This is a genomic window from Pseudomonas sp. 2822-15, from assembly GCF_002742515.1.
GTDB lineage: Bacteria > Pseudomonadota > Gammaproteobacteria > Pseudomonadales > Pseudomonadaceae > Aquipseudomonas > Aquipseudomonas salomonii.
The window spans coordinates 567,673-618,988 of the sequence record NZ_LJRY01000170.1 but is presented as its reverse complement, the minus strand read 5'-3'; the positions used below and the strand labels follow the sequence as shown (position 1 = coordinate 618,988).

Annotated in this window: 53 protein-coding genes (1 of these 53 cut by a window edge); 1 reads left to right on the top strand and 52 read right to left on the bottom strand. The window is 60.9% G+C overall.

Annotated elements, in window-relative coordinates; translation table 11 throughout:
- Positions 1–303: 303 nt before the first annotated feature.
- The 14 genes from AOA59_RS08875 to flhA all read right to left on the bottom strand — a co-directional run bounded on the left by AOA59_RS08875 (position 304) and on the right by flhA (position 14,404).
- A complete protein-coding gene (locus AOA59_RS08875; RefSeq protein WP_065911546.1) occupies positions 304–696 on the bottom strand; it encodes a DUF2802 domain-containing protein in 393 nt (130 codons plus the stop codon).
- The gene (locus AOA59_RS08870; RefSeq protein ID WP_056861068.1) at positions 697–1,179 is read right to left on the bottom strand and encodes a chemotaxis protein CheW; all 483 of its coding nucleotides are present in this window, start codon (positions 1,177–1,179) and stop codon (positions 697–699) included.
- 62 nt (positions 1,180–1,241) lie between these two features.
- Positions 1,242–2,042, bottom strand: a complete 801-nt coding sequence (locus AOA59_RS08865) for a CheW domain-containing protein (RefSeq protein WP_099486877.1) — start codon at positions 2,040–2,042, stop codon at positions 1,242–1,244.
- Positions 2,042–2,830, bottom strand: coding sequence for a ParA family protein (locus tag AOA59_RS08860; RefSeq protein ID WP_065911550.1), 789 nt, complete (start codon positions 2,828–2,830; stop codon positions 2,042–2,044). The genes AOA59_RS08865 and AOA59_RS08860 overlap by 1 nt, the downstream gene beginning before the upstream one ends.
- Before the next feature lie 51 nt (positions 2,831–2,881).
- A complete protein-coding gene (motD, locus tag AOA59_RS08855) occupies positions 2,882–3,769 on the bottom strand; it encodes a flagellar motor protein MotD (protein ID WP_056861065.1) in 888 nt (295 codons plus the stop codon).
- Between the two features lie 16 nt (positions 3,770–3,785).
- Positions 3,786–4,526, bottom strand: a complete 741-nt coding sequence (locus AOA59_RS08850; protein WP_005790033.1) for a flagellar motor protein — start codon at positions 4,524–4,526, stop codon at positions 3,786–3,788.
- Entirely contained in the window at positions 4,526–5,647 is a 1,122-nt protein-coding gene (locus AOA59_RS08845) for a chemotaxis response regulator protein-glutamate methylesterase (protein ID WP_099486875.1), read from the bottom strand. Before AOA59_RS08845 ends, AOA59_RS08850 begins: the two co-directional genes overlap by 1 nt.
- A gap of 48 nt (positions 5,648–5,695) precedes the next feature.
- Complete coding sequence (locus AOA59_RS08840; protein ID WP_099486873.1) at positions 5,696–7,924, bottom strand: chemotaxis protein CheA; 2,229 nt, start codon at positions 7,922–7,924, stop codon at positions 5,696–5,698.
- 11 nt (positions 7,925–7,935) lie between these two features.
- The gene (locus AOA59_RS08835) at positions 7,936–8,724 is read right to left on the bottom strand and encodes a protein phosphatase CheZ (RefSeq protein WP_065929737.1); all 789 of its coding nucleotides are present in this window, start codon (positions 8,722–8,724) and stop codon (positions 7,936–7,938) included.
- A gap of 18 nt (positions 8,725–8,742) precedes the next feature.
- Positions 8,743–9,117 carry a chemotaxis response regulator CheY gene (locus AOA59_RS08830; protein WP_003192908.1) on the bottom strand — a complete coding sequence of 125 codons (375 nt, stop codon included), beginning with the start codon at positions 9,115–9,117 and terminating at the stop codon, positions 8,743–8,745.
- A 168-nt stretch (positions 9,118–9,285) separates the two neighbouring features.
- On the bottom strand, positions 9,286–10,026 hold the full coding sequence (gene fliA, locus AOA59_RS08825; RefSeq protein WP_016973417.1) for an RNA polymerase sigma factor FliA: 741 nt from the start codon (positions 10,024–10,026) through the stop codon (positions 9,286–9,288).
- Positions 10,023–10,856, bottom strand: a complete 834-nt coding sequence (fleN, locus tag AOA59_RS08820) for a flagellar synthesis regulator FleN (protein ID WP_003192912.1) — start codon at positions 10,854–10,856, stop codon at positions 10,023–10,025. Before fleN ends, fliA begins: the two co-directional genes overlap by 4 nt.
- A 105-nt stretch (positions 10,857–10,961) precedes the next feature.
- Positions 10,962–12,278: a flagellar biosynthesis protein FlhF gene (gene flhF / locus AOA59_RS08815; RefSeq protein ID WP_065929738.1), complete on the bottom strand. Its 1,317-nt coding sequence runs from the start codon at positions 12,276–12,278 to the stop codon at positions 10,962–10,964.
- An 11-nt stretch (positions 12,279–12,289) separates the two neighbouring features.
- Positions 12,290–14,404, bottom strand: a complete 2,115-nt coding sequence (gene flhA, locus AOA59_RS08810) for a flagellar biosynthesis protein FlhA (RefSeq protein ID WP_056861060.1) — start codon at positions 14,402–14,404, stop codon at positions 12,290–12,292.
- 639 nt (positions 14,405–15,043) lie between these two features.
- On the opposite strand from flhA, the gene AOA59_RS08805 reads away from it, so the two are divergent.
- Positions 15,044–15,301 (top strand): DUF6124 family protein, encoded by a 258-nt coding sequence (locus AOA59_RS08805; protein WP_099486872.1) that lies wholly within the window; start codon positions 15,044–15,046, stop codon positions 15,299–15,301.
- Between the two features lie 135 nt (positions 15,302–15,436).
- Here the strand turns inward: AOA59_RS08805 and AOA59_RS08800 are convergent, their stop codons facing one another.
- The 38 genes from AOA59_RS08800 to AOA59_RS08620 form a co-directional block, all read right to left on the bottom strand.
- Positions 15,437–15,640: a cold-shock protein gene (locus AOA59_RS08800; RefSeq protein ID WP_065929741.1), complete on the bottom strand. Its 204-nt coding sequence runs from the start codon at positions 15,638–15,640 to the stop codon at positions 15,437–15,439.
- A gap of 34 nt (positions 15,641–15,674) precedes the next feature.
- Positions 15,675–15,875 (bottom strand): cold-shock protein, encoded by a 201-nt coding sequence (locus tag AOA59_RS08795; RefSeq protein WP_065929742.1) that lies wholly within the window; start codon positions 15,873–15,875, stop codon positions 15,675–15,677.
- A 145-nt stretch (positions 15,876–16,020) separates the two neighbouring features.
- Entirely contained in the window at positions 16,021–16,182 is a 162-nt protein-coding gene (locus tag AOA59_RS31950) for a cold-shock protein (RefSeq protein WP_122528502.1), read from the bottom strand.
- A 140-nt stretch (positions 16,183–16,322) separates the two neighbouring features.
- Positions 16,323–17,459 (bottom strand): flagellar biosynthesis protein FlhB, encoded by a 1,137-nt coding sequence (gene flhB, locus AOA59_RS08790; protein WP_056859763.1) that lies wholly within the window; start codon positions 17,457–17,459, stop codon positions 16,323–16,325.
- A gap of 3 nt (positions 17,460–17,462) precedes the next feature.
- A complete protein-coding gene (gene fliR, locus AOA59_RS08785; RefSeq protein WP_065929743.1) occupies positions 17,463–18,248 on the bottom strand; it encodes a flagellar biosynthetic protein FliR in 786 nt (261 codons plus the stop codon).
- A 3-nt stretch (positions 18,249–18,251) separates the two neighbouring features.
- On the bottom strand, positions 18,252–18,521 hold the full coding sequence (fliQ, locus tag AOA59_RS08780; RefSeq protein ID WP_003214552.1) for a flagellar biosynthesis protein FliQ: 270 nt from the start codon (positions 18,519–18,521) through the stop codon (positions 18,252–18,254).
- A 4-nt stretch (positions 18,522–18,525) separates the two neighbouring features.
- On the bottom strand, positions 18,526–19,269 hold the full coding sequence (gene fliP, locus AOA59_RS08775) for a flagellar type III secretion system pore protein FliP (RefSeq protein ID WP_056859761.1): 744 nt from the start codon (positions 19,267–19,269) through the stop codon (positions 18,526–18,528).
- Complete coding sequence (gene fliO / locus AOA59_RS08770) at positions 19,269–19,709, bottom strand: flagellar biosynthetic protein FliO (RefSeq protein ID WP_065929744.1); 441 nt, start codon at positions 19,707–19,709, stop codon at positions 19,269–19,271. The genes fliP and fliO overlap by 1 nt, the downstream gene beginning before the upstream one ends.
- 1 nt (position 19,710) lies before the next feature.
- Positions 19,711–20,178 (bottom strand): flagellar motor switch protein FliN, encoded by a 468-nt coding sequence (gene fliN / locus AOA59_RS08765; RefSeq protein ID WP_017134946.1) that lies wholly within the window; start codon positions 20,176–20,178, stop codon positions 19,711–19,713.
- 45 nt (positions 20,179–20,223) lie between these two features.
- Positions 20,224–21,192, bottom strand: coding sequence for a flagellar motor switch protein FliM (gene fliM / locus AOA59_RS08760; RefSeq protein ID WP_010166091.1), 969 nt, complete (start codon positions 21,190–21,192; stop codon positions 20,224–20,226).
- Positions 21,193–21,201: 9 nt separating this feature from the next.
- Positions 21,202–21,705, bottom strand: a complete 504-nt coding sequence (gene fliL / locus AOA59_RS08755; RefSeq protein WP_017134945.1) for a flagellar basal body-associated protein FliL — start codon at positions 21,703–21,705, stop codon at positions 21,202–21,204.
- Positions 21,706–21,926: 221 nt separating this feature from the next.
- Complete coding sequence (locus AOA59_RS08750; protein ID WP_099486870.1) at positions 21,927–23,252, bottom strand: flagellar hook-length control protein FliK; 1,326 nt, start codon at positions 23,250–23,252, stop codon at positions 21,927–21,929.
- A 219-nt stretch (positions 23,253–23,471) separates the two neighbouring features.
- Entirely contained in the window at positions 23,472–23,816 is a 345-nt protein-coding gene (locus AOA59_RS08745) for an Hpt domain-containing protein (protein WP_099486868.1), read from the bottom strand.
- A 30-nt stretch (positions 23,817–23,846) separates the two neighbouring features.
- Positions 23,847–25,565 carry a fused response regulator/phosphatase gene (locus AOA59_RS08740; RefSeq protein ID WP_065929747.1) on the bottom strand — a complete coding sequence of 573 codons (1,719 nt, stop codon included), beginning with the start codon at positions 25,563–25,565 and terminating at the stop codon, positions 23,847–23,849.
- Positions 25,562–25,867, bottom strand: coding sequence for an STAS domain-containing protein (locus tag AOA59_RS08735; RefSeq protein WP_065929748.1), 306 nt, complete (start codon positions 25,865–25,867; stop codon positions 25,562–25,564). The genes AOA59_RS08740 and AOA59_RS08735 overlap by 4 nt, the downstream gene beginning before the upstream one ends.
- Positions 25,868–25,979: 112 nt before the next feature.
- The gene (gene fliJ, locus AOA59_RS08730) at positions 25,980–26,429 is read right to left on the bottom strand and encodes a flagellar export protein FliJ (RefSeq protein WP_099486866.1); all 450 of its coding nucleotides are present in this window, start codon (positions 26,427–26,429) and stop codon (positions 25,980–25,982) included.
- Positions 26,430–26,432: 3 nt separating this feature from the next.
- Positions 26,433–27,791: a flagellar protein export ATPase FliI gene (gene fliI / locus AOA59_RS08725; RefSeq protein WP_099486864.1), complete on the bottom strand. Its 1,359-nt coding sequence runs from the start codon at positions 27,789–27,791 to the stop codon at positions 26,433–26,435.
- Complete coding sequence (gene fliH / locus AOA59_RS08720) at positions 27,781–28,545, bottom strand: flagellar assembly protein FliH (RefSeq protein ID WP_099486862.1); 765 nt, start codon at positions 28,543–28,545, stop codon at positions 27,781–27,783. Before fliH ends, fliI begins: the two co-directional genes overlap by 11 nt.
- A 10-nt stretch (positions 28,546–28,555) precedes the next feature.
- Positions 28,556–29,575: a flagellar motor switch protein FliG gene (gene fliG / locus AOA59_RS08715; RefSeq protein WP_010208743.1), complete on the bottom strand. Its 1,020-nt coding sequence runs from the start codon at positions 29,573–29,575 to the stop codon at positions 28,556–28,558.
- Entirely contained in the window at positions 29,568–31,343 is a 1,776-nt protein-coding gene (gene fliF, locus AOA59_RS08710; RefSeq protein WP_065929752.1) for a flagellar basal-body MS-ring/collar protein FliF, read from the bottom strand. The genes fliG and fliF overlap by 8 nt, the downstream gene beginning before the upstream one ends.
- A 16-nt stretch (positions 31,344–31,359) precedes the next feature.
- Complete coding sequence (fliE, locus tag AOA59_RS08705; RefSeq protein WP_016972029.1) at positions 31,360–31,689, bottom strand: flagellar hook-basal body complex protein FliE; 330 nt, start codon at positions 31,687–31,689, stop codon at positions 31,360–31,362.
- Positions 31,690–31,820: 131 nt separating this feature from the next.
- The gene (locus AOA59_RS08700; protein WP_099486861.1) at positions 31,821–33,200 is read right to left on the bottom strand and encodes a sigma-54 dependent transcriptional regulator; all 1,380 of its coding nucleotides are present in this window, start codon (positions 33,198–33,200) and stop codon (positions 31,821–31,823) included.
- A gap of 7 nt (positions 33,201–33,207) precedes the next feature.
- Positions 33,208–34,419 carry a PAS domain-containing sensor histidine kinase gene (locus AOA59_RS08695; RefSeq protein ID WP_099486904.1) on the bottom strand — a complete coding sequence of 404 codons (1,212 nt, stop codon included), beginning with the start codon at positions 34,417–34,419 and terminating at the stop codon, positions 33,208–33,210.
- A gap of 110 nt (positions 34,420–34,529) precedes the next feature.
- Complete coding sequence (locus AOA59_RS08690) at positions 34,530–36,005, bottom strand: sigma-54 dependent transcriptional regulator (protein WP_065929754.1); 1,476 nt, start codon at positions 36,003–36,005, stop codon at positions 34,530–34,532.
- 169 nt (positions 36,006–36,174) lie between these two features.
- Complete coding sequence (gene fliT, locus AOA59_RS08685; protein WP_017134933.1) at positions 36,175–36,471, bottom strand: flagellar protein FliT; 297 nt, start codon at positions 36,469–36,471, stop codon at positions 36,175–36,177.
- Between the two features lie 23 nt (positions 36,472–36,494).
- Complete coding sequence (gene fliS / locus AOA59_RS08680) at positions 36,495–36,884, bottom strand: flagellar export chaperone FliS (protein WP_017134932.1); 390 nt, start codon at positions 36,882–36,884, stop codon at positions 36,495–36,497.
- 144 nt (positions 36,885–37,028) lie between these two features.
- Positions 37,029–38,441 carry a flagellar filament capping protein FliD gene (gene fliD, locus AOA59_RS08675; protein ID WP_099486859.1) on the bottom strand — a complete coding sequence of 471 codons (1,413 nt, stop codon included), beginning with the start codon at positions 38,439–38,441 and terminating at the stop codon, positions 37,029–37,031.
- Between the two features lie 80 nt (positions 38,442–38,521).
- Positions 38,522–38,881: a flagellar protein FlaG gene (locus AOA59_RS08670; protein ID WP_053257315.1), complete on the bottom strand. Its 360-nt coding sequence runs from the start codon at positions 38,879–38,881 to the stop codon at positions 38,522–38,524.
- Positions 38,882–38,956: 75 nt separating this feature from the next.
- On the bottom strand, positions 38,957–40,402 hold the full coding sequence (locus AOA59_RS08665; RefSeq protein ID WP_058422163.1) for a flagellin: 1,446 nt from the start codon (positions 40,400–40,402) through the stop codon (positions 38,957–38,959).
- 265 nt (positions 40,403–40,667) lie between these two features.
- Complete coding sequence (locus AOA59_RS08660; RefSeq protein ID WP_053257317.1) at positions 40,668–41,597, bottom strand: ketoacyl-ACP synthase III; 930 nt, start codon at positions 41,595–41,597, stop codon at positions 40,668–40,670.
- Positions 41,598–41,874: 277 nt separating this feature from the next.
- On the bottom strand, positions 41,875–43,458 hold the full coding sequence (locus tag AOA59_RS08655; RefSeq protein ID WP_099486857.1) for a flagellar hook-associated protein 3: 1,584 nt from the start codon (positions 43,456–43,458) through the stop codon (positions 41,875–41,877).
- Positions 43,459–43,472: 14 nt separating this feature from the next.
- Positions 43,473–45,509 (bottom strand): flagellar hook-associated protein FlgK, encoded by a 2,037-nt coding sequence (gene flgK / locus AOA59_RS08650; protein ID WP_099486856.1) that lies wholly within the window; start codon positions 45,507–45,509, stop codon positions 43,473–43,475.
- Positions 45,510–45,519: 10 nt separating this feature from the next.
- Positions 45,520–46,791, bottom strand: a complete 1,272-nt coding sequence (flgJ, locus tag AOA59_RS08645; RefSeq protein WP_099486854.1) for a flagellar assembly peptidoglycan hydrolase FlgJ — start codon at positions 46,789–46,791, stop codon at positions 45,520–45,522.
- Between the two features lie 4 nt (positions 46,792–46,795).
- A complete protein-coding gene (locus tag AOA59_RS08640) occupies positions 46,796–47,884 on the bottom strand; it encodes a flagellar basal body P-ring protein FlgI (RefSeq protein ID WP_225933067.1) in 1,089 nt (362 codons plus the stop codon).
- Between the two features lie 27 nt (positions 47,885–47,911).
- Positions 47,912–48,607 (bottom strand): flagellar basal body L-ring protein FlgH, encoded by a 696-nt coding sequence (flgH, locus tag AOA59_RS08635; RefSeq protein ID WP_056859744.1) that lies wholly within the window; start codon positions 48,605–48,607, stop codon positions 47,912–47,914.
- A 53-nt stretch (positions 48,608–48,660) separates the two neighbouring features.
- Positions 48,661–49,446, bottom strand: a complete 786-nt coding sequence (flgG, locus tag AOA59_RS08630) for a flagellar basal-body rod protein FlgG (protein ID WP_056859743.1) — start codon at positions 49,444–49,446, stop codon at positions 48,661–48,663.
- 67 nt (positions 49,447–49,513) lie between these two features.
- The gene (locus AOA59_RS08625; RefSeq protein WP_017134921.1) at positions 49,514–50,254 is read right to left on the bottom strand and encodes a flagellar basal body rod protein FlgF; all 741 of its coding nucleotides are present in this window, start codon (positions 50,252–50,254) and stop codon (positions 49,514–49,516) included.
- Between the two features lie 328 nt (positions 50,255–50,582).
- Positions 50,583–51,316, bottom strand: partial view of a sigma-54-dependent transcriptional regulator gene (locus AOA59_RS08620; protein WP_065929760.1) — the final stretch only. It continues 829 nt past the right edge of the window; the window shows 734 of its 1,563 coding nt (coding positions 830–1,563); its start codon lies beyond the right edge, outside the window; its stop codon occupies positions 50,583–50,585.

Below are 51,316 nucleotides of genomic sequence, written 5' to 3'. Positions count from 1 at the left end.
TGGGTAACCCGGCAGGACGCCGGGTTAGCCGCGCTGGGCCAAGGATGGCCCATCGCGGCGGCCCACGGATTCAAGCCTTCGTTCTGGCATGCCGAGCCTAGGCGAGGCACCGAGTGGTGGGGCGAAGATTTTTTGGTTACTTTTGTCTGGGCCGGCATTCCGGTCTTTACAAAAGTGACCCGCCGTCAGGGCGGAACCCTAAGCCGCCGTGACCGCAGCAACGGATATGTACACCGACGAACCCCCATCGCAGGCAAGCCAGCTCCCACAGTTGGACAGAGATGTCTCAATGGATCGGGCCAATCAGCTCTTGTGCAACTTGCTCATCAACTGCGCCTCAGCCTGGGTCAACCCACACGACTGCGTCAACTCATCCACCGTCGCGCCCATGCCGACCAATTTAGCCGCCTGGGCAAACGACAAGCTTGAAGGATCACGCTGCTCAATCTGCGCCAACTTATCCGGCAATGGCCCAAGAATCGCGCGCAGTTCATGCACCTCATCCCCAACCTTCACCGCAGTTTGCTGAAAGTGATCCACACGCTTGACCAGATCCAGAATCCGCCGGTCACGCACCGCATCGCGCTCGGCCTGTTGCACGGCCAACTCCCGTTGCTGGCGCATATAGCGCAGCAGGAATGCCAAGGTCCCGGCCCACAGCAGGGCCAGGACAATCACCACCGCATCAAGAAACAATCAGATGTTCTCCAGATCCGACCATTCTTCTTCGCTCATCATCTTGTCCAGCTCAACCAGAATCAGCAGTTCGCCGTTCTTGTTGCACACGCCCTGGATAAACTTGGCCGATTCTTCATTGCCCACGTTCGGCGCGGTCTCAACTTCCGACTGACGCAGGTAAACCACTTCAGCCACGCTGTCGACCATGATCCCGACCACTTGCTTGTCGGCTTCGATGATCACGATACGCGTGTTGTCGTTGACCTCGGTCGGCACCAGACCAAAACGCTGGCGGGTGTCGATCACCGTTACCACGTTGCCGCGCAGGTTGATGATGCCCAGCACGTAGCTCGGCGCACCCGGCACCGGAGCGATCTCGGTGTAGCGCAGCACTTCCTGCACGCGCATCACGTTAATGCCGTAGGTTTCATTGTCCAGTTTGAAGGTAACCCATTGCAGGATCGGATCATCCAAACCTTGTGCGGACGCTGACTTGTTCATACCCCTGACCCCTTCAGTGTGTGCTTCTTCGACCGCGCAACCGCACGGCCCTTATTGTTCAATCAACTGCGTTTGTTCTGTGGCATCGTCTTGACCGCACCGCTGGCGATCAACTCGGCCAGTTCGGCGACGTCGAGCAACGCGCACATATGTTCAATCACGGTGCCCGCCAGCCAGGGCCGTTGGCCCCGTTGGCTGCGCCACTTGATTTCATTCGGGTCCAGGCGCAACGAGCGGCTGACTTGATGCACCGCCAGCCCCCATTCGTAGCCCTGCACCGAGATCACGTATTGCAAGCCCTGGCGAAAGTCATCGCGGTAACGGTCGGGCATCACCCAGCGCGCCGTGTCCAGCACCTTGAGGTTGCCGGCCTGGCTGGGGAGGATGCCGAGGAACCACTCCGGTTGCCCGAACAGCGGCGTCAACTCCTGGCCTTCCAGCGAGTAAATCGACCCCAGGCATACCAGCGGCACCGCCAGGGTCAACCCGGCGACGTCGAACAGCAGGCACTCGAACGGCTCGGCCGCCCACGCCGGGCGACCATCGCCCGTGGCCGGTGGCGGCGTGATGCTCGGCGGCAGATGCACTTCCACCACCGGTTCAACCACCACGGGCGCAACCACCAGGGGCACAGGCACAATCGGCACCACCACATGGGCATCACGCGCCTGCTCTTCCAGCACCGCCAGTTGGAATTCATCCAGGGCGCTTTCGGATTCAAGGGCAGCAGGCTCAATGACAGCAGGTTCAAGTACCAGAATCGGTTCCGGCAACTCCTCGGCCGTCGCTTCCTGCAACAAGGCGTCCAGGTAGGACTCCAGTGCCAGTTGCGGCCGGGTCTTAAGCTCAACGGGACGGTTCATCACGCCACCTGCGCCACAAGTTGCTGGGACAGCAAATGTTTGAGCAACGCACGGTAAGCCAGTACGCCACGGCTCTTGCCGTCGAACTGCGACGGCGTGAGCCCGGCACGGCTGGCGTCACGCAGGCGCGTGTCCACCGGAATGTAGCCGTTCCAGATCGTTTCCGGGTACGCATCGCGCAACACCCGCAAGGTGCCCAGCGACGCTTGGGTACGGCGGTCGAACAGAGTCGGGACAATGCTGTACGGCAGCGCCTGTTTGCGCGAACGGTTGATCATCGCCAAGGTGCTGACCATGCGCTCCAGGCCTTTGACCGCCAGGTGTTCGGTCTGCACCGGGATCACCAACTGCTGGCTGGCCGCCAAGGCGTTGACCATCAGCACGCCCAGCAACGGCGGGCTGTCGATAATTGCGTAGTCGAAGTCCTGCCACAGTTGCGCCAGGGTCTTGGCGATCACCAGGCCCAGCCCGCTCTGCCCTGGCGACTGGCGCTCAAGGGTCGCCAGCGCAGTGCTCGACGGCAACAGCGAGATGCTCTCGTTGCTGGTGGGCAGCAGCAATTGCCCCGGCAAATCTGCCGGTACGCTGCCCTTGTGCAGGAACAGATCGTAGCAGCTGTGCTCCAGCGCATCCGGGTCATAGCCGAAATAACTGGTCATCGAGCCGTGCGGGTCCAGGTCGACCACGACCACACGCTTGCCCGCCTCGGCCAGCAAGCCGGCCAGGGCGATGGACGTGGTGGTCTTGCCGACTCCACCCTTTTGATTGGCAACTGCCCAGACTCTCATTCAGTTGGTTCCTCCCGGTAGGCTAAGGCGCGACCGAGACATTACATAACATTATTGAGCCGGCGACGGAGAATTGACGGCGCTCTGACGAACCGGCGGCTTAACGGTTGGCGGTGCAGTTTGTGTGCCAGCCCGCTTCAAGGCCGCATCCGGTGTTGCATTGGCAGTACCGGTGCCGGTCAGGCTGCGGCGTACATCCAGATTACGTGACACCACCAGCACCACCCGGCGGTTGCGCGCGCGGCCTTCGGCGGTGGCGTTATTGGCCACCGGCTGGAACTCACCGTAGCCCACCGACGCCAGGCGCCCAGGGTTAATGCCCTGCATCGCGAGCATGCGCACGATGCTTGAGGCCCGTGCCGAGGACAGCTCCCAATTGGTCGGGTACTGCGCAGTGCTGATCGGGAAGTTGTCGGTAAAGCCTTCGACGTGGATCGGGTTCTCAAACGGTTTGAGAATCGCCGCCACCTTGTCGATGATGGTAAACGCCTGATCGCTCGGCAACGCATCGGCGCTGGCGAACAGCAGGCTGGAATTAAGCTCGATCTCCACCCACAACTCATTGCCGCGCACGGTCATCTGGTTGGATTTGATCAGGTCGCCAAACGCCGCGCTGATGTCATCGGCGATGCTTTTGAGCGGGTCGCTGGTGCCACCGATGCCGGCGGCGGTTTCGTCGCTGTCATTGACCAGCGGCTTGGCCGGCGTCACGGTCTTGGGCCGCTCCTCGCCAATCGGGATCGGCTTGAGCGAGCGGTCGGTGTCGTTGAATACGCCCACCAGCGCCTGGGAAATAATCTTGTACTTGCCTTCGTTGATCGACGAGATGGAGTACATCACCACAAAAAACGCGAACAGCAAGGTGATGAAGTCGGCGTAGGACACCAGCCAGCGTTCATGGTTGACGTGCTCTTCAGGCTCGCGGCGGCGACGGCTCACAATCGACTCCCTCCCATCAATCCATGAAGCCCTGAAGCTTCAATTCGATGGAGCGCGGGTTCTCACCCTCGGCAATCGACAAAATGCCTTCCAACAGCATTTCGCGGTAACGCGACTGGCGCATGGCGATCGACTTGAGCTTGCTGGCCACCGGCAACAACACCAGGTTGGCACTCGCCACGCCGTAGATGGTCGCGACAAAGGCCACGGCAATGCCGCTGCCCAGCTGCGACGGGTCGGCCAGGTTGCCCATCACGTGGATCAGGCCCATCACCGCACCGATGATGCCGATGGTCGGCGCATAGCCGCCCATGCTTTCAAAGACTTTGGCGGCGTTGATATCGCGGCTTTCCTGGGTGTAGAAGTCCACTTCCAGAATGCTGCGAATCGCCTCGGGTTCGGCGCCATCGACCAGCAGTTGCAGGCCTTTGCGCGCGTAGCTGTCGGGTTCGGCATCGGCCACGCCTTCCAGGCCCAGCAGGCCTTCCTTGCGCGCGGTGAGGCTCCAGTTGACGACACGGTCAATGCCGCCCGGCAAGTCCACGCGTGGCGGGAAGATGATCCACACCAGAATCTGCATGGCGCGCTTGAAGGAACTCAACGGCGACTGCAACAGCGCCGCGCCCACGGTGCCGCCAATCACGATCAACGCCGCCGGGCCATTGGCCAAGGCGCCGAGGTGGCCGCCTTCCAGGTAGTTGCCGCCGATAATCGCGACAAACGCCATGGTGATGCCAATCAGGCTCAAGACATCCATCAGAGGCAGGCCTCCACCAGATGTTTGCCAATGTCGTCCAGGCTATAAACCGCGTCAGCCAGGTCCGCCTTGACGATGGCCATGGGCATGCCATAGATCACGCAGCTGGCTTCGTCCTGGGCCCAGATCGCGCTGCCGCCCTGCTTGAGCAGGCGTGCGCCTTCACGGCCGTCGGCGCCCATGCCGGTGAGGACCACCGCCAGAACTTTGTCGCCGTAGGACTTGGCCGCCGAACCGAAGGTGATATCCACACACGGCTTGTAGTTCAGGCGCTCGTCGCCCGGCAGGATTTTGATCGCGCCACGGCCGTCGACCATCATCTGCTTGCCGCCCGGTGCCAGCAGCGCCAGGCCAGGACGCAGGATGTCGCCATCCTCGGCTTCCTTGACGCTGATGCGGCACAGCTTGTCCAGGCGCTCGGCGAAGGCCTTGGTAAAGGCGGCGGGCATGTGCTGGATCAACACAATCGGCGCAGGGAAGTTGGCCGGCAGTTGAGTCAGCACCCGTTGCAAGGCCACCGGGCCGCCGGTAGACGTACCGATGGCCACCAGCTTGTAGGCTTTGCGCTTGGGCGCAGGCGAATGCGCGCTCGCTGCCGGGGCACGCACTGGCGCCACCGCAGGCCGGGCGATCGGTGCCGGTGCCGGGCGCGCAAACGTCGAGGTGGTCGGCGTCGGCGCGGCTACCGGCGCGGCCGCCGGTGCGCTGAACAGGCTGCGACGGTTGCTGCGCGAAATGCTGTGCACCTTCTCGCACAGCATCTGCTTGACCTTGTCGGGGTTGCGCGAGATGTCTTCGAAATTCTTCGGCAGGAAGTCCACCGCACCCGCGTCCAGCGCGTCGAGGGTCACCCGGGCGCCTTCGTGGGTCAGCGAGGAGAACATCAACACCGGGGTCGGGCAGCGCTGCATGATGTGTCGGACTGCGGTGATGCCATCCATCATCGGCATCTCGTAGTCCATGGTGATCACGTCCGGTTTCAACGCAATGGCTTGATCAATCGCCTCTTTACCGTTGGTGGCCGTGCCGACCACCTGGATGGTTGGATCGGCGGAAAGAATTTCCGAGACGCGGCGGCGGAAGAAACCCGAATCGTCCACCACCAGGACCTTGACTGCCATAAACACTCCGTTAGGCGGGGCGGGCACTACCGCCCTGCCCCACCAGAATCAAATACGCCGAGCGGCGTAACGCTTGAGCATGCTCGGAACATCAAGAATCAGCGCGATCCGACCGTCACCGGTGATGGTCGCACCCGACATGCCCGGGGTTCCCTGCAGCATTTTGCCCAAAGGCTTGATGACCACTTCTTCCTGGCCCACCAGTTGATCGACCACAAAGCCGATGCGCTGGGTGCCCACGGACAGAATCACCACATGGCCCTCGCGCTGCTCTTCATGCTTGGCCGAAGCCACCAGCCAGCGCTTGAGGTAGAACAGCGGCAACGCCTTGTCGCGCACGATCACCACTTCCTGGCCGTCCACCACGTTGGTGCGCGACAGGTCGAGGTGGAAGATCTCGTTGACGTTGACCAGCGGGAAAGCGAACGCCTGGTTGCCCAGCATCACCATCAGGGTGGGCATGATCGCCAAGGTCAACGGCACCTTGATCACGATCTTGGAGCCCTGGCCCTTGGTCGAGTAAATGTTGATCGAGCCGTTGAGCTGGCTGATCTTGGTCTTCACCACGTCCATGCCCACGCCACGGCCGGACACGTCGGAAATCTCGGTCTTGGTCGAGAAGCCCGGGGCGAAGATCAGGTTGTAGCACTCGGTGTCGGTCAGGCGGTCGGCGGCGTCCTTGTCCATCACCCCGCGCTTGACCGCGATATTGCGCAGAATCGCCGGGTCCATGCCTTTGCCGTCATCGGTGATCGACAGCAGGATATGGTCGCCTTCCTGCTCGGCCGCCAGAATCACCTTGCCGTTGCGCGACTTGCCCGAGGCTTCGCGCTCTTCCGGGGTTTCCACGCCGTGGTCGACGGCGTTGCGCACCAAGTGGACCAGCGGGTCGGCCAGGGCCTCGACAAGGTTTTTGTCGAGGTCGGTTTCTTCACCCACCAGTTCCAGGTTGATTTCTTTCTTGAGCTGGCGCGCCAGGTCGCGAACCAGACGCGGGAAGCGGCCGAAGACTTTCTTGATCGGCTGCATGCGCGTTTTCATTACGGCGGTCTGCAGGTCTGCGGTGACCACGTCGAGGTTCGACACGGCCTTTTGCATGGCTTCGTCGCCGCTGTTCAAGCCCAGGCGCACCAGGCGGTTACGCACCAGCACCAGCTCGCCCACCATGTTCATGATGTCGTCCAGGCGCGCGGTATCAACCCGCACGGTGGTTTCGGCTTCACTGGCAGGTTTTTCCGCCACCGGCGCCGCTGCAGCACGCGCAGGTGCGGCAGCCGGTGCAGGTGCCGGTGCAGGCTTGGCAGCCACTGGCGCGGCAGCTTTGGCAGGCGCAGGTTTGGCGGCTACCGGCGTGGCAGTCGCCGCGGCGACCGGGGCCACTTCGGAGAACTTGCCCTTGCCGTGCAGCTCGTCCAGCAACGCTTCGAATTCGTGATCGGAGATCAGGCCATCAGCGGCAGGCTCAACGCTGGCAGGCGCAGCACTGGCCGCAGGTGCGGCCGCGATGGCGGCGACTTCCGGCAAGGCGTCGGCGGCAAACGTGCCCTTGCCATGCAGTTGGTCGAGCAGCGCTTCGAATTCGTCGTCGGTAATGTCGGTGCTTGCAGCCGCGGCAGGCGCTGCCGGCTCGGCGGCAGGTGCCACAGCGTCCGGCGCGAACTGGCCTTTACCGTGCAACTGGTCGAGCAGGGATTCGAACTCTGCGTCGGTAATGTCTTCGCTGGTCGGCACGGCAGGCGCAGTCGGCGCAGTCGCCGCTTGCGGTGCTTCAGCTTCGGCCTTCACCGCGCTCAGGGAGTTGAGCAGCTGTTCGAACTCGCTGTCGGTCACATCCGGCTCGGCTTCAACCACAGGCTCAGGCGCGGCTACCGGCGCAACTGCGGTATCAGCAGGTTCGGCCAGACGCGCCAGCGCAGCCAACAGCTCCGGCGTGGCGGCCGTGATCGGCGCACGTTCGCGCACCTCGCTGAACATGCCGTTGACCGCATCCAATGCTTCGAGAATCACGTCCATCAGTTCCGAGTCGACGTGACGCTCACCCTTGCGCAGGATGTCGAACACGTTCTCGGCGATGTGACAGCACTCCACCAGCTCATGGAGCTGGAGGAAGCCGGCGCCCCCTTTTACAGTGTGAAAACCGCGAAAAATTGCATTGAGCAGGTTCGCATCATCCGGTCGGCTTTCCAGCTCGACCAGTTGTTCGGACAGTTGCTCTAAAATTTCGCCGGCCTCTACAAGGAAATCCTGAAGGATTTCTTCATCGGCGCCGAAGCTCATGTGGGTGCTCCTTAGAAGCCTAAACTGGATAACAGGTCATCTACGTCATCTTGACCTGACACAACGTCTTCACGTTTATCGGCATGAATCTGCGGACCTTCACCCTTGGCGAGATGTTTTTGTGGATCTTTTTCCGAGAGGATCGCTGCGCGGTCATGTTCGATGCCGGCAAAACGGTCGACCTGGCCGGCCATGAGCACCAATTTGAGCAGGTTGCTTTCCACTTCGGTGACCAGTTGGGTCACGCGCTTGATCACTTGACCTGTGAGGTCCTGGTAATCCTGGGCCAGCAGAATGTCATTGAGGTTGCTGGCCACCGTGCGGTTTTCCTGTTCGCTGCGCGACAGAAAAGCGTCGACCCGACGCGCCAACTCACGAAACTCCTCAGCCCCCACTTCCCGGCGCATAAAGCGGCCCCAGTCAACGCTGAGCGCTTGTGCTTCGGTGGTCATGCCATTGACCAGCGGCGTGGCGTTTTCCACCAGGTCCATGGTGCGGTTGGCCGCGGCCTCAGTCAGCCTGACCACATAGGACAGGCGTTCGGTGGCGTCAGTGATCTGCGAGATTTCTTCGGCCTGGGGCATGTGCGGGTCAATCTGAAAATTGACGATTGCACTGTGCAGCTCGCGTGTGAGCTTGCCCACTTCCTGATACAGGCCGCGGTCACGGGTCTGGTTAAGCTCATGGATCAACTGCACCGCGTCGCCGAACTGGCCTTTTTCAAGGCTGTCGACCAACTGGTGAGCATGCTTTTTCAGGGTCGATTCAAAATCGCCCTGTGACGTTTCTTTATGCTCCATAGCTCCCCCGTGGTGATATCAGCCGTGGATGCGTTCGAAGATTTTTTCGATCTTCTCTTTCAAGGCCAACGCCGTGAATGGCTTGACCACGTAACCGTTAACCCCGGCTTGGGCGGCTTCGATGATCTGTTCGCGCTTGGCTTCGGCGGTCACCATCAACACAGGCAAGCTGCGCAGTTTTTCATCGGCGCGCACGTGACGCAGCAAGTCGATGCCGGTCATGCCCGGCATGTTCCAGTCGGTTACCAGAAAGTCGATGCTCCCGCTGTTGAGGATCGGAATCGCCGTCAGGCCGTCATCCGCCTCGACCGTGTTGGTGAACCCAAGGTCACGCAACAGGTTTTTTATGATCCGCCGCATCGTTGAGAAGTCATCAACGATGAGGATTTTCATGTTCTTGTCCAATTCGACCTCCAAGCAGTCTTAAACGCGCCCAGCACCTGGACGCGCCATTTCAATCAACAGGCGTTACACAAAAAGGACTGCCCAGGGCACCACGGCACGAACCCGCGAAAGCGTGAAGCCTTCGCGGTAGCGTCTGCAGTGTCCCCACACTGCCTGTCAGCGCGCGCGCCACTCTCCCAATCGCCCCCGCAAGCGGGCTGCGCACTGGCTATGCAGCTGGCTGACACGCGATTCGCTGACCCCCAGGACCTCACCGATTTCCTTGAGGTTCAGCTCTTCGTCGTAGTACAGCGCCAACACCAGTCGCTCACGCTCCGGCAAATTGGCAATCGCCTCCGCCAACGCGCCCTGGAAACGTTCGTCTTCCAGGTCGCGCGACGGTTCAAGATGTGCACTCGCGCCGTCCTCGTGCAGCCCTTCGTGTTCGCCGTCCTGCAAAAGGTCGTCGAAACTGAACAGGCGGCTGCCCAAGGTATCGTTCAAAATCCCGTAGTAATCGTCGAGACTCAATTGGAGTTCGGCCGCAACTTCGTGATCTTTAGCGTCACGACCGGTTTTTGCTTCAATTGCGCGAATTGCGTCACTGACCATGCGCGTATTGCGGTGTACCGAACGCGGCGCCCAATCCCCTTTACGCACTTCATCGAGCATCGCCCCTCGAATGCGGATACCCGCATACGTCTCGAAACTTGCGCCCTTGCTCGCGTCGTATTTGGTCGACACTTCAAGCAGGCCGATCATGCCGGCCTGGATCAAGTCCTCAACCTGCACACTGGCAGGCAGGCGTGCCAGCAAGTGATAGGCAATGCGCTTGACCAAGGGCGCATAGCGCTCGATCAGTTCGCCCTGGCTGTCACGTGCCGACTTTTTGTAAAGGTTGTAGCCGCTGGATGTCATAGCACAGGTCCCGCGCTCGTCTGATGCACCAATCGCTCGACGAAAAACTCCAGATGCCCCCGAGGGTTGGCAGGCAACGGCCAAGTATCGACCTTCTGGGCAATAGCCTTGAACGCCAGTGCGCACTTCGAACGAGGGAACGCTTCATAGACTGCACGCTGCTTTTGCACAGCCTTGCGCACACACTCGTCATAGGGAACTGCGCCCACGTATTGTAAGGCGACATCGAGAAAGCGATCCGTGACCTTGGTCAACTTGGCGAACAGATTGCGCCCTTCCTGCGGGCTTTGGGCCATGTTGGCCAGCACGCGGAAGCGGTTCATGCCGTAGTCACGGTTCAGCAGTTTGATCAGGGCATAGGCGTCGGTGATGGAGGTGGGTTCGTCGCACACCACCAGCAGCACTTCCTGGGCGGCGCGCACGAAGCTGACCACCGACTCGCCGATGCCGGCGGCGGTGTCGATCACCAGCACGTCGAGGTTGTCGCCGATGTCGCTGAACGCCTGGATCAGGCCGGCATGCTGCGCCGGGCTCAGATGCACCATGCTCTGGGTGCCTGAGGCGGCCGGCACGATGCGAATGCCACCGGGGCCTTGCAGCAGCACATCGCGCAGCTCACAACGGCCTTCGATCACATCGGCAAGGGTGTGTTTGGGTGTCAGCCCCAGCAGAACGTCCACATTCGCCAGGCCCAGGTCAGCATCCAGCAGCATGACGCGACGGCCAAGCTCTGCCAGGGCCAGGGACAAATTCACTGACACGTTAGTTTTCCCGACGCCACCTTTGCCGCCGGTCACCGCGATCACCTGTACGGGATGCATGCTGCCCATTTTATTTCTTTACCTTGTCTTGCTTAGACGCAGGCTACATGGCTTGGCCGCGTGAATCGCTTGCAGACCATCGATGTAGATACATTTCACGGTGTTCATCCTGCCTCACCCCACCCGCTTAGCCGGGTTGTGGTAAAGGTCGGCGAACATGTCGGCCATCGCTTCCTCGCTAGGCTCTTCTTGCATTTGCACGCTGACAGCACGGCTGACCAACTGATGACGGCGCGGCAGATGCAAATCATCCGGGATCCGCGGCCCGTCGGTCAGGTAAGCAACCGGTAACTCATGACTGATCGCCAGGCTCAACACCTCGCCCAGGCTCGCCGTTTCGTCGAGCTTGGTGAGGATGCAACCGGCCAGGCCGCAGCGTTTGTAACTGTGGTACGCAGCGGTAAGAACCTGTTTCTGGCTGGTGGTTGCAAGCACCAGGTAATTTTTCGACTTGATGCCACGCCCGGCCAGGCTTTCGAGCTGCATGCGCAGTGCCGGGTCGCTGGCTTGCAGGCCGGCCGTGTCGATCAACACCACGCGCTTGCGCAGCAGCGGGTCGAGCGCATTGGCCAGGGACTGGCCCGGGTCGACGTGGGTCACCGTCACATTGAGGATGCGGCCCAGGGTCTTGAGCTGCTCCTGGGCGCCGATGCGGTAGCTGTCCATGCTCACCAGCGCGATGTTCTGCGCGCCATACTTGAGCACATAACGCGCGGCCAGCTTGGCCAGGGTGGTGGTCTTGCCCATGCCGGCGGGGCCGACCATGGCAATCACACCGCCCTCTTCCAGCGGTTCGATTTCCGGGGTGACGATCATGCGCGCCAGGTGGGCCAGCAACATGCGCCAGGCCTGGCGTGGTTCTTCGACTTCAGCCGTCAGCGCGAGCAAATCGCGCGACAACGGGCCGGACAGGCCGATGCGTTGCAGGCGGCGCCACAGGTTGGCCTGTTGCGGTTTGCTGCCTTGCAGCTGCGTCCACGCCAACGAGCCCAGCTGCACTTCGAGCAGCTCACGCAGGCCATTGAGTTCAAAACGCATCGAGTCGAGCGCGCGCTGGTCGACGGCTTGAGCCTGGGCTGGCGCTGCAGGGCGCGGTGGTTCTTTGAAGGTCGGTTCTACCAACGGCTCGGCGGCGGTCAGCGGCAGGCCGGCGAACAATTGGCGATTGGTGCTGGCATCGCTGTCGCCACGCATGCTCAATTCAGCCTGGGCCGAGACAATGCGCGAAGCGGTTTTGCGCAGCTCGTCTTCGAGTTCCATGTTCGGCACGCGCGGCGCCAGCGCCGACGGGGTGTAATCCAGGGCAGCCGTCAGCTCGACACCGCCGGCAATGCGACGGTTTCCAATAATCGCGGCATCGGCGCCCAGCTCATCACGTACCAGTTTCATGGCCTGACGCATATCGGCGGCGAAAAAACGCTTAACTTGCATAACCCACTACCTCAGCCGTTGGGCCCTACTGTCGCGACGATAGTCACTTGCTTATTGTCAGGAATTTCCTGATAAGCCAAAACGTGCAAATTCGGTACTGCCAGGCGCCCAAACCGCGACAACATCGCTCGAACCGGGCCTGCCACCAGCAGAATCACCGGGTGGCCCGCCATTTCCTGACGCTGGGCGGCTTCGATCAACGAACGCTGCAGTTTCTCAGCCATGCTTGGCTCCAGCAAAACGCCCTCTTCCTGGCCAAGTCCGGCCTTCTGAATACTATTGAGCAATATTTGTTCCAACCTTGGTTCCAAGGTGATAACAGGCAGCTCAGACTCAATGCCTACAATGCTTTGCACGATGGCGCGGGACAACCCGACACGCACCGCAGCCACCAAAGCGGCAGTATCTTGACTCTTGGCGGCATTGTTGGCGATGGCCTCGGCAATGCTGCGAATGTCGCGCACCGGCACCTGTTCGGCGAGCAAGGCTTGCAGCACCTTGAGCAACTGCGACAGCGACAACACGCCAGGCACCAGTTCTTCGGCCAGTTTTGGCGAGGCTTTGGCCAGCAACCCCATCAATTGCTGGACTTCCTCGTGGCCGATCAGCTCGTGGGAGTGCTTGTACAGGATCTGGTTGAGGTGGGTGGCGACCACAGTGCTGGCGTCCACCACGGTGTAACCCAGCGATTGAGCCTGGCTGCGCTGGCTGACTTCGATCCATACCGCTTCCAGGCCAAAAGCCGGATCTTTGGCGGTAATGCCGTTGAGCGTGCCGAACACCTGACCGGGGTTGATCGCCAACTCGCGGTCCGGGTAGATCTCGGCTTCGGCCAGGATCACGCCCATCAGGGTCAGGCGGTAGGCGCTGGGGGCCAAATCGAGGTTGTCGCGAATGTGTACGGTGGGCATCAAGAAGCCCAGGTCCTGGGACAGCTTCTTGCGCACGCCCTTGATCCGCGCCAGCAATTGGCCGCCCTGGTTGCGGTCCACCAGCGGAATCAGGCGGTAGCCGACTTCCAGGCCGATCATGTCGATCGGGGTCACGTCATCCCAGCCCAACTCCTTGGTTTCCTGGGCACGGGCCGGCGATGGCAGCAAGTCTTGCTGGCGGGCGATTTCCTGCTGGGCCTGGACCTTGACGGCATTTTGCTTGCGCCAGAACAGGTAGGCGCCACCGGCGGCCATCGCCGCCATGCTCAGGAACGACACGTGCGGCATGCCCGGCACGATGCCCATGATCGCCATGATACCGGCGGCCACGGCCAGCGCCTTGGGCGAGGCGAACATCTGGCGGCTGATCTGCTTGCCCATGTCTTCGGAGCCCGAAGCACGGGTAACCATGATGGCCGCTGCTGTGGATAACAACAGTGATGGCAATTGCGCCACTAAACCGTCACCGATGGTCAGCAAGGCGTACACCTTGCCCGCATCACCGAAGGTCATGCCGTGCTGGAAGATACCGACCGCCATGCCGCCGATCAGGTTGATAAACAGAATCAGCAGGCCGGCGATGGCGTCACCGCGCACGAATTTACTCGCGCCGTCCATGGAACCGTAGAACTCGGCTTCCTGGGCGACTTCCAGACGACGGGATTTGGCTTGGTTCTGGTCGATCAGGCCGGCGTTGAGGTCGGCGTCAATCGCCATTTGCTTGCCGGGCATGGCGTCGAGGGTAAACCGCGCGCTCACCTCGGAAATCCGCCCGGCGCCCTTGGTCACCACCACGAAGTTGATGATCATCAGGATCGCGAACACCACGATACCAACCACGTAGTTACCGCCGATCACCACCTCACCGAAGGCCTGGATCACCTTACCGGCGGCGGCGTGGCCGTCCTGACCGTGGAGCATCACCACCCGCGTAGACGCCACGTTGAGCGCCAGGCGCAGCAGGGTCGCGATCAGCAAAATGGTCGGGAATACGGCGAAATCCAGCGGCCGCAGGGCGTACACGCAGACCAGCAGCACCACCACCGACAGCGCAATGTTGAAGGTGAAAAACACGTCGAGCAGGAACGGCGGCATCGGCAACATCATCATTGCCAGCATCACCAGCAACAACAACGGCACACCCAGGTTGCCCCGCGACAAATCAGTCAGGGTGCCACGGGCCGTGTTGAGCATTTGAGAGCGATCTACCACCGGTATTCCTCGTGTTCCTTGAAGCAAAGTTTTGACGCCGGAGGGCGTCCTGGAGGCGGTATTGCAAGAAGCCTTCCAACTTTGGTTTCAGGGCGACGATCGTCGAGCGGTCACCGGTTCAAATGTGGGAGCTGGATTGGGGTGTGATCATCGTTCCCACGCTCTGCGTGGGAATGCAGCCAGGGACGCTCCGCGTCCCGACTTGAGCCCTGCGCAACGGTGACGCAGAGCGTCACGGGAGGCATTCCCACGCGGGAGCGTGGGAACGATCTTCAGCAAGCCCGCTCCCACAGTTGGATGGGGGTGTACCTGTTGTTAATGAGGAAATTTCCGACAAGGTTTTCGGGTTGCCCCTAGGAACCGGGCTCCCTAGTCTGCGTACACCGCTGCAAATGCAGTGGTCGGGCGTCGCGGCCCGGTTTACTACGGAGTAAAAGCACCATCTCCCTTTCAGTCGACGCTTTTTTATCGTCTACTGTGCGGCGCTATGGCGGCTGTGCGCGGGATACCTTCGGGTATGCCGGGTTGCTCCTAGACCGGTCCGCGAACCTGCGTACAGCTGCCACCTTCAATCGCGTCGCGGCGATCAGTGGCGGCTCCACTTTCGCAAGGAGCTTCACAATGATCAAACCCACCCCAAATCCCCCACCCAGCGTAATCCTCACCCTTATCGACGGCATCAGCACCGAAGACCTGCTGGTCAACCTCACCGAAAACCTGGCCTCCGCCCACGCCCTGACCTGCGATTTCGCCTTTGACCTGGAGGGAACACAGCGAGAAGGTGCGCTGGGTATTGCGCAGCTGATTGAGGTGGGACGGTTGTTGGCTGAGCGACTGCTGGATGACAGAGCGCCGTCACCAGAGGCAGAACCTGCCTGAATGATCGTGATGATCGTTCCCACGCGCAGCAAAGGAATGCAGCCAGGGACGCTCTGCGTCCCGACTTGATCCTTGCGCAACGGTGACGCAGAGCGTCACAGGAGGCATTCCCACGCGGGAGCGTGGGAACGATCTTCATACGGGTTGGATGTTGGACGCTTGCTTGCCTTTGGGCCCTGTCGTTATTTCATAGCTGACTTTTTGGCCCTCTTGCAGAGATTTGAACCCAGCACTCTGAATCGCTGAAAAATGCGCAAAAAGATCCTCGCTACCATCATCCGGGGTAATAAAACCAAACCCCTTTGTGTCGTTAAACCACTTCACAGTACCCGTTGCCATAACCCTTCTCCTGACATTGCGCTCAAAAATCTCGTTAGATAAGCCTGATACAAAACGCAAACACACCCTGTGGCCGATGAATCCTGGCGAACTGTACCCGCTGGCCTTCTCGCCACCGGGTATACGCCGAACTCAAGCGGTCCAAACACACCGGCTCATCATCGCCATCCAACGCAATCAGCCCTTCACCGGTCTTGCGGTTATAAACCTTGATCGTCCCCGTTACCGCTTCCATCGCCCTTCCCCTGCATCTCGTTACTACTTGCGTACAGTGTCCGGCACCATAAAACCGCGGGAACGCAGAACTGGCTACTGTCAGAGTTGACAGGTAGCCGGGATTAATGACCAGTGGTAGGGATTTTTGGCTGAGCAGCCGGAGGTTATTTTTTTCGCTTGCGGGGTTTTCGCGCCTTGGGCGGCGTATCGATTTCGCTGGCGGGATTGCCCGTTGCCTGAACGGGTACCGCGTTGCCTTCGCGGTCGCGGGCGACAAAACCAATGCCCTTGACCGCGTCAAACCACCTGACCGTAGCCCTGCTCATGATCGCTCTCCCGAGCCACGCATGAAGGCGCGCCTCGTCGCTCTATCAAACAGTGAAGGCGGTGCAATGGATACTGTCAAAGTTGACAGGTCAACGGCGCTGACGACATATGGTAAGAAGGCCCGCTCGCCACAAAAAACTCAGGAATCGCGGCGCAGCTCCGGCGGAATCGGCAGATCCTTGAGCGGGTCTGGCCGTTTGCCCTTGCCCGCGCGGTATTGGCGGATCTGGTACACGTAGGCCAACACCTGCGCCACGGCCAGGTACAGGCCTGCGGGGATTTCCTGGTCGAGGTCGGTGGAGTAGAAGATCGACCGCGCCAGCTCCGGCGATTCCAGCAGCAGAATGTCGTTGGCCACGGCAATTTCGCGAATCTTCAGCGCGGTAAAGTCGCTGCCCTTGGCCAGCAACATCGGCGCGCCGCCCTTCTCCGGGTCGTACTTGAGCGCCACGGCGTAGTGGGTCGGGTTGGTAATGACCACGTCGGCGTCGGGCACCGCCGCCATCATCTTGCGCTGGGACATTTCCCGCTGCAGCTGGCGAATCCGCTGCTTGACCTCGGGGCGGCCTTCCTGGTCCTTGTGCTCGTCGCGCACTTCCTGCTTGGTCATCAGCAGTTTCTTGTGGCTTTCCCACAGCTGGATCGGCGCGTCCACGGCGGCGATGATGATCAGCCCGCAGGCCATCCACAGCGCACTCCAGCCCACCACCTGCACACTGTGAATGATGGCCGATTCCAGCGGCTCATGGGCAATGCGCAGCAAGTCGTCGATGTCGGAGGACAACACCGTCAACGCCACAAACAGGATCAGGATGAATTTCGCCAGGGCCTTGAGCAGCTCCACCAGCGCCTTGGTGGAGAACATGCGCTTAAGCCCTGGCCCAGGGTTCATGCGGCTGAACTTGGGCGCCATGCTGCCGGCGGCAAACAGCCAGCCGCCGAGGGACACCGGCCCGATCAGCGCCGCCAGCAACAGGGTGATCAGCACCGGCTGCACCGCCAGAATCGCGATCTTGCCCGAGTGCAACAGGTATTGGCCCATGGCGCCGGGGCTCAGCAGCACTTCGCGCGGCAGTGAGAAGTTGAGCTTCATCAGCTCCATCAGGTCCAGCGCCAGGCCACCGCCGTAGATCAGCAGGCCACCGGCACCGGCGAGCATCACCGCCAGGGTGTTGAGTTCTTTGGAGCGGGCAATCTCGCCCTTTTCCCTGGAGTCCTTTTTACGTTTCTCCGTGGGGTCTTCTGTTTTGTCCTGGCCACTCTCGCTCTCGGCCATGGCTCAACGCGCCCGTGCCAGATCACGTAAGAACTGCAAGGCGTCGGTGGCCAGCGGTTGATACTGATTGAGAATGTCGGCCATGCCGATCCAGAAAATCCCCATGCCCAGCACCAGGGTCAGCGGGAAACCAATCGAGAAGATGTTCAATTGCGGCGCCGCGCGGGTCATTACGCCAAATGCGATGTTGACCACCAGCAGCGCAGTAATCGCCGGCAACACCAGCAACAATGAGGCGCCCAGCACCCAGCTGAGGCGCCCGACCAGCTCCCAGAAGTGGTTGACCACCAGCCCCGAGCCCACCGGCAAGGTGGTGAAGCTTTCGGTCATGACCTCGAACACCACCAGATGGCCATTCATCGCCAGGAAAATCAGGGTCACCAGCATGGTCAGGAACTGCCCGATCACTGCCACCGACACGCCGTTGGTAGGGTCGACCATGGACGCGAAGCCCATGCCCATCTGGATCGAGATGATCTGCCCGGCGATCACGAACGCCTGGAAGAACAACGTCAGCGAGAAGCCCATTATCGCGCCGATCAATATCTGCTCGGCAATCAGCAACAACGCGCTGAGGTCCAGGGCATTCACCGGCGGCATCGGCGGCAAGCCGGGCACGATGACGATGGTAATGGCGAAGGCAAAATACAAGCGGATGCGCCTCGGCACCAAGGTGGTCCCGAACACCGGCATGGTCATCAGCACCGCCGTGACGCGAAACATCGGCAAAATGAAAGACGCCACCCAGGTGCTGATCTGGGTGTCGGTCAAGGCCAGCACAGATTGCATCGGTCAGCCGATCAACTGCGGAATACTGCCGTACAGCTGCAGAATGTATTCCATAAAGGTTTGCACCAGCCACGGGCCGGCGACGATCAGGGTAATCAACATCACCAGCAAACGCGGGAGGAAACTCAGGGTTTGTTCGTTGATCTGGGTCGCGGCCTGGAACATCGCCACCAGCAGGCCCACCAACAGGCTCGGCACCACCAGCACGGCGACCATCATGGTGGTCAGCCACAGCGCTTCACGGAACAGGTCAACCGCTACTTCTGGCGTCATTTGACTACACCCCGCCGAAACTGCTGGCCAGCGTGCCGATAATCAGCGCCCAGCCGTCCACCAGCACAAACAGCATGATCTTGAACGGCAGCGAGATAATCAGCGGCGACAGCATCATCATGCCCATGGCCATCAGCACGCTCGCCACCACCAGGTCGATGATCAGGAACGGGATAAAGATCATGAAGCCGATCTGGAACGCGGTTTTCAATTCGGACGTGACGAAGGCCGGCACCAGAATGGTCAGCGGCGCCTGATCCGGCGTGGCAATGTCGGTGCGCTTGGACAGGCGCATAAACAGCTCAAGGTCGCTGGAGCGGGTTTGCGAGAGCATGAAGTCCTTGATCGGACCCTGGGCCTTGTCGATCGCGTCCTGAGCCGAGAGTTTCTCGGCCAGGTAGGGTTGCAAGGCTTGCTGGTTCACCTTGTCGAACACCGGCGCCATGATGAACAAGGTCAAAAACAGCGCCATGCCGGTGAGGATCTGGTTCGACGGCGTCTGCTGCAGGCCCAGGGCCTGACGCAGAATCGAGAACACGATGATGATCCGCGTAAAGCTGGTCATCAGCATGACAAACGCCGGGATAAAACTCAGCGCAGTCATGATCAGCAAAATCTGCAGGCTGACCGAATATTCCTGGGCGCCGGCCGCGTTGGTACCCAGGGTGATCGCCGGGATCGACAACGGGTCGGCTGCCAACGCCAGCGGCGCGGCCAGCAACAGCATGAGCGTCAATAAAACGCGCATTACTTCTTATCCTTCTGATCCTTGCCCAGCAACTCCATCAGGCGCTGGGCGAATTCCGGCGTGGCGGCCTCGGTTTTGGTCGCTTCCACTGGCGTCTTGAGTACGTGCAACGGGGTGATGCGACCGGGCGTGATGCCGAGCAGGATTTGCTCTTCGCCCACTTGCACCAGCACCAGCCGATCACGCGGGCCGAGGGCGCGCGAGCCGATCATCTCGATCACCTGGGCATTGCCCGGCCCAATGCGCTGCACGCGACGCATCAACCAGGCCAGCACGAAGATCAAGCCGACCACCAGCAACAGCCCCAGCACCAGCTGGGTCAATTGCCCACCGATGCCACTGCTGACCACCGGCGCCGCCGTTACCGCTGGGGCGATCGGCTCCGCCGCCATGGCGCTCAATGGCAGCGCCAGAAACAGTCCCGCCATCGAATACTTCATATCAACGCAACTTCTTGATGCGTTCGCTTGGGCTGATCACGTCCGTCAGGCGGATGCCGAACTTCTCGTTGACCACCACCACCTCGCCATGGGCGATCAGGGTGCCGTTGACCAGTACGTCCAGCGGCTCACCGGCCAGGCGGTCGAGCTCGATCACCGAACCCTGGTTGAGTTGCAGCAGGTTGCGGATGTTGATTTCGGTGCTGCCGACTTCCATGGAGATCGACACCGGAATGTCGAGGATCACATCCAGGTTCGGGCCGTCGAGGGTCACCGGGTCGTTGTTTTTCGGCACGCTGCCGAATTCTTCCATCGGCAGGCGCTTGCCGGCCGGCGCCATGGCGGCGTCGGCGGCCAGCAGCGCGTCGATGTCGTCCTGGCCGACATCGCCGGTTTCTTCCAGGGCTGCAGCCCATTCGTCAGCCAGGGCCTGGTCTTCGGCGGAAGTGTTTTCGTGTTCGGTAGCCATTATATGTCCTCGGCGCAGCAAAAATTCATCGATAGAAGGGGCAGATCAGCGACGGTTGATCGGTTCGATCACTTGCAACGCCAGGTTGCCTTTGTGGGAACCGAGCTTGACCTTGAACGACGGTACGCCGTTGGCGCGCATGATCAGCTCTTCCGGCAGTTCCACAGGGATCACGTCCCCCGGTTGCATGTGCAAAATATCGCGCAAACGCAGCTGGCGACGGGCCACAGTGGCGCTTAACGGCACGTCGACGTCCAGCAGGTCTTCGCGCAGGGCCTTGACCCAGCGTTCGTCCTGGTCGTCGAGGTCGGACTGGAAACCGGCATCGAGCATTTCGCGCACCGGCTCGATCATCGAGTACGGCATGGTCACGTGCAGGTCGCCGCCGCCGCCATCGAGTTCGATATGGAAGGTGGAGACCACAATGGCTTCGCTGGGGCCGACGATGTTGGCCATGGCCGGGTTCACTTCCGAGTTGATGTACTCGAAATTGACTTCCATGATCGCCTGCCAGGCTTCCTTCAAGTCGATGAAGGCTTGCTCCAGCACCATGCGCACCACACGGAGTTCGGTGGGGGTGAATTCACGCCCTTCGATCTTGGCGTGGCGGCCGTCGCCGCCGAAGAAGTTGTCCACCAGCTTGAACACCAGCTTGGCGTCGAGGATGAACAGCGCGGTGCCGCGCAGCGGCTTGATCTTGACCAGGTTGAGGCTAGTGGGCACGTACAGCGAGTGCACGTATTCACCGAACTTCATCACCTGCACGCCGCCCACCGCCACGTCCGCCGAACGGCGCAGCATGTTGAACATGCTGATACGGGTGTAGCGGGCGAAACGCTCGTTGATCATCTCCAGGGTCGGCATGCGCCCGCGGACGATACGATCCTGGCTGGTGAGGTCATAACTTTTGACGCTGCCGGGCTCGGCAGCCATTTCGGTCTGTACCAGACCGTCGTCGACGCCATGCAACAGCGCGTCGATTTCATCCTGGGACAGCAGGTCTTGCACGGCCATGTCGTGATCCTACTGCAATACGAAGTTAGTGAAGAGCGCCTGCTCGACCACGACTTTGCCGAGCTCTTTCTGGGCCACTTCCTGCACGCTGGCAGTGACCTTCTGGCGCAGCATTTCCTGGCCGACCGGGGTGGCCAGGCTGTCGAAGCTCTGGCCGGAGAACAGCATCACCAGGTTGTTGCGGATCACCGGCATATGCACTTTAAGCGCATCCAGGTCCGCCTGGTTACGCGCCAGCAAGGTGATGCTCACCTGCAGGTAGCGTTGGCGACCGTTCTGATTGTAGTTGGCGACAAAGGCCGGCAGCATCGGCTCGAAGATTGCCGGTTGCTTGACGTTGGTGGCGGTTTCGGCGGCGGGGGCCGGCTTGCTCGCACTGCTGTGCATGATGTACCACGTGCCGCCGATCGAGGCGCCAATGGCCAGGAGCAGGCCCAGCACAATCAGCAGGATCAGCTTGAGCTTGCCTTTGCCTGCGGGTGGGGTTGCTGCTGCGTCGTCGCTCTTCGCCATGCCAATAATCCGTCACTATTCGGGGATTCATAGATCTACGGGAAGGCAAGAGCAAGTGTTATGCCAGAGTTGTCAGGCAGTTGGGGAGAGAACTAACACCACAAACCAAATGTGGGAGCTGGCTTGCCTGCGATAGCGGTGGCTCAGTGAATACTTCTGTAACTGATGCACCGCTATCGCAGGCAAGCCAGCTCCCACATTGACCGCGTTTTCGGCTTAAGTCAGGCGTAGTAATCGACGGCGCTGGAGCCAACTATTGTCTGAGTCACCGGCGCGACCGCCGCTGCCACTTCAGCAGGGTCACCCGCATCGCCGCCATCACCGTGCCCGCCACTGCCGCTTATGCCGCGTGCCTGGTTCTGCTGCTGTTGTTCCTGGCCCTGCCCCTGCCAGCCACGGGACTGGTCGGACACATTGACATCCACCTGCCCCATGCCCTGCTGGGCAAACATCTCACGCAAACGGCCGGACTGGCTTTCCAGCGCTTCACGCACCACGGCGTGGCCGCTCATGAAGTTGACCTGGGCTTGCTGGTCGGCGGTCATATTGACCTTGATATCCAGGCGCCCCAGCTCGGCCGGCTGCAACTGAATCTCCGCCGACTTGAGGTTGGCGCTGGACAGGTACATCACGCGGTTGACCACTTCTTCGGTCCAGCCGCTCTGGTGCATGGCCAGCGGCGCATTGGCCACGGGCGGCAAGGCATTTGCGGTTTTCGGCGTGGCGGCCTGGGTCAGCGCGGCCAGGCGGTTGGCGAAATCATCCACGCGGGTGTCGCTGCCAGCGTCTTTCAAATCCTTGAGGCCGCCTTCGATCAGCCCGCTGAAGGCCTTGTCGCCGCCCTGGTCAGTACTGTCTTTGGTGGCTTGCTGGTCGACCATGCCGGCAAGACCTGCGGCAAAGTTTTGCGCGGCGGTGGGTTGATCCTGAGCGCTGGTCGGCGCAGCTTTCTGTGGCGTCTGGCTGCTGGCCGACACATGGCCGCCCTGCTCCATCGCCAGGCGCACGGCCGGCATCGAATCCAGCGGGTCGGCTTCGGGGTCGAAGGCCGGTTGCCTGGCATCTTCGGTTGCCGCAACCGGCGCCGCGACCACCGGCAGGGCCTTGTCATCATTGGCCGCGACCGGCGCCGGTGCTGGCGTGGGCACCGGTACAGGCACCGGCGTAACGGCGGCGGCCAATGCCGGGTCAACCACCGGATCAGCCGGAGGCTGCTGCGCCAGGGCCGGGTCGGCGGGCTTGTCGTCATCACTGCTGGCGCTGTCGTCGGTCTTGGCCGGCTTGGCAGGCAAGGGATTGCCGCTATCGGCAACCGCCGGCGTACTGGCGGCAGGCTTGGCGCTGGTGTCCGCAGGCTTGTCACGCGTGACTTTGGCCGGGCTGTCGTCGGGCTTCAGCGTGGGCTTGGGGCTTTGGTTGGCAAACACTTGAGCGAAGCCAGGGCCCTTGTCCTGTGGGGCTGCAACCGCTACCGGGGAAGTAGCGGCAGGCGCTTGAGGCTTGGCCGCGGGGGCAGCCTGAAGGAGCGAATTGGGGGCGACTGGCATAGGTAAAGGTCTCCACTGCACTGGGGGTCGGGGATGCAGTATTGGGAGGTAGAGCAAGAGTTGGGCCAGGTTTGGTTTTTTGACGGTAGATCCATTGTACTTCTGTGGGAGCTGGCTTGCCTGCGATGCAGACACCTCGGTGTATCAGGCAAAACCAGTCGATGCCATCGCAGGCAAGCCAGCTCCCACATGTGGCCGAGACCGGCCTGGCGACTCAATTCAAAGCTGAAAGCGCTGCCTTTCCGACTCATACAGCGGCCGCACCAACGCAAACTCATGATCAATCTGATCAACCAGCGCACCCAAGTCCGCCGTCAGCTCGACGGACTCCACCTCCAGCCGCTGACACAACTGCGCCAACCGCACCGCCCCAAGGTTGCCACTGCTGCCCTTGAAGCTATGGGCAATGCGCCCCAACGCCTTGGCATCATCACGCGACTTGCGCAACGCTTCGACGCGCTTTTGCGAATCGTCCAGAAAGGTCTCCAGCAGTTTCGGATACTCGCTTTCCATCACTTCCTGCAGGCCCGTCAGTACATCAGGGTCCAGATGAATCTCAAGCACTTGTTCGCTCCTTGATCAAGAATCGGCGGATTATGCCAGAGCCCCCCAGCAAAACTCCACGCATACACTGCGCCCGCCATCGGTCCAGCGTACATCGCTGCTCAGTTGCCGTACCAGGCTCAGCCCGCGGCCAGACAGGCGGTCGATATCCAGCGGCCGCGCCAGCACCTGTTCCACGTCAAAGCCGGGGCCACTGTCCTCAATGCGCAGCGTCATTTTGCCACCTGTGGCAGTCGGCACCACCTGCACATGCACCCGCACATAACCGCTGTTCAACTGCGCCAAGCGCTGGTTGCGCTGGCGGTAATACTCGGCAAACCCCAGGGCATCGCGCTTGAGTCGCGAATCCAGGCCCAGCACGCCATGCTCCAGCGCATTGGAATACAACTCGGCCATCACGCTGTACAGCGCCCCGCTCTGCCCGCGCAGGCCGTGAATCTCCAGCAACAATTGCAACAGGTACGGCAACGGGTTGTAGCTTTTGAGCGTGCGCGCACGAAACTCGAAGCTCACCGACCAATCCAGCGGGCACGACTGGCCACTGTCGGCGTACAGCGGCTCAGCCGCCCGCGACGGCTGGCCCGCCTGCAAGGTGATCTCCACCATACTCACATCATCACGCGCCTCGCCCCGAAACGCCGCCAGGGCCTGCTCAATATCCTCAAACAAGCGGTCGGGCTTGCGATTGCCGGCAAATACCTGCTGCAAGCGCGCGGCGCCAAATAACTGATCATTGGCGTCGGCAGTGTCCAGTACACCATCGGACAGCAAGAACACCCGGTCGCCCAGGGCCATGGGCCAGACTTCGGTGCTGTCATCAAACGCCTGCGCCGACAGCACACCCAGCGGCAGGTGCCGCGACACCAACGGCGTGCGCTTGCCGGTGGCGATCTCATGCACATAGCCCTCCGGCATGCCGCCGTTCCACACCTCCACCACGCGCCGCTGGGCACTCAGGCACACCAGGGTGGCGCAGCAGAACATGTCCACCGGCAGGATGCGCTTGAGCTTGGCATTCATCTCGCGCAGGGTCTGCGCCAGGCCGTAGCCCTTGGCGGTCATGCCGTAGAACACCTCCGCCAGCGGCATGGCGCCCACGGCGGCCGGCAGGCCATGGCCGGTGAAGTCACCGAGCAGCACATGCATGTCGCCGGAGGGCGTGTAGGCCGCCAGCAACAGGTCGCCGTTGAACAGCGCATAAGGCGATTGCAGGTAACGAATGTTCGGCGCCGCATTGATGCAACCCGAATGCGCCACCTTATCGAACACCGCCTTGGCCGCACGTTGCTCATGCAACAGGTAATCGTGGTGCCGGGCGATCTGGTCGCGCTGGCGCAGCACCATGGCCTGCAGCCGCCGCAGGCGGTCCATGGCATTGATCTTGGCGGCCAGGATCAGCGGGTTATAGGGTTTGGGCAGGAAATCATCGCCACCGGCATCCAGGCACTGGGCCAGGGCTTCACTCTCGCGCAGCGAGGTAAGAAAGATGATCGGCACCAGCGCCTCACCCGCCAATTGCTTGATCCGCCGCGCCGCCTCAAAGCCGTCCATCACCGGCATAAGGGCGTCCATCAACACCAGTTGCGGGCGCTCACGGGTGAACACCTCGACGGCTTGCGCGCCATTCGAGGCGGTGAGCACCTGATGGCCCTGACGCCGAATGATCGTCGACAGCAACAGCAAATCGGCGGCGCTGTCTTCGGCGATCAGGATCGTCAGCGCCTCGAGTACGGGGGCCAGGGTGTTCAACTGATGTCGAACAGTTTGTCGAAGTTGGAGATGGCGAGGATCTTGCGCACATCGGAGTTGCTGTTGATGACCTGCACTTCGGCGTTATCGCCACCGGCGTGGTCACGCAACAGCAGGAGCATGCCCAGGGCCGAGCTGTCCATGTAGGTGGCGTCCTTCAGGTCCACCACGTAGATCTCGGGCACTTTGTAAAACCGTTCGTAGGCCTCACGAAAGGTCTGGTGGTTACCGAAATCGAAACGGCCTCTTACTTTAATCGTCAACTTCGTCCCATCCAGGGACACTTCTGATTCGACTGACATGTGACTGCTTCCTTGTCATTGGCAATATGCAACAAGGTTTAGCAGCTGATAGAGATGTGAGCAACACTGATACTCAAATGTGGGAGCTCCCATAGTAGGCAAGTGGAAACTGTTAGTACTGTGACTGGCGCGGAAGTCGCTGTGATAGCTCGTCGAGCAGCTTTTGCTCGCGCTTGTCTTCGATGGCCCGCGCTTCGTCGATATAACGCTGCACCAGCTTGCGCAACCCTTCAACCCGGGCAAACGCCGCTTGCCAGCTTTCCCGGGCCTTATCGAGATTATTCTGGTGCCAGGCCAGGCTCTGGCGCTGTTGGCCCACGGCAGTTTCCAGCTGGTTGAGAAAGCCCTGGTAACCCATCAGCCATTGGCCGGACACGCCCTTGCTGCCGCGTTCGATCCACTGTTGCTGGTACTCGCTGCGAAAACGCTCCAGGTCACCCAGTTTGCTTTCCGCCAGGCGCACCTGACCCTGGAAATACCCCAGGCGTTGCACGGCGGTTTTCTCGGCCTTTTCGGCCATGTCCACCACTGGGGCCAGGCGTGAAGAACGGGTGCTGGCCATGGCTTAACCGCCCGGCGCCGGGGCGAAGATCGAGCCCAGGTGGGCTTCGCTTTCGCCCATGCTGATTTTGTCGTTAAGGCCCTGGCGCAGGTAGCTCACCAGCTGCGGTTGCAGCGCGATGGCCAGGTCGGTTTCGCGATCGCCACCAGCCACGTAGGCGCCGACGCTGATCAGGTCGCGGCTCTGCTGATAACGCGACCACAGTTGTTTGAAGTGCTGCGCACGGGCCATGTGCTCTGCGGTGACCACCGCCGGCATCACCCGGCTGATCGAGGCTTCGATGTCGATGGCCGGGTAGTGCCCCTCCTCCGCCAACCGCCGTGACAACACGATGTGGCCGTCGAGCACGCCCCGCGCCGAGTCGGCAATCGGGTCTTGTTGGTCATCGCCTTCGGACAACACGGTGTAGAACGCAGTTATTGAACCGCCACCGGCCTCGGCATTACCGGCGCGCTCCACCAGCTTGGGCAGCTTGGCGAACACTGACGGCGGATAACCTTTGGTGGCGGGCGGCTCGCCGATGGCCAGGGCGATTTCCCGCTGGGCCTGGGCAAAACGCGTGAGCGAGTCCATCAGCAACAAGACATTCTTGCCCTTGTCGCGAAAATATTCGGCGATACGCGTGCAGTACATGGCAGCACGCAGGCGCATCAGCGGCGCATCGTCCGCAGGCGACGCGACCACCACCGAGCGTTTGAGGCCTTCTTCACCGAGGCTGTGCTCGATGAACTCTTTCACTTCACGGCCGCGCTCGCCGATCAGCCCGACCACGATAATGTCGGCCTCGGTAAAGCGCGTCATCATGCCCAGCAACACCGACTTACCCACGCCGGTACCGGCAAACAGGCCCAGACGCTGGCCGCGACCAACCGTCAATAAACCGTTGATGCTGCGAATACCCACGTCCAGCGGCACGCTGATGGGGTTGCGGTTGAGCGGGTTGATGGTCGGGCCGTCCATCGGCACCCAGTCTTCGGCCTTCATCCCGCCTTTGCCGTCAAGTGCGCGACCGGCGCCATCGAGCACGCGGCCGAGCATGCTCATGCCCATGGGCAGGCGGCCGGTGTCGGCCAAGGGCACCACGCGGGCACCGGGGGCGATGCCCGCCAGGCTGCCGACCGGCATGAGGAAAATCTTGCTGCCGGAAAAGCCCATCACCTCGGCCTCGACCTGCACCGGGTGGTAGCTGTCGTCGTTGATCACCAGGCAGCGGCTGCCCATGGCGGCGCGCAGGCCTTCGGCCTCGAGAGTGAGGCCGACCATGCGCAGCAGGCGCCCTTCAAGAATCGGCTGGCCGGGCAACTCCGTGGCCTCGGCATAGCCGCCCAGGCGCTTGGCGAAGCTGGTGCGATCAAGGCGCATCGACGGCGTCCAGGTCCACACTCAGGTCCGGCTCGGCCGGGTGCAGGGCTTGTTCATGCAACTGATCAAACAGCTTGGCCATGATCTGGCTGATACGGGTTTCCACCGTGGCATCGATGCGGCTGTGTTCGGTCTCGACGCGGCAACCACCGGGCAACAACGCCGCGTCCTCGACGATGCGCCAGGTTTCTTCGTGACGCTCGCGCAGGGCTTTGACCTGCTCGAAATCCTGCGGGTTGATGTACAGGCGCACATTGCCCACGCCCAACGGCAGCAGCTTGAGGGCTTCGCGCATGACGCTTTCGATATGGCTGGAATCGAGCACCAGTTCGCGCTGGATCACCTGGCGAGCAATGTGCTCGATCAGGCCGACCATGGCTTTTTCGATCTGCGTATCCTGCTCGGCAATCGGGTCGAACAGCGTGCCCATCAGCCGCTCAAGGCTGGCGAGTTTGACGCTGAGCGCCTCTTCGGCTTCCTGGCGCACCTTGAGGGTGGTGCTGCGAAAGCCGTCCTTTTCGCCGGCCGCAAAGCCTTCGTTGTAGGCTTCCTGGCGGATGGCCTCCAACTCTTCAAGGGTCAGTGGCTGGACTTCATCCAGCGGCACTTCTTCCATCTCTACCGGCGTTTCAACCACCGGTTCAGGCTCAGGCTCCGGCACATGCGGATCGAAGCTGGGCAGCGACCAGATGTCGAACCCGCCGACATCCCGCGCGCGAATCAGATCGCTGGGCGTCTCATCTTTGTTCGACATGGGACGCGCCTTAGATCATTTCTTCGCCGCCTTTCCCGCCGAGAACGATTTCTCCGGCTTCGGCCATACGGCGGGCAATGGTGAGGATTTCTTTCTGCGCGGTTTCGACGTCGCTGACGCGCACCGGGCCTTTGGCTTCGAGGTCGTCGCGCAACAGTTCGGAAGCACGCTTGGACATGTTCTTGAAGATCTTCTCTTTGACGTTTTCGTCCGAGCCCTTGAGGGCCAGCACCAGCACGTCGGAGGAGACTTCGCGCAGCAACGCCTGGATGCCACGGTCGTCGACATCGGAGAGGTTGTTGAACACGAACATAAGGTCTTCGATCTGGCCGGACAGGGTGTCGTCGATCTCGCGGATCGAGTCCATCAACTGGCCTTCGACCGAGCTGTCGAGGAAGTTCATGATGTCGGCCGCACGCTTGATGCCGCCCAAGGTGGTGCGCGAGGCGTTCGAGTTGCCGGAGAACTGCTTCTCCAGAATCGTGTTGAGTTCTTTCAGGGCTGCCGGCTGCACGGTGTTCAGCGACGACACGCGCAGGATAATGTCCAGGCGCACTTTATGGTCGAAGTGGCCGAGCACTTCACCGGCCTGGTCCGGGTCGAGGTAAGCCACGACGATCGCCTGGATCTGCGGGTGCTCGTAGCGGATCACGTCGGCCACCGCGCGCGGTTCCATCCACTTGAGGCTGTCCAGGCCACTGGTGTTGCCGCCCAGCAGGATGCGGTCGATCAGGCCGTTGGCCTTGTCTTCGCCAAGAGCCGAGGTGAGCATCTTGCGGATATAGCTGTCGGAGCCGACGCCCAGGCTGGTCTGGTCGCCGACGATCTCGACGAACTCGCTCATCACCTGCTCGACTTGCTCGCGGTGCACATTGCGCATCTGCGCCATGGCCACGCCCACCCGCTGGACCTCTTTAGGCCCCATGTGGCGCAGCACTTGGGCGGCGTCGGTTTCACCCAGGGACAGCAGCAGAACTGCGGCTTTATCGACCTTGGTGAGCTTGGCAACAGCGGCTCGATTATCACTCATCTGCGTTGATCCACTCTTTCACGACCTGAGCCACACGGCCCGGGTCTTCTGCTACCAGACTTTTGATTGCATTCAGCTGAGCGTCGTAGCCTTCGCTCGGGCTTGGCAACAGGATGCTTTGCGGGCCGCCGAGGCTGACGCGGTCGTTGGCCAGTTCGCCGTCCAGGCCGCCCATGCCACCCAACTCGACGTCGCCACCGGCCAAAGCCAGCTGTTTCTTGCCGTTGCCGGTGATGTTGTTGAGCACCGGGCGCAGCACGCCGAACACCAGCACCAGGATGAACAACACACCCAGCACTTGTTTAACGATGTCCCAGAACCATGGCTGCGTGTAGAACGCCGGGTCGGCGATCACTTCGGCGCGCTCGGCGGAGAACGGCATGTTGATCACGCTGACGCTGTCTCCACGGCTGGCGTCGAAACCGACGGCGTCCTGTACCAGGCGCGTGAAGCGCGCCAATTCATCGCTGCTCCACGGCGCACGGGTGACGGCACCATCCGCCGGGTTGACCTTGACCTGATCATCGACCACCACCGACACCGACAGGCGATTGATCTTGCCCTGCTGCTGTTTGGTGTGGCTGATGGAACGGTCGAGTTCGAAGTTCTTGGTCGACTGGTTACGCTTGTCCGCCGGGTACGGTGCGAGCATGGGCTGGCCGGTGGCCGGGTCCATGATCTGCTGGCCGTTGGCGTCCAACAGTGGTTGGCCCGGCTGGATCGCGCCAGCCGTGGCAGCGGCGCCACCGGTGGTTTGTGGTGCAGTCGCCGGGGCCGGTGGCTGGTTGCTCAGGGCACCCGGCACACCTTGCGGGCCATTGCTGGCGGTACGTTGTTCGCTGGTGGACTGCTCGCTGCGCAGCGCAGGCTGGTCCGGGTTGAACTGTTCGGAGGTCGACTCGACCGCGCTGAAATCCACGTCGGCGGACACTTCAGCCTTGTAGCGGTCATTGCCCAGCACCGGTTGCAGGATGTTGTGCACCCGCTGGGTCAGCATGCTTTCCATGCGGCGGCTGTAGTCGAACTGCTTGCCGGCCTGGGTCAGCGCGGAGTTCTCGGCCTGGTCCGACAGCAGGTTGCCCTTCTGGTCGACCACGGTGATTTGCGACTTGCTCAATTCGGGAACGCTGGTGGCCACCAGGTTGATGATCGCCAGTACCTGGCCAGGCTCCAGGGAGCGGCCGGAAAACAGTTCGACCAATACCGAGGCACTTGGCTTGCGTTCGTCACGCACGAACACCGAGCTTTTCGGGATCGCCAGGTGCACGCGGGCGCCCTTGACGTTGTTCAAGCTGCTGATGGTGCGCGCCAGTTCGCCTTCCAGGCCACGACGGTAGCGGGTGGCTTCCATGAACTGGCTGGTGCCCAGGCCCTGGTCCTTGTCGAGGATTTCAAAACCGATATTGCTGTCGGACGGCGTCACGCCGGCAGCGGCCAGCTTCATGCGCGCACGGGCCACGTCATCAGCCTTGACCAGCAAGGCGCCGGAGTTGGGCTCTACGGTGTAGGCGATGTCGGCGGCGGCCAGGGTTTCCATGATCTGCTTGGAATCCATGCCGGCCAGGCTGCCGTACAGCGGACGGTAATCGGGTTGCTGCGACCACAACACCACGGCAAAACCAATCGCCACGCTCGCCGCCAGGCCGACCATCAGGCCCACCTGCCGCAGCATGGTCATTTCCGAGAGGTTTTCCAGGAACGACAGGCCAAACAGCGGCGGCTTGCCGTCTGCCTTGGCGGGTACGTTGTCGGAGACTGCTTCTGCCATGACTTAAATCTCGTCCTTAAACCGGCATCTGCATGATGTCTTGATAAGCCTGAACCAGCTTGTTACGCACTTGGGTCAAGGCTTGAAAGGAAACGCTGGCCTTTTGCGAAGCGACCATCACATCGGTGAGGTCCACGCCGCTCTTGCCGATCTCGAAGGCGGTGGCCAACTGATTGGAGGCTTGCTGGGTGTCGCTGACTTTGTTGATTGCCTGACCGAGCATGTCGGCAAAACTGCTTTGGCCCAATTCCGGCGCTGGCGCGACGGATTTCGGTTGAGCCATGGCATCCATTTGCATGGAGCGCATATCCAACATCAACCGATTGAACTCAATACCCTGGCTCATGACCTTCTCTCTCCGACGACCCGCAATTTTTTGACACTACGCAGCAATTACCAGGGGAGGTAGCAACAAGGGTGCCAGCTCTGTAGCAACTCGTAAGAAAAGGCGACAAACCTTGTCGACCTTGTTACCGGTCAGGTGGCGAACAGGTAGGCTTCCACGTCCATGCCGGCGTCGCGCATCTGCGCCAGCTTGTAGCGCAGGGTGCGCGGGCTGATCCCCAGGCGTTCAGCGGCCTCTTTGCGACGGCCGCGCTCGGCACGCAAGGTGTCGATGATCATCTGGAATTCGCGGCGGCGCAGGTCGTCGCCCAGCGCACCGCCGGACTCGGTATCGGCAGCCGCCACCGGTGCGGGCGCCAGGCTCGGCAACGGCGCGCTGCCACTGCCCATGGCCAGGCAAAAGTCTTGCGGCTGGATCAAACCGCCCTGCTGCAAAATCAGCGCACGCTGGATGGCGTTGTCCAATTCGCGCACGTTGCCCGGCCATGGGTAGCTGATCAGGCAAGCCTGAGCCTCGGCCGACAGCCGCGCCTGGGCGTGCTTCATTTTTTTGACGTGGTTGTTCAGCAGGCGCTCGGCCAGCGGGATGATGTCCGCCGGGCGTTCGCGCAACGGGCGCCAGGCCAGCGGGAATACGGATAGCCGGTAGAACAGGTCTTCACGAAAGCGCCCCGCCGCCACTTCGCCCGCGAGGTCGCGGTTGGTGGTGGCAACCACGCGGATATCCAGCTGGATCGGCTTGCGCGCGCCCACGCGCTCCACCTCACGCTCCTGCAACACCCGCAGCAGCTTGGCTTGCAGGCCCAGGGGCATTTCCGAGATTTCGTCGAGCAGGATGGTGCCGCCGTCGGCCTGTTCGAACTTGCCGGCCTGGGCCGCGATGGCGCCGGTGAACGAGCCTTTTTCATGGCCGAACAAGGTGGCTTCGAGCATGTTGTCAGGGATCGCCGCGCAGTTGATCGCGATGAACGGTTGTTTGGCACGGCTCGATTGTTGGTGGATATACCGCGCCAGCACTTCTTTACCGGTGCCGGACTCGCCGGAGATCAGCACGGTGGAATCGCTGCGCGCCACACGGGCCGCCAGTTCCAGCAACTGTGCGCTGGCCGGTTCAAAGGCAATCGGGCCTTGGCCTTCGGCGTTCGAAATAACGCCGAGTGCATGCCGGGCAACCAGTTCGATCAAGGCTTTAGGCTCAAAGGGTTTGACCAGGTAATCCGCCGCGCCCTGGCGCATGGCGTCCACCGCCCGCTCCACGGCGCCATGGGCGGTCATCAGCAGCACCGGCAACTGCGGCTTGCGCGCGCGCAGCAGGCCGAGCAACTGGTGGCCGTCCATGCCGGGCATGTTGACGTCACTGACCACCAGGCTGAAAGATTCCTGCTCAACCGCCTCCAAGGCTTCCTCGGCAGAACCGACCGCCCGGTAGTCATGGCCCGCCAGCAGCAGCGTGTCAGCCAATGCTTCACGCAGGGCGCGATCGTCTTCGACCAATAACACCTTGATAGCCATAGTCCTTTTACTCCGCGCTTGCCGTGCTGGAAAACAGTGGCAAGGTCATCAATGCACAGGTGCCACGCCCCACCCGGGAGTGCAGTTGCAATTCTCCCTGATGCGCACGTGCCACGGCCTTGACCACGGTCAGGCCGAGGCCGGTGCCGTTGGTCTTGGTGGTAAAAAACGGTTCGCCCAGGCGTTGCAGCACACGCGGTTCGATGCCGCTGCCGCTGTCGCTGATACACAGGCGCAGGGTTTGCTCGCGGGTGTACAGGTGGACCTTGAGCCGCGCTCCGGGGCCACTGGCCTGGGTGGCGTTTTCGATCAGGTTGAGCAAGGCGCCGACCAGGGTGTCGCGGTTGCACAGCAACTCGCCCTGGTGGCTGTCGCACTGCCAGCGCACCTGGGCGTCCTGGATATGGGTGGCGGCCGCCGCTTGCAACGACTGCATCAACAGGGCGGGCGTAACGCGGTCGGTCAGCGGCAATTCGCCGCGGGCGAACACCAGCATGTCGCGCACCTGGTGCTCCAACTCATGCAAGCGCTCTTTAAGGCGGCCAGCAAAACGTTGGTGGGTGGTGGCCGGCAATTGCTCATCAGTCAAATGACTGGCGTAGATCAGCGCCGCCGACAACGGCGTGCGGATCTGATGCGCCAACGAAGCGACCATCCGCCCCAACGACGACAAGCGCTCATGGCGCGCCAACTGGTCTTGCAGGTGACGGGTTTCCGTCAGGTCGTTGAGCAGCACCAGTTGGCCGGGCTCGGCGTCCAGGGAACGGGTGGCGATGGACAGGCGGCGGCCGTCCTTGAGGGAGATTTCGTGGCCGTCGTCTTCACGGGGGGCGAAGCAGCGGGCGATGACTTCGCGCCACAACTCGCCTTCCAGCGGCAGGCCGAGCATGTCGACCGCAGCCGGGTTGGCTTCACGCACGCGGCCCTGATCATCAATGACGATTACGCCACCGGGCAGCAGCGACAGCAGGTTTTGCAGACGGTTGGCCAGGCGCTCTTTCTCGGCCAGCTCTTGCATGCGCTGGGCACTGACCACCGCCAGCTCGCCTTTAAGCTCGGAAACCCGCGCCTCCAGCAAGCTGTAAGAGTCAGTCAGTTGGCTCGACATCTGGTTGAACTGCGAGAACGCCTGTTCAAGACCCTGCCGGGTCAGCGGCTCTGAGGACGGAACGAGCCCCGGAATAGCAGGGGCGGAAGAAAGTTGGGCGGCGTGGGGCATCATGCTCTCTCGCTTGGCTGACCGTCAGTTAAACGGAACGTTGCGAGGGCTGTAGCAATACCCGTGCCTAAAAAAAACTACTGAAATTTCAGTAGCTTAAAAAACAGGCGTCAATCATCCGCCTGTTCATCACCTTCCCGGCGGCTCATACCGTACTTGCGCATCTTCTCCACCAGAGTGGTTCGACGGATTCGCAAGCGTTCGGCGGCGCGGGCAACAATGCCGTTGGCATCGTCCAGCGCCTGCTGGATCAGGCCCTGTTCGAGGCTACCGAGGTAGTCCTTCAAGTCGAGGCCTTCGGGCGGCAGCATGGCGGTGGCGCCGAAGTCCGGCGTGTGGCCGTTGATGGCCACGCGCTCTTCGAGGTCGGTGCGCAGGCTGTCGACCAGTTGCTCGTCTTCGTCGTCGACGTAACGGAATTTCTTCGGCAGTTCGACCACGCCGATCACACCGTAGGGGTGCATGATCGCCATGCGCTCTACCAGGTTGGCCAGCTCACGCACGTTGCCCGGCCAGCCGTGGCGGCACAGGGACATGATCGCGGCGGAATTGAAGCGAATCGAACCGCGCTTTTCGTGCTCCATGCGCGAGATCAACTCGTTCATCAGCAACGGGATGTCTTCCACGCGTTCGCGCAGCGGCGCCATCTCGATGGGGAATACGTTGAGGCGGTAGTACAGGTCTTCGCGGAAGCTGCCGACCTCGATCATGCTTTCGAGGTTTTTGTGCGTGGCGGCAATGATGCGCACGTCGACGCTCTGGGTCTTGTTGCTGCCCACGCGCTCGAAGGTGCGCTCCTGCAATACGCGCAACAGCTTGACCTGCATCGGCAGCGGCATGTCGCCGATTTCGTCGAGGAACAAGGTGCCGCCGTTGGCCAGTTCGAAACGCCCGGCACGGCTGGTGATCGCCCCGGTAAAGGCGCCCTTCTCGTGGCCGAACAGTTCGCTTTCAAGCAGCTCTGCCGGGATCGCCCCGCAGTTGACCGGCACGAATGGCCCGTCGCGGCGCTTGGAGTGATAGTGCAGGTTGCGGGCAACCACTTCCTTGCCGGTGCCGGATTCGCCAAGGATCAGCACGCTGGCGTCGGTGTCGGCGACTTGCTGCATCATCTGGCGCACATGCTGAATCGCACGGCTGGTGCCGACGAGGCTGCGGAACAGGTTGGGTTCACGGTGACGGCCGCGCTCGCGAGCCTGGTCGTACATCTCGCGATAGACCTGGGCACGGTGCAGGGAGTCGAGCAATTTGCTGTAGCTGGGCGGCATTTCCAGGGTTGAAAGCACGCGGCGGCGCTGGTCTTCCGGCAGGTCCACGGAAGAAATATCACCCATCAGCAACACCGGAAGGAACTCATCCCAGGTCGACAGTGTCTTTAACAGGCCCAAAATGGCGCCAGGAGCATTTACCGTCCCGATCAGCACACAAATAACTTCACGGCTCGACGACAAAGAGCTGACCGCCTGCTGCCAGTCATGGCTGCCGCAGGGCAAATTTTCTTCACCGAGAAAATTTAAAATCACCGCCAAATCGCGGCGACGGACGCTATCGTCATCAATCAGCAGAATTTTGGTTTCACGCCACATGCAATAGCAACTTCCCTAGTAAAACTTCCTGCCCCAGAGTGAGGGCAATCGAGACGCCTGTAGGACTTCTTACCTAACAGACGCCTGAAATCTGAAAACAGCACTAGTTAAGTCAAAAATACGAGCACAGTCAAATATATGACGCACTGTTCGGATTAACTGGGCCAGTTCAGCCGAACAGATGGTAAACCTTTGACGCACTTTGCGCGCGGTTGATCTGCGACATCTCTTCGAAAATCGCCTGGCGCTCGCCGGTCGTGACCTCCAGCAACTGCTGATACACCGCCAGCAAACTCTCCAGCTTCTCCCGCAGCGCATCCTCGTCCACCGGCGCGTTATTGAGCGCTTCGTCGATGACTGCGCGGCACCCCATGTCCAGTTCGCCGATGGCGTCCCAGTTACGTTGCGCCAATGCGTCGACCAAGGCTTCGCGGGTCTCGTCAATCCGTTGCAGGGCGTGGCTCATGACATCATCCTCAGGCCAAAGGCCTACAGTGTTGCAATACCGTCCCAGCCTTCCTTGAGCGTAATCATCAGGCCGGCTACTTCGTCGATCATGCTGACATCGCTCTTGCTGTTGGCTTCAAGCAAACGCGTGGTCATGTAGGCATACAGGTTATCGAGTTGCTGCAACGCGGCCGGATCATCGGTTTTTTCCGGGTTCAGGCCGTCACGCAGGCCGATCAAAATATCGATCGCCTTGCCCAACAACAAACCCTTCTGCGCGATATCACCACGAGCCATGGCGCCCTTGGCCTGCGCCATGCGGTCCAGCGCGCCTTCCATCAGCATCTGCACCAGGCGATGTGGGCTGGCTTCAGAGACTTGGGCATGGGAATTGACCTTCTGGTATTGGCGAAGGGCTCTCATGGGATTCATGTTTCTACCTCGTGGCAGGCAACAGCTAAAAAAGATGGGCTCTGATTATTATGTCGACGGCGTCGCAAAAAACTTTAAGCCGATGGTCTGGCGCAGGTGGCGCCCGACAACGTTAATCACATTGCCGGGCGGCCTCATTGATGATCAATTGGTCTTCGGATTATTCAGCGCGTTAAGCGTGGTCATGACGCTGGAACGTTGACTGGTGAGCTGGGCGACCAGGTTGTTCATCGTGGTGTATTTGGCAGTCAGGCTCGTCTTCAAGGCCGCCATGCGCGCGGTCAGGGTGTCCTGCTGGTTTTGCAGGTCTTTGATGTTTGCCGACAGCGTCGACGTACGCGTGGCGAGAACCCCGGTACCACTGAGCGCATAGCTGTCGGTCGCGGTCTTCATCCGAGCCAGCAGCCCCTTGTCGCCGTTGAAAATGCCGCCAATGTCAGTGGGGTTGGTCGCGATCGCCGCACTGAACAACTTATCGTCAATGCTGAGCTTGCCGGTCTTCTGGTCAGTGTTCACACCAAACTGGGCCAGGGATTTCAACGAGCCGGTGCCACCCAATGCGTTCAGTTCGCTACGAACGGCCGAGGTCAGGGTACGCAGAGTGGCGTCGCCCGTCAGCGCAGCCGACGTGATGGAACCGTCGGCATTGGTGGTCACCGCGGTCTCAGTGTTGATCGCAGTCATCAGGGCGTTATAGGTGTCGACAAAGCCCTTGACCGAACTCTTGAGGGTGTCGGTGCTTCGCGCGATGGTGATGGTCGAACTCAGGCGCGTAACGGTTGAGCCAGGAGGTAGCGGATCTGTAGAGCCGGCAGGCAGAGGCGACACTGCCGTCAACTTGATGCTCACACCACTGATCGCGTCACCCAGGGTATTGCTCTTGGATTCCTGAGCGGTACCGTCAATGGTGTACTTCGCGTTCTGCGGCACGGTCACGACCGAGGCTCCGGCTTCCAGGCCGGAGTTACCGCCGAGGGTGATGTCGGTGCCGACGCCGGTATTGGTCGACGTCATGACCAAACGGGAACCGGTGGCGTCAGTCAGGATGTTGGCACTCAAACCAGCACTGCTGTATTGCGCGTTGATCGAGTCACGCACCTGCTGCAACGTCGCACCTGGCGGAACGCTCACACCATAGCTCTTGCCCGACTGGGAGATCTCCAGGGTGGTCGACGTAGTGCCGCTATTGACGACAGCCTTCGTCCCGGCTGCAAAGGTCTGGGTTGCGACCTTCGAGGCCGTCGCCAACTGATTGACCACCAACTGGTAGCTGCCCGCGGAAGCGCCGGCCCCCAGCGTGATGGCCGATACGTTGTTATCCGAGGTCGTTGCCGACAAACCGCCGATACTGGCGTCTTTGGCCATGTTGTCCATGGCGCCGCGGAACGCATCCAGTGCCGCTTGAATCTTGCCGATCGAGGACAGCTGGGCGGTCGACGTTTGCGTCTGCTTGTTGATCTGCGACTGCTTGGGTGCCTGTTCCGCGTTCACCAATGCCGTCACGATCGACTGGGTATCGATGTTCGTAACTGGGCCGCTAACCGTAATATCACCCATGACTGTTCTCCTGATCCGGGGCTGGCGCTTTCTTGACGTACGACGCCTCAAGCAGCTTCAGCAACAAAATTCATGCCAGCTCAGACTTTGGCGTCAAACAACACGCTGCTGGCGTCGTGAAGGCTTTGTGCGAGTTTCAACGCAGTTTCCGAAGGGATCTGACGAATCACCTCGCCGCTGTCGGTCGCAATGACCTTGACTACCACCTGATGGGTGGTGTCATCAATGGAAAAATCCAGGTTGCGCTGGGCAGCCTGGACGAATTTGCGAATATCCGTGACCGCCTGTTCAAGGTCGGACGGCTTCGAGTCCTGCTTGGGCTGGACCGTGGCGACCGTAGGGTCCACCTTGGTTTTCTGCGGGTCGGTACTTACGGGAGCAGGAGCACTTTGCGGCGCCGCTGCCGGATAAGACAGGTTCAACTTGACGCTCATGTCCATGTCCAGTCTCCTCATCACGCAAAAGACAAAAGGGCACGTAAACGCGCCCTTCCGTCAGTCATCTACCGATGGCTATTACTGAAGCAGCTTCAGTACAGCGGAAGGCAGCTGGTTGGCCTGGGACAGGATCGCAGTGGAAGCCTGTTGCAGGGTTTGTTGCTTGGTCAGCTGAGCAGTTTCTGCAGCGTAGTCAACGTCCTGGATCTGACCGCGAGCGGCGCTGGAGTTGTCTGCAATGCTCTGCAGGTTGGCAACGGTGTTGTCGAAACGGTTTTGTACAGCACCGAGGCCGGCACGCTGGGAGTCGATGTCCGAGATCGCCTGGGTGATCACGTCGATCGCGTTTTGCGCGTTGGCAGCGGTAGTAACGTCGGTGTTGTTGACGGTGGTTTTGGTGGAGTTGGCAGCGGTAGCAGCACCGGCAGCGAACACACCGGCTACACCCGCGCCGTTCAGCGCGTAGCTGCTGGAGGAGTTCAGCGAAACAGCACCGGTAGCAATGATAGCGGTGGCGGCGAGTGCAGTAGCAGTACCGAAGGTACCGCTGCCGTCTTTTGTTGCAACCGAGATACCAGCAGCACCGCCGTCACCAGCGTTGAAGGTCAGGTTCTCACCGGTGTCGGACTTGACCGACAGAGCGTCGGTCGACGAATCGTAGTTAACGCTGATGCCCAGCTTGGCAGCGTTGGACGACAGTTGGCTAGCCAGGTCGGCAGTGCTGGTCACGCCAGTGAACTGAACGGCTGCACCGCTGCCCACTTGCAGGGTGAAGTTAGCGTTCGGAGGGGTAGCAGCACCGATGGTAGCGGTGTTCACGGTGAACTTAGCTTCAGTGCTGGCAGTCGCAGCCAGGCCGCCGACAGCGCCGTTCATTTGAGCAGCGATCTGCTTGGCGGAAGCGCCAGCTGCCAGGGTCACGGTTGCAGACTGGCCACCACCGGTAACGGTGATCGCGCCGCCGGCAATACCTGTTGCCGAAGGCGTCAGGGATTGAGTTTTCAGCTGCTGCGAACCAATGTTGTTGGCGGCAACGTTACCGATGCTCATGTCGATGGTCTGGTTGGCGTTGGCGCCTACCTGGAACGACGTAGTACCGAAAGAACCGTCCAGCAGGTTCTTGCCACCGAAGGTGGTGGTGGTAGCGATACGGGTCAATTCAGCAGTCAGAGCAGCGTATTGAGCCTGGTTCGACTTACGGTCTTCAGCGCTTGGCGAGCCGTTGGCGGATTGCAGAGCCAGGGTACGCATGCTTTGCAGGATGTTGGTGGACTGCTGCATGGCGCCTTCAGCGGTCTGAGCAATGGAGCTACCGTCGTTGGCGTTTTTGATCGCAACGCCCAGGCCGTTGATCTGGCTGGTCAGACGGTTGGAGATTTGCAGGCCGGCCGCATCGTCTTTGGCGCTGTTGATACGCAGGCCGGAGGACAGACGCTGCATGGAGGTTTGCAGGGCGCCGGAAGCCTTGTTCAGGTTGTTCTGAACGGTCAACGAAGCAAGGTTGGTGTTTACTGTTAAAGCCATGACGAAATCCTCGTGGGTGGTGTACTGCGGCTTCCGGCCCTGGCAACCGCCGGGTGTGGCCTAGAGAACCTTCGTAATAGTTATCGTCGTGAAAGCAGGTTGCTTGAGGACTTTTTTGATTTTTTTTACTAGCACGGGGCCACCCTTTGTAATTCAAGCATTTACGATAGCCCAATCACTCGCAATTGCTGGGTTTTCTGGCGCCAAATAAAAAACGCCCAGGCTTTTTGAGCCTGGGCGTTTTTGTGTGCAGCCTGTTAGAGCGTTACGGGCGATAGAGAATCGCCGAGCCCCACGACAGGCCAACGCCGAAACCGCTGATGGCAACCCGCTTCCAATCGCCGTCGATCATGTGCTTTTCCAGCAGCAGCGGAATACTCGAGGACACGGTATTGCCGGTCTCGACCATGTCCTTGATGAACTTCTCCACGGGCGCATCTTCGAAACGCCGCGCGACCGCGTCAACAATCGCCGCACTGCCCTGGTGGATGCAGAATGCGTCGATTTCGTCGGCTTTGAGGTCCGACTCATTGAGCAGCTCGTGCAAATGTGCCGGCACCTTGAGCAACGCGAAGTTGAACACCTGGCGGCCGTTCATGAAAAACACGCCGTCGCTGACCTTAAGGTGCGGCGCGCCGGAACCGTCGGTGCCGAATTTGGACTTGCCCAGCAACCACGGCGCGTCTTCACCCATCCAGGTGGCGGTGGCGGCATCGCCGAACAGCATGGTGGTGTTGCGATCTTCCGGGTCGACGATCTTCGAATACGGGTCGGCGGTGATCAGCAGGCCGTTTTTCAGGCCGGTGGCTTCCATGAAGCCCTTCATCGCATAGATGCCGTAGACGTAGCCCGAGCAGCCCAGGGAAATATCAAACGCAGCCACGTGGGTGGGCAGGCCCAGCTTGTCTTGGACGATGGCGGCGGTGTGGGGCAACCCCTCTTCGTCGCCGTTTTGCGTCACAACGATCAGCGCGTCGATGGATTCGCGCTTCAAATCCGGGTTGGCCGCAAACAAGGCGTTGACTGCCTCGACGCACAGATCAGAGGTTTCCTGCGCAGCATCCTTGCGCGGCAGGAACGCCGAACCGATCTTGCCGATGATGAAATCTTCATCCTTGGCGAATTTGGCGCCCTGGGCGTAGTTATCAACCCCGTCTGCCGGCACGTAACTGGCGATGCTTTTTATGCCAATCATTGTGGCTTCCCAATACTAAATAGCTGGATAACACCCCTCGGGCTTGGCCGGGAGCGCTGACAATAAAGGGGATAACCCCATGAAAATATCGCTGAAAGCCGCCGTGTGAAGACTCGCAAGCGACTTGTCCTTTTCACACGATACAGTGAAGATGCGCTTTATGACTCACAGGTCACTCAATTTTGTGCGCTTTATGCAAAACCCGGCAACATTCCCGGCGTCAGAAACGACAACGGCCCACCCTGTTTCCAGGCTGGGCCGTTTGTATTACCGCCGATTACATGCGGCTGAACAGGCTCAACTGCGAGATTTTCACGAAGGCCAATTGCGAGGCTTGCAGCATGGTCTGTTGCAAGGTCAGGTCAATGGCGGCCTGGCCCATATCGACGTTGGCCAGTGACGACATGGTCGAGGTGTTGGCCAGGCCCAGACTGGTGTTTTCCTGGCCCTGGATATCCAGGGCGTTCTGGCGTGCGCCAATCGAACCGCGCACCTGATCGATCTGCGCCGACGCGTTGGTCAGGTTGCCGATGGTGGTGTTCAACACGTCTTTGAGGTTGTTCTTGGCGACCTGGTTGCCATCCGCCGGGACCAGCAGGGCCTTGCGCAGCTGGCCCAAGGTATCCAGGGCGTTCATATTTTTGTTGCTGGTGGCACCAACAGAAAACTGGTCACCAGCCCCTGGCGTACCGCTCACATCGAACGTCACCCCGGCAGCGGTAATCGACGTAGCGCCGGTGGCCATGGTGCCCGAGGCAATCGACTTGCTGTTCGGCGTGTACGGCTGAGCATACACGTCGTAGGCATTGCCGCTGGTGAACTTGATCACCGCACCCGAGTTGGGAAAGGTACTGGCGTAGGTCGGCTGATCCGTGACCCGGCCTCCGGTCAGTTGCGCCGTGGACGGATTACTGGCGGTACGCGAGCTGCTGAACGTGTCTGGCTTGCTTTCGAGGGTGAACGCCTTGCCCGTCACCAATGCATCCGCAGGCGCACCCGAGGCGACATCCGGCCCCAGGTTCAAGCTGATATCGAATTTGACGCCGCGCAAGTTGACACTCGAAGCGCCTTCCTTGGTGGAGTCAAACGTGCCGTTACCGGTGATCTCGGCGGTAACGTCATTGCCGTCCTTGTCGCTCACGCTGTATTGGGTGCTGCTGGAGAAGGTCAATGTATAGGGCTGACCATCGGAAAAACTCTTGGTGTAAGTGGTGCCGGAGGTGATCAGGCCCGCCGAGATCGCGACCTTGCCGTCATTCACCGCAGGCGGCAACAGCGTGGCCTGGGTGCGACCGGTATTGGAAGAACTCTCAAGCAACGTCTTGCCCGTATCCCCCGCAGAGACCGTCAGGTTGCTCGACACCTGCAGGCTCAGCGGCGTCTCATCGCCCTGATAGGTGTAGGTGCCATCGTTGTTACGGGTGTAAGGCGGCGTGTCGGTCTTGGTCCCGGAGAACATATAGTTGCCGCTGGAGTCCTTGGTATTGAGCAGGCCCAACACTTGGTCTTCAAGGGCACCTATCTGGCTGGCGATCGCCTTGCGGTCATCATCGCTGAGCTTGAGATTACCGGCCTGCAGTGCCAGGCCCTGGGCGGCTTGCATGGAGGTATTGATGCTCGCCAGCACACTTTCTTCGTTGGTCAGCGAGTTTTGCAAGCTCGTGATATTGCCGTTGTACTGCCCCAGCATGTCTTTCTGCTGCTGCAGCATCAGCAATTGGGCGGCGGCCACCGGGTCATCGGACGCGGTTTGCACACGCACACCGGAACTCGCCTGGTCCTGGGCCTTCACCACACCCGAATAGTTGTCCTGATACTTGCTGGAGCTGGTGTCGAAATACTGCTGTGTAGAGATACGCATCGTTCCAGACTCCTTTAAAGGGCGTTGATCAGTGTGCTGAAGGTTTCCTGCGCGGCCTTGATGATCTGCGACGACGCGGTGTAGTACTGCTGGAACTTGATCATGTCGCCCGCTTCCTCGTCCAGGTTGACCTGGGACACTGAGTTGCTGGCCGCCTTGTTCGCCGCCAGCAAGGCGCCGGTGGCGGTGCTGTCGGTGTTGGCCTGGGCGGCCTTGGAGCCGACCTGGGACACCAGCCGGCTGTTGGCACTGACCAGGCTGACACCCGCATTCCCGTCCACCGCACCCACCGTGGCCTTGGTCTGCAACCCCAGCAGTTCCTGGGCGTTACGGCCATCGGAGGTGGCGCCGCTGTTGAACGAAAAGGTGGTGCTGTCGCCATTGGCCGGCGAACCGGACACAGTGGTGTCAAAGCTGAAGCTTTTGCCGGGGATCAACGCACCGCTGGCGTCACGCATCGGCACGTTCACACTGACCTTGTTGCCCTGGCCTGGAATGATGGTGCCGGTGCCGATCGGGTTGCCCTGGGCATCACTGATCGCATAGGACTGGGTGCCGTCCGCCGCCGGCTTGCCGAACACCATTTTCACCGGCATCGAGTTTTCGATCCCGGTGCGCAATTGCGCAGTCGCGGCGCCGCCGTCGATATCGATCGGCACGGTCAAGGTCGGCTGGGTGAACGCGCCGGTGCCGGTATTGGTCTTGCTGGCATTGCCGGCCAGGGGCGCGGCGAAGGCGAGTTTGTTCGGGTCTTTGAGGTCGACACTGATGCCGCTGGCGCCATTGGCCGTCGGGCTGACTTTAAAACTGTCACCGGTCGCCACCGGACCCTTGCCGTTCAAGGCCAGTGTGAAGCCGTCAATCACCGGCGGTGGCGTGGTGGCGGTGTCGAACGAGCCCATGGCTTTGCCGTCGGAGCGCACCACGTTGTATTGATTGCCGCTGGTGAAGGTCACCTTGTAGTCGAAGGTCGACAGCTTGCTGCTGTCGGCAATCGTCACGTTCAGGTTGCCCGAGCCTGCACTGTTACCGGCGGCCGCCTGGCTGCGCTGGGAAATCGCCGCAGCGCTGTTGATGTCGCCAAACAGCGAGGAGCCGAAATCGCCGTTCAGGTCCAGGCCCTGGCCCAACTGGCTGTTAACACTGTCGGCGGCGGCAATGGCGATGCGTCCCAGGTCGTTGATGGCCGGCATCAGCGCATCACTGCGATAACGCAACAGGCCGCCAATGCTGCCGCCACTGACCACATTGCCGATGTCCATCGGCGTGTCGCCCATGTTCAGCTGAATGGTGTACTGGCTGTTGTCGTTCTTGCTCGGCACCGCCGAAATGGTATTGGCAACGCTGCCTTCTACCAGCGATTGGCCGGTGCCGGTGGTGATGCTGAACTGGCCGTTCTTTTCGGTGGCCGTCACGCCGATCAGCTCATTGAGCGAACGCACCGCCTCATTGCGCGCATCCAGCAGGTTGGCCGGCGCACTGGTCGAAGAACCCTGGGCCGTGGCAATTTGGCTGTTGAGCGAGGCAATCGACGAAGTCAGTTTGTTGACCTGGTCACTCATGGTCTGCAACTGACCGTTGATGCTTTCTTTCTGCTGGGTCAACTGCGTGGAAATCGCGTTGAAGCGGTTGCTCAACGTTTGGGCGTTGGTGATCAGCAACTGCCGCGCGGACACGTCGCTGGGCGTGGCCGCGGCGTTCTGCAAAGAGGCAAAAAACGCGCTGAGCACGGCCGACATACCCGTGGACTTGTCCGACAGGGTCTTGTCGATGGCGGCGGCCTGGCCCGCGTACGCGTTGGCATCGCTATTAAGGGCGGTGCTGCTCTGGTAGGCAGCGCCCAAGAAGTCGTTATAAATGCGGCGCACATCCGCAAGCGTTGTGCCACTGCCGATAAACACGCCGCCATACTGGTTGCTGGCGCTGGCGTTTTGGGTGGTCTGCTGACGCGAGTATCCCGGGGTATTGACGTTGGCAATGTTGTTACTCAAGACCGACAACGAGCCTTGAGAGGCATTGAGTCCTGACATCCCGATACTGAGCAAACTCATGGTTCAGACCTTATAAATGTGTGGTTGCGCCAGCGGCAGCGAAGTTCTGGTAACTGTTCATCGTTTTGGCGATCTGCGAAATCTTGCTGGCGTAGTCCGGGTCGGTTGCGTATCCGGCTTTTTGCAACTCGCGTACAAACTGTTCCGGGTTGTCGGCTGATTTCACAACTTCTTTATAGCGATCATTGCTTTGCAGCAATGTTACGAGGTCGTGGAAGCTGTCCTGGTAGGAGTTATAGGAACGAAATTGCGCCGTTTCCTTGACCATCGCCCCTGCACGAAACTCGCTGGTGATTGCACGCGCCTGGCCGCCCTGCCAACTCTGCCCGGCCTTGATGCCGAACAGGTTGTGGCTGCTGCTGCCGTCCTCGGCGCGCATCACCGATTTACCCCAACCGGTTTCCAACGCGGCCTGGGCCACCAGGTACTTAGGATCGACCCCGATGCGCGCTGCGGCCGCCTTGGCCATCGGCAGCATGGTGGCGACAAATTCGTCCTGCGAGCTGAAGGCTTTTTTCGCCGGTGCCAGCGGTGGCTGGGCAATTGCGCGGCCATAAACCTGCATGCGCCCGCTCGGCACGGCAAAGTTGCGCGCGGCGCTGTTAACCACGTTATCGGTGGCGGCGCTGTTACGCAGTGGCGCACTCGCGGCCTGCGTAGCGGGCTGGGTACTCGGCACGATGCCGGCCAGCAGGCGATCGGTCAGTTTGCTCGGCAACGCCATGCGACGCTGGTTCATCAGCTCCATGTCGTTGGTGTGTGCGCTGGTACCTTGCGGCTCCGCAACGCGGTAAGCCCACAACGGCCGCTGGCCATTGGAGCGCCCCAACGGGCCATTCGAATGGGTGCCGGCGGCAATTTCGGTCGGCACATCAACCTTCCTGGCCTTGACCGGCTCGGCCGCCGCCGGGCCTTGCAAGGTGGAGGACTGCGCCTCAACCGGCTTGTTCTTCTGCATCTGGCGCATCAGCACGTCAGCCAAACCGATACCACCGCCTTCACGGGACATCGAGACCGCCAACTGCTGGTCATACATTTCCTGGTACTGCTTGGCAGCCGGGGTGTTCAGCGGGTTGTCCTTGCCCAGCGCCTCGGTGGCCGAACGCATGGACTTGAGCATCTCGCTCAGGAACAGCGACTCGAACTCCTGCGCCACTTTGCGCATGTTGCCTTCGCTGTTCTTGTCGGCGCCGACCTTGAGCTGGTTCAGCCGGTTGAGGTCGGAATAAGACCCCGAATCCGCCGTGCTGGTGAACCCGCTTTTGTGCATATCCATGGCCATGGTCTTAGATCACGATCAGGTCGGCTTGCAAGGCGCCGGCCTGTTTCAAAGCTTCGAGAATCGCCATCAAGTCGCCGGGCGCTGCGCCCACCTGGTTCACCGCACGGACAATTTCGTCCAGGGTGGTGCCGGGGCCGAATTTGAACATCGGCTTGGCTTCTTGCTGGGCATTGACCCGCGAGCGCGGTACCACTGCCGTCTGACCATTGGACAGCGGCCCGGGCTGGCTGACGATCGGGTCTTCGGTGATGGTCACGGTCAGGCTGCCGTGGGTCACTGCCGCCGGCGAGACCTTGACGTTCTGGCCGATCACGATGGTGCCGGTGCGCGAGTTGATGATGACTTTGGCCACCGCCTGGCCCGGGTCGACCTCAAGGTTTTCCAGGATCGACAGGTAGTCGACGCGCTGGCTTGGGTCGAGCGGCGCCGTCACACGGATCGAGCCGCCGTCGATGGCTTGTGCCACGCCAGGGCCGAGCATGTCGTTGATCTTGTCGACCACGCGCTTGGCGGTGGTGAAGTCCGAACGGTTGAGGTTCAGGGTCAGGCTGTTGCCCTGGTTGAAACCGCTGGGCACGGTGCGTTCAACCGTGGCGCCACCGGGAATGCGACCGGCCGATGGCACGTTAACAGTGATCTTCGAGCCGTCACGACCCTCGGCGTCAAAACCGCCGACCACCAGGTTGCCCTGGGCGATGGCGTAGACGTTGCCGTCGATACCTTTGAGCGGCGTCATCAGCAAGGTGCCGCCACGCAGGCTTTTCGAGTTACCGATGGACGAAACGGTGATGTCCACCACCTGGCCCGGCTTGGAGAACGCCGGCAAATCGGCACTGATCGACACGGCCGCGACGTTCTTGAGCTGCACGTTGCCCGACCCAGGCGGCACCTTGATGCCGAACTGCGAGAGCATATTGTTGAAGGTTTGCAGGGTGAACGGGGTCTGGGTGGTCTGGTCACCCGTACCGTTGAGCCCCACCACCAGGCCGTAGCCGATTAATTGGTTGGAGCGCACGCCGGAAATGCTGGCGATGTCTTTCAACCGCTCGGCGTGTGCCCCTGCGCTCAAGGCCAGCAATAACGCGGCAGCCATCAGCTGTTTGAGGTTCAAAGTGGCCACCTAGAAAGGGAACAGCGGGCTAAGGAAGAAACGGTCGAACCAGCCCGGCTGACTCGCATCAGCAAACGAACCCGTACCCGAGTAGGTAATGCGTGCATCGGCAATGCGGGTCGACGGCACGGTGTTGTCGGTGGAAATATCATCGGCACGCACCATGCCCGCGATACGCACCAGCTCGTCGCCGGTGTTGAGGGTCATCCACTTTTCACCGCGCACGGCGATGATGCCGTTGGGCAACACATCCGCCACCGTCACGGTGATCGAACCGGTCAGGCTGTTGCCCTGCCCTGCCGCGCTCTTGCCGTTGGTAGCACGGTCACCGCTGTAACCGGCATTGAGGCTCAGGTCGCCATCGCCCAAAGGGTTATTGGTGGTCAGGCCACCACCAAACAGCGAAGTCAGGCCGATGCCGGTCTTGCTGGTCTTGCCGATCTGCGAGTTGGCGTTTTTGCTGGCCTGGGTCTTCTCGTTCAGGGTGATGGTGATGATGTCACCCACCCGGAACGCCTTGCGGTCGCTGTACAGGTTCTGTTCGAAACCGGCCTGGTAGATCGAGCCATTGTTGGCCGCCGCCGGCAACGGCGTGCGTGGCAGCACCGGCGCGTAGTACGGGTCATTGGGCTTTGGCGACGGGGCGACACAGCCCGCGAGCACGGCGATCCCACTCAATGCCAGAACAGAAACATAGCGATTCATGACCCTTACCTCACGGTGTTGCAGGCGCCGCAGAAGGCGCCCCATAGACTTGATTACAGATTCTGCGTTACGAACGAAAGCATCTGGTCGGCGGTGGAAATCACCTTGGAGTTCATCTCGTAGGCGCGCTGGGTGGTGATCATGTTGACCATCTCCTCAACCGTGCTGACGTTGGAGGTTTCCAGGGTTTGTTGCAGGGTGGTACCGAAGCCGTTGAGACCTGGGGTGCCGATTTGCGGCGCGCCGCTGGAGGCGGTTTCCAGGAACAGGTTGTTACCCATGGCCTGCAAGCCGGCCGGGTTGATAAAGTCGGCGGTTTGCAGGTTGCCGATCACTTGCGACGCCGGGTTACCGGCCACGGTGATGGACACGGTGCCGTCGGTGCCGACGGTAAAGGTCTTGGCATCGGCCGGCACTACAACGGCCGGCTCCAGCGCGAAGCCGTTGGCGGTGACGATCTGGCCATTGGAGTCCAAGTGGAAAGTACCGTCACGGGTGTAGGACGTAGTGCCATCGGGCTGCAGGATCTGGAAGAAACCCCGGCCGTTGATGGCCATGTCCAGCGGCTGGTTGGTTTGCTGCAGGTTACCGGCGCTGAAGTTTTTCTGGGTGCCGACGATCTGCACACCGGTACCCAGTTGCAGGCCCGACGGCAATTCGCTGTCCTGGGTCGACTGGGCGCCCGGCTGGCGCTTGATCTGATAGAGCAAGTCCTGAAACTCGGCACGGTCACGTTTGAAACCCGTGGTCGACACGTTCGCCAAGTTGTTGGAGATGGTGGTCAGGTTGGTGTCCTGCGCGGCCAAACCTGTTTTGGCAACCCATAGAGCCGGAAGCATAGTGTTCTCCTTCGTGCGCCTGTTTGTTGGCGCTGTGCTGCAAAATTAGTCTTCAGTGAACCGGCGATCAGCTCATCGACAGAACGCGAGTCATGGCCTGGTCGTCTTCTTTGGCGCTGTTCATCATCTTGATGTGCAGCTCGAACTGCTTGGAGAGCGACAGCACGGCGGTCATTTCTTCCACCGCATTGACGTTGCTCGCCTGCAGGAAACCCGAGGTCAGCCGCACGTTCGCGTCGGCCTGGGCCGGTTTGCCATCCTTGGTATGGATGGCGCCATCCAGGCCCTTGGTCATGTTCTTGAGGTCCGGCTGAACCAGCTTGATGCGGTCCACTTCAGCCATCACCCGTGGGCCTTCGCCCATGGCGCGGATGCTGATGGTGCCGTCGGCGCCCACTTCGATTTTCTGCTCGGGCGGCACGGCAATCGGGCCGCCGTTGCCCATCACCGGCATGCCGTTGCCGGCACGCAACACGCCCAGCGCATCCACATTCATGCTGGCGCTGCGCACGTAGGCTTCGCCGCCATCCGGGGTTTGCACGGCCATCCAACCGTCACCGCTGACCGCCACATCGAGGTCGCGACCGGTTTCAATCATGGCGCCCTGGGAGAAGTCGGTGCCCGGCCGTTCGGTCATGGCAAATGCCCGCGCCGGAAAGCTGTCACCGAACACCGGCATCGAACGCGCCTGCTCCAGGTCCCGTTGAAAACCGTTGGTGGAAATGTTCGCCAGATTGTTGGCATGGGCCTTTTGCGCCAGTGCATTCTGGCTGGCGCCGGTCATTGCCACATAAAGGTACTTGTCCACGCTCTATCCTCTTTCTGACGGACGCTTGCCGCCCACCGTTGCTCTGATGAGGCTTAAGCAATTTGCGAACCAACTTTTGAAAATAGATTGAAGTCCATATGCGGCGCGGGTTTGCGGGCAGGCTTAGAGATTAGGTGGTAGGGATAGAGTCGAAAAAACGGCGGACTACTGCCGCCTGCGGCAAGCACCGGCCTTGAAAATGACAAAGAACCAATGTGGGAGCTGGCTTGCCTGCGATAGCGGTGTATCAGTGACACATGAGCCAACTGACCCACCGTCATCCCAGGCAAGCCAGCTCCCACAGTTTTAACCTCAGTGTGTCAGCGGCTTATTTATCGGTCTTGAGGATTTCGTAATCGCGCAACTTATTGGCAATAGTCGTGTGCGACACGCCCAGGCGCTTACCCAGCTGCCGACTGCTCGGGTGCTCGGCGTACAAAGCCTCCAGCACCGCCTTTTCAAACCGCCCAACGATATTCTCCAACCCGCCTTCCAGGGAAAAATCCCCAAGCGGCTGGCGCACCCCATAATCCGGCAGGCGAATATGTTCAGCCTTGACCATGCCGCCGTCGCACAACGACACCGCCTGAAACAACACGTTTTCCAACTGCCGCACATTGCCCGGCCAGTGGTAATGACTGAGCCGATCCATCGCCGCCGGTGCCAGCCTCGGCAGCGGGCAACCAATCTGTCGGCTGGCCTGGTCAAGAAAATGCTCAACCAGCGGCGCCAGGCCATCCAGGCATTCACGCAGCGGCGGGATATGCAGCGACAGCACGTTGAGCCGGTGATACAGGTCCTGGCGGAATTCGCCACGGGCGCAGAGTTCCGACAGGTCCACCTGGGTGGCGCAGATCACCCGCACGTCGAGGTACACCTCTTCATCACTGCCCACCCGGCGAAAGCAGCCGTCCTGCAAAAAGCGCAGCAATTTCACCTGCAAGCGTGCGCTCATTTCTCCCACGCCATCGAGAAACAAGGTACCGCCCGCCGTCAGTTCCAGCAGGCCCAGCTTGCCCTCGGCCCGCGCCCCTTCAAATGCGCCGGGGCCATAGCCGAACA

Excerpts from the sequence above, each read along its gene's own strand:
- AOA59_RS08800 (WP_065929741.1), bottom strand. The coding sequence starts at position 15,640 with ATGGCAACGGGTACTGTGAAGTGGTTTAACGACACAAAGGGGTTTGGT.
- fliI (WP_099486864.1), bottom strand. The coding sequence starts at position 27,791 with ATGCGCCTTGATCGCACCAGCTTCGCCAAGCGCCTGGGCGGCTATGCC.
- fliF (WP_065929752.1), bottom strand. The coding sequence starts at position 31,343 with ATGGCAGAAGCAGTCTCCGACAACGTACCCGCCAAGGCAGACGGCAAG.
- fliM (WP_010166091.1), bottom strand. The coding sequence starts at position 21,192 with ATGGCCGTGCAAGACCTGCTGTCCCAGGATGAAATCGACGCGCTGTTG.
- flgH (WP_056859744.1), bottom strand. The coding sequence starts at position 48,607 with ATGAATCGCTATGTTTCTGTTCTGGCATTGAGTGGGATCGCCGTGCTC.
- AOA59_RS08660 (WP_053257317.1), bottom strand. The coding sequence starts at position 41,597 with ATGATTGGCATAAAAAGCATCGCCAGTTACGTGCCGGCAGACGGGGTT.
- AOA59_RS08865 (WP_099486877.1), bottom strand. The coding sequence starts at position 2,042 with ATGAACCGTCCCGTTGAGCTTAAGACCCGGCCGCAACTGGCACTGGAG.
- fliR (WP_065929743.1), bottom strand. The coding sequence starts at position 18,248 with ATGCAATCTGTGCTGGCCTTGACCGACACCCAGATCAGCACCTGGGTG.
- AOA59_RS08700 (WP_099486861.1), bottom strand. The coding sequence starts at position 33,200 with ATGGCTATCAAGGTGTTATTGGTCGAAGACGATCGCGCCCTGCGTGAA.
- fliD (WP_099486859.1), bottom strand. The coding sequence starts at position 38,441 with ATGGGTGATATTACGGTTAGCGGCCCAGTTACGAACATCGATACCCAG.
- flhF (WP_065929738.1), bottom strand. The coding sequence starts at position 12,278 with ATGCAAGTTAAGCGTTTTTTCGCCGCCGATATGCGTCAGGCCATGAAA.
- AOA59_RS08750 (WP_099486870.1), bottom strand. The coding sequence starts at position 23,252 with ATGCCAGTCGCCCCCAATTCGCTCCTTCAGGCTGCCCCCGCGGCCAAG.
- AOA59_RS08830 (WP_003192908.1), bottom strand. The coding sequence starts at position 9,117 with ATGAAAATCCTCATCGTTGATGACTTCTCAACGATGCGGCGGATCATA.
- fliA (WP_016973417.1), bottom strand. The coding sequence starts at position 10,026 with ATGACATCCAGCGGCTACAACCTTTACAAAAAGTCGGCACGTGACAGC.
- AOA59_RS08795 (WP_065929742.1), bottom strand. The coding sequence starts at position 15,875 with ATGGAAGCGGTAACGGGGACGATCAAGGTTTATAACCGCAAGACCGGT.
- AOA59_RS08665 (WP_058422163.1), bottom strand. The coding sequence starts at position 40,402 with ATGGCTTTAACAGTAAACACCAACCTTGCTTCGTTGACCGTTCAGAAC.
- AOA59_RS08735 (WP_065929748.1), bottom strand. The coding sequence starts at position 25,867 with ATGTCAGTCGAATCAGAAGTGTCCCTGGATGGGACGAAGTTGACGATT.
- flhB (WP_056859763.1), bottom strand. The coding sequence starts at position 17,459 with ATGGCCGAGAGCGAGAGTGGCCAGGACAAAACAGAAGACCCCACGGAG.
- AOA59_RS08805 (WP_099486872.1), top strand. The coding sequence starts at position 15,044 with ATGATCAAACCCACCCCAAATCCCCCACCCAGCGTAATCCTCACCCTT.
- flgK (WP_099486856.1), bottom strand. The coding sequence starts at position 45,509 with ATGAGTTTGCTCAGTATCGGGATGTCAGGACTCAATGCCTCTCAAGGC.
- fliT (WP_017134933.1), bottom strand. The coding sequence starts at position 36,471 with ATGAGCCACGCCCTGCAACGGATTGACGAGACCCGCGAAGCCTTGGTC.
- AOA59_RS08640 (WP_225933067.1), bottom strand. The coding sequence starts at position 47,884 with ATGGCTGCCGCGTTATTGCTGGCCTTGAGCGCAGGGGCACACGCCGAG.
- fliN (WP_017134946.1), bottom strand. The coding sequence starts at position 20,178 with ATGGCTACCGAACACGAAAACACTTCCGCCGAAGACCAGGCCCTGGCT.
- fliO (WP_065929744.1), bottom strand. The coding sequence starts at position 19,709 with ATGAAGTATTCGATGGCGGGACTGTTTCTGGCGCTGCCATTGAGCGCC.
- fliQ (WP_003214552.1), bottom strand. The coding sequence starts at position 18,521 with ATGACGCCAGAAGTAGCGGTTGACCTGTTCCGTGAAGCGCTGTGGCTG.
- AOA59_RS31950 (WP_122528502.1), bottom strand. The coding sequence starts at position 16,182 with ATGAGCAGGGCTACGGTCAGGTGGTTTGACGCGGTCAAGGGCATTGGT.
- flgG (WP_056859743.1), bottom strand. The coding sequence starts at position 49,446 with ATGCTTCCGGCTCTATGGGTTGCCAAAACAGGTTTGGCCGCGCAGGAC.
- AOA59_RS08860 (WP_065911550.1), bottom strand. The coding sequence starts at position 2,830 with ATGAGAGTCTGGGCAGTTGCCAATCAAAAGGGTGGAGTCGGCAAGACC.
- AOA59_RS08845 (WP_099486875.1), bottom strand. The coding sequence starts at position 5,647 with ATGGCAGTCAAGGTCCTGGTGGTGGACGATTCGGGTTTCTTCCGCCGC.
- flgJ (WP_099486854.1), bottom strand. The coding sequence starts at position 46,791 with ATGGCCATGGATATGCACAAAAGCGGGTTCACCAGCACGGCGGATTCG.
- fliE (WP_016972029.1), bottom strand. The coding sequence starts at position 31,689 with ATGAGCCAGGGTATTGAGTTCAATCGGTTGATGTTGGATATGCGCTCC.
- fliL (WP_017134945.1), bottom strand. The coding sequence starts at position 21,705 with ATGGCGAAGAGCGACGACGCAGCAGCAACCCCACCCGCAGGCAAAGGC.
- AOA59_RS08850 (WP_005790033.1), bottom strand. The coding sequence starts at position 4,526 with ATGGATGTCTTGAGCCTGATTGGCATCACCATGGCGTTTGTCGCGATT.
- fliS (WP_017134932.1), bottom strand. The coding sequence starts at position 36,884 with ATGAATCCCATGAGAGCCCTTCGCCAATACCAGAAGGTCAATTCCCAT.
- fliH (WP_099486862.1), bottom strand. The coding sequence starts at position 28,545 with ATGTCGAACAAAGATGAGACGCCCAGCGATCTGATTCGCGCGCGGGAT.
- flhA (WP_056861060.1), bottom strand. The coding sequence starts at position 14,404 with ATGCTCAACACGGCCCGTGGCACCCTGACTGATTTGTCGCGGGGCAAC.
- AOA59_RS08670 (WP_053257315.1), bottom strand. The coding sequence starts at position 38,881 with ATGGACATGAGCGTCAAGTTGAACCTGTCTTATCCGGCAGCGGCGCCG.
- AOA59_RS08690 (WP_065929754.1), bottom strand. The coding sequence starts at position 36,005 with ATGTGGCGTGAAACCAAAATTCTGCTGATTGATGACGATAGCGTCCGT.
- AOA59_RS08655 (WP_099486857.1), bottom strand. The coding sequence starts at position 43,458 with ATGCGTATCTCTACACAGCAGTATTTCGACACCAGCTCCAGCAAGTAT.
- AOA59_RS08695 (WP_099486904.1), bottom strand. The coding sequence starts at position 34,419 with ATGCCCCACGCCGCCCAACTTTCTTCCGCCCCTGCTATTCCGGGGCTC.
- fleN (WP_003192912.1), bottom strand. The coding sequence starts at position 10,856 with ATGGGCAGCATGCATCCCGTACAGGTGATCGCGGTGACCGGCGGCAAA.
- fliP (WP_056859761.1), bottom strand. The coding sequence starts at position 19,269 with ATGCGCGTTTTATTGACGCTCATGCTGTTGCTGGCCGCGCCGCTGGCG.
- AOA59_RS08840 (WP_099486873.1), bottom strand. The coding sequence starts at position 7,924 with ATGAGCTTCGGCGCCGATGAAGAAATCCTTCAGGATTTCCTTGTAGAG.
- AOA59_RS08835 (WP_065929737.1), bottom strand. The coding sequence starts at position 8,724 with ATGGAGCATAAAGAAACGTCACAGGGCGATTTTGAATCGACCCTGAAA.
- fliG (WP_010208743.1), bottom strand. The coding sequence starts at position 29,575 with ATGAGTGATAATCGAGCCGCTGTTGCCAAGCTCACCAAGGTCGATAAA.
- AOA59_RS08870 (WP_056861068.1), bottom strand. The coding sequence starts at position 1,179 with ATGAACAAGTCAGCGTCCGCACAAGGTTTGGATGATCCGATCCTGCAA.
- fliJ (WP_099486866.1), bottom strand. The coding sequence starts at position 26,429 with ATGGCCAGCACCCGTTCTTCACGCCTGGCCCCAGTGGTGGACATGGCC.